This is a genomic window from Pandoraea aquatica (genome assembly GCF_902459565.1).
In the GTDB taxonomy this organism is placed as follows: Bacteria; Pseudomonadota; Gammaproteobacteria; order Burkholderiales; family Burkholderiaceae; genus Pandoraea; species Pandoraea aquatica.
This window is the reverse complement of sequence record NZ_CABPSN010000005.1, coordinates 399,550-442,715: the sequence shown is the minus strand read 5'-3', so window position 1 is coordinate 442,715 and position 43,166 is coordinate 399,550. Positions and strand designations below refer to the sequence as shown.

The 43,166-nt window shown below is 64.0% G+C and carries 35 protein-coding genes, 1 rRNA gene and 1 pseudogene (1 of these 37 running past the window's edge); 16 read left to right on the top strand and 21 right to left on the bottom strand.

The window, feature by feature from the left end:
- The first annotated feature begins 189 nt into the window (after positions 1 to 189).
- Positions 190 to 302: ribosomal RNA gene (gene rrf / locus PAQ31011_RS19040) — 5S ribosomal RNA — on the top strand.
- 273 nt (positions 303 to 575) lie between these two features.
- Here rrf and aac(6') read toward each other — a convergent pair.
- From aac(6') to PAQ31011_RS18975, 12 genes and pseudogenes are all read right to left on the bottom strand, one after another.
- Entirely contained in the window at positions 576 to 1,043 is a 468-nt protein-coding gene (gene aac(6') / locus PAQ31011_RS19035; protein WP_150577274.1) for an aminoglycoside 6'-N-acetyltransferase, read from the bottom strand.
- Between the two features lie 134 nt (positions 1,044 to 1,177).
- A pseudogene (locus PAQ31011_RS27020) lies at positions 1,178 to 2,310 on the bottom strand (CMD domain-containing protein).
- On the bottom strand, positions 2,307 to 3,686 hold the full coding sequence (locus PAQ31011_RS19020) for an acyl-CoA thioesterase/bile acid-CoA:amino acid N-acyltransferase family protein (RefSeq protein WP_246179657.1): 1,380 nt from the start codon (positions 3,684 to 3,686) through the stop codon (positions 2,307 to 2,309). Before PAQ31011_RS19020 ends, PAQ31011_RS27020 begins: the two are co-directional and overlap by 4 nt.
- A gap of 14 nt (positions 3,687 to 3,700) precedes the next feature.
- The gene (locus PAQ31011_RS19015) at positions 3,701 to 5,281 is read right to left on the bottom strand and encodes an ABC transporter substrate-binding protein (protein ID WP_150577271.1); all 1,581 of its coding nucleotides are present in this window, start codon (positions 5,279 to 5,281) and stop codon (positions 3,701 to 3,703) included.
- A 69-nt stretch (positions 5,282 to 5,350) separates the two neighbouring features.
- Positions 5,351 to 6,349, bottom strand: coding sequence for an ABC transporter ATP-binding protein (locus tag PAQ31011_RS19010; RefSeq protein WP_150577305.1), 999 nt, complete (start codon positions 6,347 to 6,349; stop codon positions 5,351 to 5,353).
- 68 nt (positions 6,350 to 6,417) lie between these two features.
- Positions 6,418 to 7,428: an ABC transporter ATP-binding protein gene (locus tag PAQ31011_RS19005; RefSeq protein WP_246179656.1), complete on the bottom strand. Its 1,011-nt coding sequence runs from the start codon at positions 7,426 to 7,428 to the stop codon at positions 6,418 to 6,420.
- 8 nt (positions 7,429 to 7,436) lie between these two features.
- Entirely contained in the window at positions 7,437 to 8,318 is an 882-nt protein-coding gene (locus PAQ31011_RS19000) for an ABC transporter permease (RefSeq protein ID WP_425495120.1), read from the bottom strand.
- A 62-nt stretch (positions 8,319 to 8,380) separates the two neighbouring features.
- The gene (locus PAQ31011_RS18995; RefSeq protein ID WP_150577268.1) at positions 8,381 to 9,355 is read right to left on the bottom strand and encodes an ABC transporter permease; all 975 of its coding nucleotides are present in this window, start codon (positions 9,353 to 9,355) and stop codon (positions 8,381 to 8,383) included.
- Complete coding sequence (locus PAQ31011_RS18990; protein ID WP_150577267.1) at positions 9,352 to 10,863, bottom strand: flavin-containing monooxygenase; 1,512 nt, start codon at positions 10,861 to 10,863, stop codon at positions 9,352 to 9,354. The genes PAQ31011_RS18995 and PAQ31011_RS18990 overlap by 4 nt, the downstream gene beginning before the upstream one ends.
- Entirely contained in the window at positions 10,860 to 11,840 is a 981-nt protein-coding gene (locus PAQ31011_RS18985; protein ID WP_150577266.1) for a LysR family transcriptional regulator, read from the bottom strand. The genes PAQ31011_RS18990 and PAQ31011_RS18985 overlap by 4 nt, the downstream gene beginning before the upstream one ends.
- Positions 11,841 to 12,221: 381 nt before the next feature.
- Entirely contained in the window at positions 12,222 to 13,748 is a 1,527-nt protein-coding gene (locus PAQ31011_RS18980; protein WP_150577304.1) for a 3'-5' exonuclease family protein, read from the bottom strand.
- A 130-nt stretch (positions 13,749 to 13,878) separates the two neighbouring features.
- Positions 13,879 to 14,391, bottom strand: a complete 513-nt coding sequence (locus tag PAQ31011_RS18975; RefSeq protein WP_150577265.1) for a DUF2471 family protein — start codon at positions 14,389 to 14,391, stop codon at positions 13,879 to 13,881.
- A gap of 180 nt (positions 14,392 to 14,571) precedes the next feature.
- On the opposite strand from PAQ31011_RS18975, the gene PAQ31011_RS18970 reads away from it, so the two are divergent.
- Complete coding sequence (locus PAQ31011_RS18970; RefSeq protein WP_150577264.1) at positions 14,572 to 15,276, top strand: glutathione S-transferase C-terminal domain-containing protein; 705 nt, start codon at positions 14,572 to 14,574, stop codon at positions 15,274 to 15,276.
- A gap of 98 nt (positions 15,277 to 15,374) precedes the next feature.
- On the opposite strand, the gene PAQ31011_RS18965 is transcribed toward PAQ31011_RS18970, so the two are convergent.
- Positions 15,375 to 16,553 carry a GGDEF domain-containing protein gene (locus tag PAQ31011_RS18965; protein WP_150577263.1) on the bottom strand — a complete coding sequence of 393 codons (1,179 nt, stop codon included), beginning with the start codon at positions 16,551 to 16,553 and terminating at the stop codon, positions 15,375 to 15,377.
- 134 nt (positions 16,554 to 16,687) lie between these two features.
- On the opposite strand from PAQ31011_RS18965, the gene PAQ31011_RS18960 reads away from it, so the two are divergent.
- Entirely contained in the window at positions 16,688 to 17,275 is a 588-nt protein-coding gene (locus PAQ31011_RS18960) for a DUF4019 domain-containing protein (protein WP_150577262.1), read from the top strand.
- Positions 17,276 to 17,325: 50 nt separating this feature from the next.
- Here the strand turns inward: PAQ31011_RS18960 and PAQ31011_RS18955 are convergent, their stop codons facing one another.
- Entirely contained in the window at positions 17,326 to 17,964 is a 639-nt protein-coding gene (locus PAQ31011_RS18955) for a GntR family transcriptional regulator (protein WP_150577261.1), read from the bottom strand.
- 810 nt (positions 17,965 to 18,774) lie between these two features.
- On the opposite strand from PAQ31011_RS18955, the gene PAQ31011_RS18950 reads away from it, so the two are divergent.
- Positions 18,775 to 19,914, top strand: coding sequence for an alpha/beta fold hydrolase (locus PAQ31011_RS18950; protein WP_150577260.1), 1,140 nt, complete (start codon positions 18,775 to 18,777; stop codon positions 19,912 to 19,914).
- A 23-nt stretch (positions 19,915 to 19,937) separates the two neighbouring features.
- Here the strand turns inward: PAQ31011_RS18950 and PAQ31011_RS18945 are convergent, their stop codons facing one another.
- Together PAQ31011_RS18945 and PAQ31011_RS18940 are read right to left on the bottom strand one after the other, a co-directional pair.
- Entirely contained in the window at positions 19,938 to 20,510 is a 573-nt protein-coding gene (locus tag PAQ31011_RS18945) for a GNAT family N-acetyltransferase (RefSeq protein ID WP_150577259.1), read from the bottom strand.
- The gene (locus tag PAQ31011_RS18940) at positions 20,510 to 21,100 is read right to left on the bottom strand and encodes a helix-turn-helix domain-containing protein (protein WP_150577258.1); all 591 of its coding nucleotides are present in this window, start codon (positions 21,098 to 21,100) and stop codon (positions 20,510 to 20,512) included. Before PAQ31011_RS18940 ends, PAQ31011_RS18945 begins: the two co-directional genes overlap by 1 nt.
- A gap of 83 nt (positions 21,101 to 21,183) precedes the next feature.
- Here PAQ31011_RS18940 and PAQ31011_RS18935 point away from each other — a divergent pair, with 83 nt between their 5' ends.
- The 6 genes from PAQ31011_RS18935 to PAQ31011_RS18910 all read left to right on the top strand — a co-directional run bounded on the left by PAQ31011_RS18935 (position 21,184) and on the right by PAQ31011_RS18910 (position 28,790).
- Positions 21,184 to 21,714, top strand: a complete 531-nt coding sequence (locus PAQ31011_RS18935; protein WP_150577257.1) for a GNAT family N-acetyltransferase — start codon at positions 21,184 to 21,186, stop codon at positions 21,712 to 21,714.
- A 626-nt stretch (positions 21,715 to 22,340) separates the two neighbouring features.
- Complete coding sequence (locus PAQ31011_RS18930; protein WP_150577303.1) at positions 22,341 to 25,298, top strand: xanthine dehydrogenase family protein molybdopterin-binding subunit; 2,958 nt, start codon at positions 22,341 to 22,343, stop codon at positions 25,296 to 25,298.
- Complete coding sequence (locus PAQ31011_RS18925; protein WP_150577256.1) at positions 25,295 to 25,993, top strand: (2Fe-2S)-binding protein; 699 nt, start codon at positions 25,295 to 25,297, stop codon at positions 25,991 to 25,993. Before PAQ31011_RS18930 ends, PAQ31011_RS18925 begins: the two co-directional genes overlap by 4 nt.
- A 160-nt stretch (positions 25,994 to 26,153) precedes the next feature.
- Positions 26,154 to 27,413 carry a c-type cytochrome gene (locus PAQ31011_RS18920; protein WP_150577302.1) on the top strand — a complete coding sequence of 420 codons (1,260 nt, stop codon included), beginning with the start codon at positions 26,154 to 26,156 and terminating at the stop codon, positions 27,411 to 27,413.
- A gap of 91 nt (positions 27,414 to 27,504) precedes the next feature.
- A complete protein-coding gene (locus tag PAQ31011_RS18915; protein WP_150577255.1) occupies positions 27,505 to 28,188 on the top strand; it encodes a helix-turn-helix transcriptional regulator in 684 nt (227 codons plus the stop codon).
- Positions 28,189 to 28,415: 227 nt separating this feature from the next.
- On the top strand, positions 28,416 to 28,790 hold the full coding sequence (locus tag PAQ31011_RS18910; protein ID WP_039402439.1) for a VOC family protein: 375 nt from the start codon (positions 28,416 to 28,418) through the stop codon (positions 28,788 to 28,790).
- 97 nt (positions 28,791 to 28,887) lie between these two features.
- Here PAQ31011_RS18910 and msrA read toward each other — a convergent pair whose 3' ends face one another.
- From msrA to msrB, 3 genes are all read right to left on the bottom strand, one after another.
- Positions 28,888 to 29,646 carry a peptide-methionine (S)-S-oxide reductase MsrA gene (gene msrA / locus PAQ31011_RS18905; protein WP_150577254.1) on the bottom strand — a complete coding sequence of 253 codons (759 nt, stop codon included), beginning with the start codon at positions 29,644 to 29,646 and terminating at the stop codon, positions 28,888 to 28,890.
- 45 nt (positions 29,647 to 29,691) lie between these two features.
- A complete protein-coding gene (locus PAQ31011_RS18900) occupies positions 29,692 to 31,542 on the bottom strand; it encodes a cytochrome c biogenesis protein DipZ (RefSeq protein WP_150577253.1) in 1,851 nt (616 codons plus the stop codon).
- Between the two features lie 76 nt (positions 31,543 to 31,618).
- Positions 31,619 to 32,227: a peptide-methionine (R)-S-oxide reductase MsrB gene (msrB, locus tag PAQ31011_RS18895; protein WP_217424874.1), complete on the bottom strand. Its 609-nt coding sequence runs from the start codon at positions 32,225 to 32,227 to the stop codon at positions 31,619 to 31,621.
- A gap of 247 nt (positions 32,228 to 32,474) precedes the next feature.
- On the opposite strand from msrB, the gene PAQ31011_RS18890 reads away from it, so the two are divergent.
- Both PAQ31011_RS18890 and PAQ31011_RS18885 read left to right on the top strand, forming a co-directional pair.
- On the top strand, positions 32,475 to 33,242 hold the full coding sequence (locus PAQ31011_RS18890) for a response regulator transcription factor (protein WP_150577252.1): 768 nt from the start codon (positions 32,475 to 32,477) through the stop codon (positions 33,240 to 33,242).
- Positions 33,239 to 34,729, top strand: a complete 1,491-nt coding sequence (locus PAQ31011_RS18885) for a sensor histidine kinase (protein WP_150577251.1) — start codon at positions 33,239 to 33,241, stop codon at positions 34,727 to 34,729. The genes PAQ31011_RS18890 and PAQ31011_RS18885 overlap by 4 nt, the downstream gene beginning before the upstream one ends.
- On the opposite strand, the gene PAQ31011_RS18880 is transcribed toward PAQ31011_RS18885, so the two are convergent.
- Together PAQ31011_RS18880 and PAQ31011_RS18875 are read right to left on the bottom strand one after the other, a co-directional pair.
- Positions 34,713 to 35,693, bottom strand: coding sequence for a hypothetical protein (locus PAQ31011_RS18880; RefSeq protein WP_150577250.1), 981 nt, complete (start codon positions 35,691 to 35,693; stop codon positions 34,713 to 34,715). The genes PAQ31011_RS18885 and PAQ31011_RS18880 overlap by 17 nt on opposite strands.
- A gap of 312 nt (positions 35,694 to 36,005) precedes the next feature.
- Positions 36,006 to 37,394 carry a DASS family sodium-coupled anion symporter gene (locus PAQ31011_RS18875; protein WP_150577249.1) on the bottom strand — a complete coding sequence of 463 codons (1,389 nt, stop codon included), beginning with the start codon at positions 37,392 to 37,394 and terminating at the stop codon, positions 36,006 to 36,008.
- A gap of 371 nt (positions 37,395 to 37,765) precedes the next feature.
- On the opposite strand from PAQ31011_RS18875, the gene PAQ31011_RS18870 reads away from it, so the two are divergent.
- From PAQ31011_RS18870 to PAQ31011_RS18855, 4 genes are all read left to right on the top strand, one after another.
- Positions 37,766 to 40,825, top strand: coding sequence for an Ig-like domain-containing protein (locus PAQ31011_RS18870; RefSeq protein WP_150577248.1), 3,060 nt, complete (start codon positions 37,766 to 37,768; stop codon positions 40,823 to 40,825).
- Between the two features lie 205 nt (positions 40,826 to 41,030).
- On the top strand, positions 41,031 to 41,351 hold the full coding sequence (locus PAQ31011_RS18865; RefSeq protein ID WP_150577247.1) for a DUF4148 domain-containing protein: 321 nt from the start codon (positions 41,031 to 41,033) through the stop codon (positions 41,349 to 41,351).
- Between the two features lie 14 nt (positions 41,352 to 41,365).
- Positions 41,366 to 42,670 carry a TolC family protein gene (locus PAQ31011_RS18860; RefSeq protein WP_174990184.1) on the top strand — a complete coding sequence of 435 codons (1,305 nt, stop codon included), beginning with the start codon at positions 41,366 to 41,368 and terminating at the stop codon, positions 42,668 to 42,670.
- Positions 42,671 to 42,679: 9 nt separating this feature from the next.
- Positions 42,680 to 43,166 carry the beginning of an efflux RND transporter periplasmic adaptor subunit gene (locus PAQ31011_RS18855; protein ID WP_150577245.1) on the top strand. 773 nt of this gene lie beyond the right edge of the window, so the window shows 487 of its 1,260 coding nt (coding positions 1-487); it begins with the start codon at positions 42,680 to 42,682; the stop codon falls past the right edge of the window.

The following is a 43,166-nucleotide window of genomic DNA, read 5'->3' as shown; positions in this document are numbered from 1 at the left end:
GTGTGGAAGCGCAGTAATGCGTTAAGCTAACTGATACTAATTGCCCGTAAGGCTTGATCCTATAACCAGTGTGTTTTCCTGGTGTGAGTATCGCAATGTGCCGATACACTCACAACCCACAATATTTGTTGTACTACGCTTCTTCCGAATTGGTTTTGTTGGCCTAGCCAGCAGAACATACAAGTTAAGCCTGATGACCATAGCGAGTTGGAACCACCCCTTCCCATCCCGAACAGGACCGTGAAACGACTCCACGCCGATGATAGTGCGGATACCCGTGTGAAAGTAGGTAATCGTCAGGCTCCCCTAAAAAACCCCTTGCTACAACGTAGCAAGGGGTTTTTGCTTTGGGCCGGACACTTTGATGCCGGCCTCGAAGCACTGCTTACACCGTGCTAAGCCGCGACATGCACCTAGCAATGTGACATCGCTGTCTGTCTGCTAGCTTCGCTTTTCATCGGCGTCACAGAATCCAACTCGTCGTCCGCTTAAACCGCGCTTAGACAGTCGCTTACGAGGACGCGGACAGCTGCTCATTCTTCATAGGTGATCGGTACTGCCCCGCCGTAAGTCGTTCAATCGGGCTTGCAGCGCTTCTTATAGACAACGACGCGCTCCATTTCCGAGAACCCGAGTGCTTGGTGGATCGCCTGGGCGTCGGTATTGTTGATATCCGTGTCGGACGCGAACTCCACGCATCCGTGTGACAGACCCCATCGCTCAACTGACTTACACAAGGCTTTTGCCACACCATCACGGCGCGCGGAAGGGACCACGTAGATGCCCTCGAGAAAGACGACTGGGGATGTGTCGCAACCGTTGACGTAGTCGTGCCGTATCGATGCCTCTGCGAATCCGATGCCCTCTCCCGCCGCTGACTGCGCGATGAGGACTAGATGTCGTTCCGGTTGCGACAAAATGTCCTTCGTTTCTTGGTCATGCTCCTCAGTGCTGGCCTGAGGCCATAGCTTTTCCCTCAGCGAGCGCCAAGACGTCACGTCATTCAAGGCGATCTTTTTGATGTGGAACTGTGTACGTGTCATCGCTTAAGTACTCGTTGATCCAGACGAGCCAGCGTACACCCACGAGCGACACCCTTTCGCCCAAAACAAAACGCGCTACCCATCATCCGGGCAGCGCGTTTTTTATTTCGACGCAGAGCTAGCGTATCAGCCTCTTAACCCGCTGCGCCGGTCTCCGGAAACACCGGTTCGCCGAGGTTCAGCATCAGGCGGTTAGCCCACGCGAAGATGGCGATGGAGTGGATCAGATCGAGGATCTCGGCGTCGGTCAGGCCGACGTCGCGCAGCGCCTGCAATTGCGCCGGATGCACATCGCCCGGCGTCTCCGTCAGTGCAATCGAGAACTGCGCAATCGCCTTTTCACGATCGGTCGTCCCGGCTGTGCGCGGCTCGTCGAAGACTTCACGGATGACGTCGTTACGCTTGGCCAGTTGCTCGAATCGCTGCGCATGTACCGACGCGCAATACACGCATCCATTGATACGCGAGACGACCGTCGTCGACAGCTCGCGCTCAGCGCGCGGCATGCCACCCGGCGCGTACATGATGGCGTTAAACGCCGCGGAACGTTGACGAAGGATCTCGGGCTGATGCACGAGGAAGAGGTAATAATCCGACGTCTTAGCCTTCGGATGACTCTCTTCCAGCACCGCTACCTGGTCCGGCGTCGCCTTGTCGAGTTCGACCACATCGAGCCATGCGTCCCAGTCGAGCGACTCATTGGTAAATCCATGCGAACGGATGATGTCGCTCATGCCGTCACCTCCTGCGGAGCCAGTTGTTTGAGCGCTTGCAGTCCTGCAACCAGACGCGTCTGGTACGACAGGAACGCAATCAGTTGTGCCAGCGCGACGATGGCCGGCGTCGTCAATCCCGCGGCTGGCAGCTTGTGCAGCGCTGCCTTGTCTCCCGCCACCGGGTTCTCGATCAGCGTACGCGTGAACGTCAGAATCGCGCGCAGACGCGTATCCGTCACGTCGTCCGGCGACCCCGATTCGGCAGCCTTCAGGTGCGCCGGATCGACATCCTGCTTGCCCAACTCTGCGCGATAGTGCGCAGCGAGCGTGGGCGAGGGCGTCAGCCGGCTTGCGTACAGCCCGACGAGCAAGCGCTCTACGAGCGAGAGACCTTCGAGCGCCGGATCGAACAGCCCGTCGTAGCTACCTTGCGTGGCGACGGCCACCTTGTCGCGCGCATGACGCAACGTATGCGTGGCCGTCCCCGGCGTCAGACCCGCGACGCGGTCGACGAGATCGTTGGCGATGTCGTATTGAGTGTTGACGGTCATGATTGTCCTTGTGAATGAGCGCGCTCGGCCACAGCCTGCGCGAGGAACGCTTGCACCGCCGCCCACGAACGCTCGTCGGCGATCGCATTGGCGTCCGGCTCGCCGCCGCCGGTGCTGATCTTGCCTGAGACAGGATGGGCGTAGACGAGCTGTGTGGTCGGCACAAACGGGAACACGATGGCGTGTCCCGCCCGGTCGAAGTCGAGATGCTCGACGGCGTGCGGATGTGCATGCGCCGCGAGCCGCTCCGTTACCATCCGCGAATAGCGACTCGATGGCCACGAGCCATCGTCCTCTGCTGACAGCAACATCACCGGCCCCTGAATCTTCTCGACAGGGATGCGGGCGCGCTCGACCGCATCCGCGTCGTCGAGCGCCGTCAGCATGGCCTTGGCGTGACGATGGGGCGGTGGACCTTCGTCGAAGGGGGCCCACGACGCCGTCCGGTTGTTTTCCCAGATGTGCGGCAGCGGCTTGCCGTCGAGCAGCCAGGTTGGACCTTCCCGGCCGATGGCCGGATCGCATGCATTCTGCGCACTGTGGATCAGCGCGCTTGGCACATAGCCGATAACGGCCGAAACCGCGTCAGGGAACGTCGCGCCCAGCAGCAGCACCAGCTCGCCACCTCGCGATTGCCCCGAGAGCGCCACGAAGTCATGGGCCGGGCGCACCGTACGGCGAAACCAGTCCATGCCTTTCTTGAAGTACTCAAGCGGCGTATTGGAGATGTAGTCGGGCAGCCCTGGTCCCTTGAAGTAACCGAGGGCGAATGCCGCGTAACCATGCGACGCATACAGCGCAGCGCGCGGCTCGTTGATCCCGCCACCGGACCCGTTGAGGATCATGACGGCGGGATGCGGCCCGTCACCCGGCGGCAGATACAGCGTGCCGACGAGCCCGTCCTCACGCACATCGCGTCGCGTCACGCCTTCGGCGGCAAGCCGCTGCGTGAACGAGACCGATGAGTGCCGCGAGGCGTCCCCTTCCTGCGCAACCACCGTCGTCACCAGCGGCGCGATGACCGGTTGCGGGAAGACGTCGCGACTCTTGCCGTCCTCCGGCACTTGCGACCAGACGAGGCCCATCGCGGAGACGCCCTGATAGCTGCCGCTGACGGGCGCGTCGCGCGACACATCGACGGTACCGTCGGCATCGGCGACAAACGTGGCATGTGCATGCCAGACCACACCGCCCGCCCGCGCGGTGCGGGCGGTCAGCGTGACGTGCGCGCCGGGCGTCGCACCGCGCACCACGAGGTGACGCGGCACATCGATCAGCGCGTCGGCGGGCGTCGCGGTCAACGTCAGCGAGGACACCGGCGACGACGTCGACGCATCAGACACCGAGCCGGCAGATGAAGTAAGCGATGACGTCATAACGCGTCGACGCCTTACTTCGCGGCCTTGGTCACTTGCATCGCGACGGTGCGATCGCTCGTGAACGGCGTGACCTTCAGGCCCTTACGGGCGGCCCAGATGTTCTGGTAGTGGTACAGCGGGATCGTGCCGACGTCGTCCGTCTCGACCTTCACCGACTGACGCAGGATCGCTTCACGCTTGCCTTCGTCGAACTCGGCGGTCGAGGCGTCGAGTGCCTTGTCGATGGCCGGGTTGCTGTAGTGACCCCAGTTCGAAGCGCCCAGACCCTTCTTGGCATCGACGGTCGCCAGCACGTTCACGAGCGCGTAGCTCGCTTCGCCCGTGCCGTTACCCCATGCCAGCATCGTCATGGCGTACTCGTTCTTGTTCGCGCGGCTCGAATACACCGCCCAGGGCACCACTTCCACTTGCGTCTTCACGCCGATACGCGTCCAGAACTGCGCCACGGCCTGCGCCGTCTCCGGCCCTTGCGGGTAGCGGTCGTTCGGTACGTGCATCGTCAGCTTGAAGCCTTCCGGGAAGCCCGCCTCGGCCAGCAGCTTCTTGGCCTGCGCGGCGTCGAACGGAATGTCCTTCACGTCCGGGTTGTAGCCGAAGGTGTCCTTGGGCATCCACTGGTTGGCCACGCTGGCCGTGCCCTGCATGATGCGCGAGACGATGGCCTCACGGTTGATGGCGAGCGACAGCGCGCGACGCACACGCACGTCGAGCAGCGGGTTCTTCGCGAGCGGCTTGCCGGCGTTATCGGTGATGTACTGATTCGTGCCTTCACGGAACGTCGGTTGCAGCAGCATCACGCGCAGGCCTGGGTACGGATACACCGTCACGTTCGGCGCCTTCTTCAGACGCGGAATGTCCGACGCCGAGACCTTGTCGATCACGTCGACGTCACCGGCCAGCAGCGCGGCCGTACGCGCCGCACCGTTGTTGATGTAGCGATAGTCGACCTTCTCCCACTCCGACTTGCCGCCCCAGTAGTTGTCGTTGCGCACCATCTCCACGCGGTCGCCCGGCGTGTAGGAGACGTACTTGAACGGGCCGGTACCGACCATGGCGCGTCCGGCGTTGTAGTCGTCGGTGTTCGACTTCTCACCCACGTGCTTGCTGACGATATGCACCGACGCGAGGTTCAGCGGGAGGTCCGGGTTAGGGATCTTCGTCTTGACGACGAGCGTGAGCGGGTCCGGTGCGCTCATCGTGTCGATGGTGCGCAGGTAGCCGGCGAAGGTCGCCACGCTGCCCGGCACGTTACGTGCGCGCTGGTACGAATAGATGACGTCGGCCGCCGTGAACGCCTGACCGTCGTGCCACTTCACGTTCGGACGCAGCTTGAATTCCCACGTCTTCGAGTCGAGCGCCTTCCACGACACGGCGAGGCCCGGCTGGAGCTTGTTCCACTTGTTCTCGACGAGCAGATCCCAGAAGTGCAGATCCACCGAGCGGTCGCCCGCGTGGTTGTTCAGCTGCGGGTCGAGCGACGACAGCGGGTCGGCAAAGGCGATGCGCAGCGTCGATGAGTTGGCTTGTGCGGAGGCCGCTGCGCTCGTCACGAGCAGGGCAGCCGCCAGAGAGGACAACAAGAAGCGTTTCATTATCAATCGATCCTGGTCGTTGGTGATTCGTTAAGGTGAGTTGTCGGTGATCTGTCAGTGCGTTGTGTGTCAGTTGTCGTTCAGATGACACGCACTGACGTGATTGATGGCCACTCCGCGCAGCGTCGGCACCTCCGTGCGGCAACGCGGCATGGCGTGCGGACATCGCGGATGGAAGTGACATCCGCTCGGCGGCGCAATCGGGCTCGGGATTTCGCCGCGAATCGCGGAGAACGTCTTGTGACGCACGTCGATGCGCGGAATTTCGGCGAGCAGCGCCTGCGTGTACGGATGGTTCGGGCGGCGGAAGACTTCTTCGACCGGCGCGCTCTCGACGATGCGTCCGAGATACATGATCACCACGCGATCCGAGAGATGCTCGACCACGCCGAGGTCATGGCTGATGAACACGTATGTCAGACGCAGTTGTTCGCGCAGGTCCATGAACAGATTCAGAATCTGCGCCTGAATCGAGACGTCGAGCGCGGCGACCGCTTCGTCGCACACGAGCAGATCGGGATTCACTGCCAGCGCGCGGGCGATGCCGATACGCTGACGCTGCCCGCCGCTGAACTGATGCGGATAACGATGACGCAGCGCCGGATCGAGGCCCGCGCGTTGCAACTGCGCGCTCACGTAATCGTCGAACCCGGCGCGATCCGTCAGCCCGTGCACGAGCGCGCCTTCGCCGACGATGCGGTCGATGCGCAGTCGCGGGTTCAGACTGGCGTACGGATCCTGAAAGATCATCTGAATCTTCAGACGCGCATCGCGTTGCTCGTCGGCCGACAATGCCTCGGCCGGACGTCCGTGAATCTGCACTTCGCCGGAAGACGGTTTGAGCAATCCTGCGAGCATGCGTCCGAGCGTGGACTTGCCGCAGCCCGACTCGCCCACGAGACCGACGACTTCACCCGGCTTGACGATGAGATCGACGTTGTCGACCGCACGCACGACAGCGGGCGGATGCGCCAGACCGGCGCGCTCCAGCAGGCGTCCCGCCGGACCGACGTGACGCTCGCCGAAGCGCTTGCTCACCCCGCGCAGCGCCACGATAGGCGCAGGCAGCGTGGCGCTGGGGCTGACCGATTTGCCGAATCCGGCGGTGGCCGGCTGACTTTGCGGCAGCGGCGTGTTCATACCATCTCCTTTTGCAGCGCTGCGCCCGGGTGGAAGCAACGCACGAGGCGGCCCGGCGACGTTTGCGTCATCTCGGGACGCTCGCCGCAGACCGCCGTCGCATACGCGCAGCGCGACGCGAATGCGCATCCCGCCGGCATGTTCGTCAGATTCGGCGTCATGCCGGGGATCTGCCGCAGACGCTGGCCGCGTTTGTTCAGACTCGGCAGGCTGCCGATGAGACCCGCGGTGTATGGGTGTTGCGGTGCGTCGAGGACGGCGTCGACCGCGCCCTGTTCGACGATGCGTCCGGCGTACATCACAGCGAGCGTATCGGCCAGGCCTGCGACGACCGACAGATCGTGCGTAATCCAGATGAGCGCGGTGCCGTTCTGACGCGCCAGCTTCTGCACTTCAGAGAGGATCTGCGCCTGAATCGTGACGTCGAGCGCCGTGGTCGGTTCGTCCGCAATGATCAGATCCGGGCGGTGCAGCATAGCGATGGCAATCGCCACGCGTTGACGCATGCCGCCCGAGAGTTGATGCGGATACGCGCGCAGACGTTCGTCCGGGCTGGGAATGCCCATCATGCCGAGCGTGTCGCGTGCAAGATCGCGCGCCTGCGACTTCGACATCTTCTGATGCGCGCGTACCGCCTCGATCATCTGCACGTCGACGCGCAGCACGGGGTTGAGCGTCATCATCGGGTCCTGAAAGATCATCGCGATGCGATTGCCTTGCAGGTGACGCAATTCGGCGGCGGACATCTTGGTGAGGTCGCGCCCCTGGAACAGCACTTCGCCGCCGACGATGCGGCCCGGTGCATCGACGAGTCCCATGATCGAGAAACCCGTCACCGACTTGCCCGAGCCGGACTCGCCGACGAGCCCCATGATGTGACCCGGCGGCAGCGAGAACGAGACGTCGTCCACGGCGGGAAGCGTACCGGCGCGCGTGATGAACTGCGTGCGCAGATGACGCACTTCCAGCGTGAGCGGTGCGCTGGTGGACGAGGGGGATGAAGTCACTGCGCCGCTCATTTCTGCAACCTTGGATTGAACACGTCGCGCAGGCGGTCGCCCACGAGATTGATGGCGACGACGGTGACGAGCAACGCCAACCCCGGATACAGACTGATCCAGTAGTCGCCGGAGAGCATCGTCTGATAGCCATTGGCGATGAGCAGGCCGAGCGACGGCTCCGTCACCGGCACACCGAGTCCGAGGAACGACAGCGTGGCTTCGAGCGTGATGGCGCGCGCCACTTGCAACGAGCCGACGACGATCAGCGGCGGCAGGCAGTTCGGCAGAATGTGACCGAGCACGATGCGCCAGTTCGGAATCGCCTGGCAACGCGCGGCTTCGACATACTCGCGACGTGACTCGACCAGCGCCTGTCCCCGCGCGGTGCGCGCGAAGTAGGCCCATTCGAGCACGACGAGCGTGAGCACCACGTTGCCGATGCCTTTGCCCACGTAGGCGAGGATCATCAGCGCGACGAGAATCGACGGGAACGACAGCAGCAGGTCGACCAGACGCATGATGAACGCATCGACACGTCCGCCGGCGTAGGCGGCGATCAGGCCGAGGATCGTGCCGAGAATACCGGCGACGAGTGCCGAGCCGATGCCCACGCCCAGACTGATACGCAGCCCGTAGATGATGCCGGAGAGCAGGTCGCGCCCCTGACCGTCGGTGCCGAGCCAGTACGTGTACGTGGCAGCACCGTTGGCGGTGCCGGGCGGCAGACGCGCATCCATCACGTCGAGCTGTCCGAGGTCGTACGGATTCTGCGGCGAGATCCACGGTGCGGCGAGGGCGGCGACCACCAGCACCACCAGCACGACGAGGCCGAGCACGGCGCTCTTCGAGCGCAGGAATTCGCGCAGGCCCTGCTGCCAGGGCGATTCGCGACGCATCGGCACCGGCTCAGGTGTGAGCACTGGCGACGGGGTCGCGTTGGGAGACGAATTGAGCGACATCAGGCAGCGGCCTCCACGCGCACACGCGGATCGAGCCACTTGTAGAGCACGTCCACGATCAGGTTGAGCGATACGAACAGGCACACCACGACGATGAGATACGCCACGATCACAGGGCGGTCGAGCGCGTTGATGCTGTCGAGAATGAGCTTGCCCGCGCCAGGCCATGCGAACACGCTTTCCGTCACGACCGCGAAGGCGATGGTCGAACCGAATTCGAGACCCAGCACCGTCACCAGCGGGATCAGCGTGTTACGCAGCACGTGCACGAGCACGACCCGCAGCGGCGACAAGCCCTTGGCGCGCGCGAACTTCACGTAGTCCTGCGGCAGCACTTCGGACACCCCGGCGCGCGTCAGACGCAGCACCAGCGAAATCTTGAACAGCGCCAGATTGAGCGCGGGCAGAATCAGGTGACGCAGCCCGTCGATGGTGAGGAACGACCACTGCACGCCGAACAGACTCGCCGTCTCGCCACGACCGCTCGCCGGCAGCACGCCCAGATGCACCGAGAAGAACATGATGAGCATCAGACCGACCCAGAACGTCGGCAACGAGAAGCCCACGATGCTGCCCGTCATCAACAGCTTCGAGATCGGGTTGCGCGGGTAGAGACCGGCGAACAGACCCAGCGGAATGCCGATGAACACCGCGAGGATGAGCGCGGCGAACGCGAGTTCGAGCGTCGCAGGCAGGCGTTGCAGAATCAACTGGATCGCCGGGACGTTGTACACGTAGCTATTACCCAACTCGCCGTGCAGCGCACCGGCGATGAACGACAGGTACTGACGCCACAACGGCTGGTCGAGGCCGAGCTGCGCGATGATGCGGGCGCGGTCGATCTGGTCGACGTCCTGACCGATCAGGATGTCGATCGGATTGCCGATTGCGTGCAGGCCGACGAACACGATCAGCGTCATCAGCCACACCACTAACACCGCTTGCAGTACGCGGCGCAGAATCCATGCGGTCATGATGCGAGACGCTCCTTGTCCGAGGGCGCAGTCGCGGCAACGGCAGTCACCTCGGCCGGCGGCGGCGCGGGCGTCCATTCGTCGCCATACACTTCCGGCTCCTCATACGCCTCCATGTTGGCGTAATGGTGCTCGACGTCTTCACGATAGAACGTGCCCGCCAGCCCTTGCGCGAGACGCTTCGCGCCTTCGCTCACGGCCGGGATGTCGCCCGACAGCGCGCCGTGCGAGAGCGTGGCCGGTGCGCAGAAGCAGTGGATGCGCTCCAGACCCGGGCATGTGCCCGGCGTCTTCTCCTGAAACTCGAACGTCGGGCCGAGATCTGGGGAGTCCGACAGCTCGACGTCTTCGTCACCGGCTGCCGGGGTGTAGCGGTCGCTCCACTTGCGCACGAACTTCGAGAAGGCGGCGAACTCGGGGCGGCCGTCGATATCGATGCGGAACCCCGTCGCGAAGACGAGGAAGTCGAGCACGAACGTGCCTTTGGCCGTGCGCACGTGCAGTTCGTCGCCCACCGGGGTGACGTCGAGAATAGGTGCACCGAGGTTAAAGCGTGCGTTGTCGTGACGCGAGACACGCAACGTGCTGCCTCGCGGCGGCGGCACCTGCTGCACGTTGACGTAGTGACGGATACGCCACTTCCAGTCGTCCGGCAGATTGACGTGACCGTGCGTGAGACCCGGATTGCCCGCGCCCTTGCCCTTGTTGACGCGCGGAATGTCCGCACGGCGAATCAGCATGTCGACGCTGGCCGCACCCGCTTCGAGCGCGGTGGCGGCGCTGTCCATGGCCGAGGCCCCCGCCCCGATCACGCCGACGCGCTTGCCGCGCAGCGTGGCGTAATCCATCACGTCGGACGAATGCGCGTAGAAGCGGCGCGGCAACTCGCGTGCAAAGCCGGGGACGGTCGGGCCACCGAGGCCATCGCGTCCCGTCGCAAGCACCACATGGCGTGCGTAGACCTTGCGATCGCCTTCGGGCGACGTCACCGACAGCTCGACCAGACCGTCTTCGCCGCGCGGTGTGATGGCGGCGATGCGATGGTCGTTACGCACGTCGATGGCGAGTACGTCGCGATACCAGCGCAGATAGTCCATCCATTGCAGACGCGGGATCTTGTCGAGGGCGTCCCAGGCGTCGATGCCGAACTGGGCTTCGAACCATGCGCGGAAGGTGAGGGCGGGCAAGCCGAGCGCCGGGCCGGTGAGCTGCTTGGGCGAGCGCAGGGTTTCCATGCGCGCGGTCGTGGCCCACGGACCTTCGAAGCCGCGCGGCGACTGATCGAAGATCACGGCGCCCACACCGAGGTGCGTGAGCGACGTCGCGGCCGCCAGCCCGGCCATGCCGCCGCCGATGATGGCGACGTCGAGCACAGGCTGACCATTGAACGAGCGCTCGGGTACCCAGCGCTTGGCAGGCAATTCGAGCCAGGCGAGGTCCTGACGCAGACGCGCTTCGAGCGCGGACAGGCCGGTGGCGGCGGTCGGGGTGGTCGTGGACAGGGTCATGACGACTGAGCTTCCTTGGGAGCGGGCAAGTCGCCGTAGAGCGACTGCAATACTTGAGCGTGTTCGGTGGCGGCGCGTTGCACGAAATCGGGCAGCAGCGCACGGGCGGCGTCGGCCAGCGCATCGACGAGGGCGAGGGCTGCCGGGGACGGCGCACGGGCGTCACGCGTGATGACGCCGAAGAAGAACGGAATGTCGGCGTCGATGGGCCGCACAGCAACGTCGGCCAGCGGCAGGCCGTAAGCCGTGACCGGCTCGAGAACGGCCACGCCGAGGCCAGCGCGCACGGCGGTCATCGCATTGATCGACGCATTCGTCTCGATGAGACCGGCCGGTGCGACACCCGCCTGCGAGAACGCCTGATCGAGACGACGGCGCAGACGGTACGGATTCTGCATGGTGATGATGCGGCGCCCGGCGCACTCGGCCAGCGGCAGACGTGCATGACGGGCCAGCGGGTCGTCGCTGCGCACGGCGGCCACGCAGGCCGATTCGCCGATCCAGTGCACGACGATGCCGCGATGCTCCAGCGGCAGGCTGGTCACGCCGATGTCGGCCGCGCCCGTGAGCACGGCGTGCACGACCTGCTCGGGCGACGTGCTGCGCATCTGAATCTGTTGAGCGTCGTGGGCGAGGCCCGGCAATGCGAGCGCGGCGGGCACCAATCCGGCGGCCAGCGCCGACGTGGCGGCAACGTGCAACGGGCGGGTCTGGCCGCGCGCGATCTCGTCGGCGCGGGCGCGAATCTGCTGCAAGCCGGCGAGCACGTGTTCGACGTCTTCAAACAGAAGAAAGCCTTGTTCCGTGGGCGTGACGCGGGGGCCGCTGCGCGTGAACAGGGCGTAGCCGATCTCGGCTTCGAGCTCCTGAATCATGCGGGTGATGGCAGGTTGCGAGCGCCCGAGCAAACGCCCGGCAGCAGTGATGCTGCCGGTCGACATGACCGCCGCGAAGGCTTCGAGTTGGCGTAATTCCATCTGGCTCGGTGTGGGGATGAGAACGGAGCGCGTACCCCTACGCGCCCCATCTCCGGTCATCGACGACGCCATGGCCGTCGGTACCGCAACCTGTTGTATTCGGATTGCGTATTCTTCGACCTACAGCATGCGTCTTGCAAATACTTAATATTTATATGCTCATGACCCGAAGTGGAAAGGAGGGTTTTGCCTAGGTGACGCAAGGGGGAAAAGAAATTGGGCGGATCGGAATGCCCTGGGGAGCGTCTCGCCGGGTGAGATGACAGTGTGTCGTTTCAGACGATTGAGCCTGCTGGGCGTGGGGTTTCTCGTCTCATCGCTTAAGACGAGCGGCACGTCACAGTTCCGGCGAGGATGCCGTTTTTGAGACGAGCGGGGGCGTTACCGGACGTCGAACGGCAGCCGAAGCTGATCGGGATCTTCCGGACGCGGTTGACGGCGACGCAACAGCGCCACACTTCGTGGCTTCTTCGGTGAGGCTTCGGGCGGCTCGACGGGGCTAAGCCGAAACGCTGGCCGGGTGAGCAGCAGTACCGTCAAGGGGACAGCCAGTTCCGCCTTCCGTGATGCGGCGAGACGTCGACCCAGCAAGCGGTAGATGTCGGGATCGAAGCCCGTCGCGGCGGGCATGTGGTCGACCAGCGCGTCTAAGGCATCGCGCGACGCAACGCTGCCCAGATACTGCCACCGGTCGATGACGTGGTACTCGACGTTGTCATCCCCATGCTCTTCGATGGCGATGGGGCCGTCGTAGGGCCACGTTTCGAGTTGCAGCGTCGCGAGGGCTTCACGTGTGCGTGCCGTGTGGTCTGCCAGCGGCGCGTCGCCCACGCACACGCCGTCGCAACGTTTGACCTGATAGCCGAAACAAGGACGTCCCTTCGCGATCTTCTCCAGGCCCAACTGCGCGCAACACAGACGATGTTCGTCGGCCAGCGCCCGCAACGCGCTCTCAGCACCGTTACGCGACGAGAACGTGCCGTATAGCGATTCGGCACCGGAAAAGTCCACTGTCGTTGCGCTCACGAGCTGCGGCGTGTCGCTTTCCTGCGTCAGCTGCCAGCTGTAAAGACTCGCTGAACGGCGCAGCATCCGGTTGTGCACTGGCTGCAACTGTTTGACCAACTGCGATTCAAGCAACAGTGCGCCGAGTTCGCCGACCGTGCGCCGCACTTCGACGCGCCGGATTTCCTGCGAGATGCGCAGATCCTTGGCGACCTGATGATCGCTGGAGAAGTGCGAGCGCACGCGTGCGCGAACGTCCACGCTCTTGCCGACATACAGCAGCGTGTCGCCTTCGCCATAGAAGAGATAGACGCCCGGACTGTCGGGCAGCGCGTCGATGGCTTCGTCCGGCAACTGTGGCGGCTGGCTCGATCGCTTCGTTACGCGTTGCACCGCTTGTCCGATCAGGTCGGGCGTGTAGAGCGTGTGGAGTTTTTGCCAGAACTGCCAGAGCAGATCGGCGTCGGCAAGCGCACGGTGACGGCCTTGTGGTGCAAGGCCGAAGCGGGCGATCAGTGCGTCCAGCCCATGCCGGGCGGCCGCGGGAAACAGTAAGCGCGACAGACGCACCGTACACAGCACATCCGCCTGAAAACCGATGCCGGCGCGACGGAATTCGTTCTTGAGAAAGCCGTAATCGAAGCGGGCGTTGTGGGCGACGAACAGCTTGCCGTGCAAACGCTCGGCCAGCCCTTGCGCGAGCGTGCCGAACGAGGGTTGCCCCCGCACCATCTCGTTGGTGATGCCCGTGAGCTTCTGAATGAAGGGCGGGATCGGCTCGGCAGGGTCGAGCAAGGTGCTCCACTGCTCGATGCCGTGGGGGCCGACTTCGACCACGCCGATTTCGGTGATGCGGTCCTCGAGCGCGTTGCCCCCGGTCGTCTCCAGATCGACGAAGACCATCGGCGCGGGCAGCGAGCGGGCGAGCGCGTCCGGATCGATCCCTTCAGGCGGGATGGATACGGCATCGGCATCTTCGACCACGTTCTCGAACACTGGTGGGACCTCGTTTCTGGTGCGTGCTATTCAGCGCTCAGGCCGGGCACGCCGACCCGCCGGCGGGTGCTGAGGACAGCAGTGCCGAAGCACCGGGCATGAATGACGAGGCAGCGGCGCTGTCCGCCGCAAGTTCATCGTAGGCGATGTCGGTGATATCGGTGAATGTTGCGACGATGGCGCGAAAGACGGCAGGTGCCGGGGCGTCAGGCCATTGCAGATCGACGGCCGCGTCGAGCGACGGCAGCTCGCCATCGCGGCGCAGCGCTTCGTCGCCAGGCAGGCGCAGCAGGCGCGCAAGCACCCACGCCTCGTGCCGTGCGTGAAGCCCGATATCCGCTTCCGCTTCGTCGGCAATCGCTACCAGCGTGCGCCAGTCGAGCGGTATTGGGTCGATGCGCGGGTCGACGCGTGTGTCGATGTGGGTGTCGCCCGGCGCGACGGCCGACAGACGTTGCTGCGCATAGCGCGCGGCGATCTCGCGGACGATGCCCGCAAGGTCGCGTTCGGCGGCGCTCAGCGCCAGTTGATCCCAGTCGATAGTTTCCATGAGATGTTCCTCGATTGGAGGACATCATACTGTATAAAACCACAGTGCGCACGGCACGTATCCGAGGGCTGAAAACGGTGACGACAGAAGGGGATGGGGGATGGAATGGGACAGGCTCGTCGCGGCGGTTCCGTCGTGTAATACTCTGCGCCATTCTTCTCGCACAGGAGCAAGCCTCCGATGTTGACTCTGTACACCTTCGGCCCGGCATTCGGGCTACCCGATGCAAGTCCATTCGTCGTCAAGGCGGAGATGCTGCTCAAGCTCGCCGGGGTGGCGTATCGCACCGACCGTGGCGGTTTTCGGCGCGCGCCGAAGGGCAAGCTGCCGTATATCGAGGACGACGGCGAGATCATCGCGGACTCGACGCTGATCCGGTTGCACATCGAGCAGAAGTACGGGGTCGACTTCGACGCGAGTCTGACGCCCGAGCAGCGAGGCGCAGCGTGGATGTTCGAGAAGGCGCTGGAGGATCACTTCTACTGGTACGTCGTGCAGGCGCGCTGGTGCGACGACGAGAACTTCGCCATCGGACCCGCATCGTTCTTTCGTTCGATTCCGTGGCCGGTGCGTCCGGTCGCGCAGGCGGTGATCCGTCGCAAGATACGCAACACGCTGCACGGGCAGGGCACCGGGCGTTACAAGCCGGAGGAAGCGAGCCGGATACTGGCGCGCGGTGCGCAGGCGGCGGCGCAGATGCTGGGCGACAAGCCGTACTTCTTCGGCGACACGCCGTGTGGTGCCGACGCCACCGCTTTCGCTTTTATGTCAGGCGCGATGTCGCCAGCGTTTCGCATGCCGTTGCGCAACGAGATCGAGCACCATCCGAATCTGACAGCCTACGTAGCGCGTATGCGGGGTGAGTTTTTCCCTGAACTTGCCTGAGCGGCACCTGGACAGGGCTGGGGCGGGTACTGCATCGACGGATCAGCGGTGACCCGCCGTCAGCCCGCTTCGTTAGCCCGCGCCGTCAACTAGCGCTTTCAGCCCGCTTCGGACGCCGTCTCGTCGCTGGGCAGCACGTCGGAGAGCACGAGATTGCGCCCCGAGATTTTCGCGGCGTACAGTGCCCGGTCGGCACGCATGCACAGGGCTTCGAGACTTTCGCGTTCGAGCCAGGTCGCCACGCCACCGCTCAGCGTGTAGTGGCACACCCCGAACGGTCCCGCCACCAGATGACGGCTCGCCTGCGTGCGCAGCCGCTCCGCAATACGAATGGCCCCTGGCGTGTCGGTGCCCGGCAAGAGCACCGCGAACTCCTCGCCGCCGAGCCGCCCGAAGACGTCGCCTTCGCGCAGACTGTCGCGTACCAGCTTCACGAACTCGCGCAACACCGTGTCGCCGCCCGCATGGCCGTGGGTGTCGTTAATCGACTTGAAGTGATCCAGATCGATGACGACGATGGACAGTGGCCAGCCGCGTGCGACCGCCCGTACCATTTCCTGACGCGCGAGCAGGTCGAAATGTTTGCGTGAGAGCGCGCCCGTCAGATAGTCGCGGTTGGCGGCTTCTTCGGCCGTGGCGAGCATCGCGTCGTGAATCATCAGCACCGCGCCCATCGTCATCGCCGGCATCACGATCGTGCCGATGGTCAGCATGATGGTGTTGAACAGCGTCGGCGCAAACACCTCGGGGCCGGGCGCGGGCGTCCATCCGAAGATCGCGCCCCGCACGATGTGTGCGACGGCGAACGCGGCTGCCATGGCGGCCGTCAGCCAGTAGTTGTAGCGATGACGGCGCGGCGGCACATGACGCAGGATCAGCACGGACACGGCAAGCAGCCAGATCGCGTGATACGCCGAGACGATCACCACGCGCAGTTGCGGGTTGTCGATACCGTAATAGAAGAACAGGATCGCCGCCGCGAGCACGCCGAGCGACGCTCCCAGCGCGGGCCAGTGCGGCCGTTGGCCGAGAAAGCGCGCGCATCCGGCGAAGTAGAGCAGCAAGCCGCCCGCCAGCGTCAGGTTCGCGACGGGGATCGACAGGAAATCGGGAACGACGCCGCGCAGTGCGAACAGCGGTAGCGCGACGAGAACGGCGACGTTGGCGAGCGACCATTCCCGAACACCGGCCACGCGTGAGCGTAGCAGGGAACCCACGATCAGCAACATCATGAAGCTGAGCAGTGAGGTGATCGCGAGCAGAGACGTCGTCAACATGGCAATGGCCAATGCGTGGGGGCTGACATGTGTTGAGCATTGTAATGTACGCCGCGACGCGCGTTACATTCCATTGAGGGCGACGCCAGTAGAATGACCGGGTTAGCCATTTCTGCTTCGAGGAATTTTCGTCAATGCCGACGACCCGATTCAACGCATCCCGTCATTCCCGCCGTTCCCGTCGTTTCCCCCTTTCCCGCCACCGCCTGGCGATCCGTGCGGCGGCGCTTGTCCTCGGCATGGCGGCCGGACTCAGCGCCGTGTCGGTGCACGCCCAGCAGGAGCCGATGCGACGCCGCGCGGCACAGCCGCCGTTGTTCGCCACGCCGGCGAGCGGTGCCGAGGCCGGCACGGCCCCTGCCGCCGACATCAATCGTGACGTGCGTCCGGCGCTCGAAGCCGCCAACCTCTGGCTGGGGCTTGCCGACATCAACCGTGGGCAACAAAGCTGGGATCAGGCCGCGCCGGTGTTTCAGCGGGCGATTTCGGCCGAGGACTGGGCGGCGAATCTGCAAGCCGCCCGCGGGCCGTTGGGGAAAGTGAAGTCACGCAAGACGCTGGACGCTGTCTTTACCCGCACGCTGCCCGGGCAGCCGGACGGGGAGTACGTGGTGATTCAATACGGCACGGTGTTCGAGCACAAGGCCGAAGCGCACGAGATGGTCACGATGGTCTTGGGTCTCGACGGCCGCTGGCGCGTCGCCGGTTATCTGGTGCGCTGAGTTCAGCGATTTAGCGTAGCATCGAGCTGGCCGCTCGGCGGCCGAACGTCTCAGCGCGGCAGTGCCGGCTCGACGATGTCCATCGTCGTCTCGACGTGGGTGCGGGCAATCTGTTCGGCAAGTGCTTCGTCACGCGCGCGCAGGGCCGCGACCAGTTCGCGATGCTGCTGATTGGTGGTGCGCAGTTGCTCGTCCGAGAACATGACGGGCACACGCAGCGCCCAGTAATAGAACTGTGTACGTTCGTGAAACTGCGCGATCACGACGTTATCTGCTGCCTTCACGATCAGGTCGTGGAATTCCGTATTGAGACGATTGAGCGCCAGACGCGGCAGATTGGCCGTCGGCTCCATCTGTTCGATGAGGGCATCGAGCGCGTCGCACATCTCGGGCGAGATCTTGCGCGCCGCCAGCCGGGCGGTCTCGGATTCGATGGCGATGCGACTCTCGAAGATGGCGCGCACGGGCAGATGATCGGCCCCCTGAACTTCCCAGCCACGGTTACGGGCGATAAAGCCTTCACCTTGCAGGATGAGCAACGCTTCGCGCACGGGCGTGCGGCCAACGCCCAGCAATTGAATCAGATCGTCCTCGATGAGGCGCTGCCCCGGCTTGAGCTCCGAAGCGAGAATCATTCCGCGGATCTTGCTCCGCACTTCACCGGTAATCAGGTTGCTGGGCGCTTTCATCTGATGCTTGTGTCTTCCCTAGAGCCGGCGCGTGCGCCGTGTACTTCGACTTCGGTGAGCGTTGCCGGCCTCGCCGGACCACTCATGCATGAGGCCGCACGATGTAGGTGTCATGCATGCATCCGGGCGCGTGGCGCGCCCCATCCCCCATGCCGCTGCGGATTTTACCGAGTTTCTTTCGGCACCCCGAAAACCATTCCCAAAAGGTCAAAGTCATGCCTGTCATGCGCGACAGGCATAACGCAGGTCCGGTTTTGCACAATTCTTTTGGTTTCCGAAGCGAGGACTCGCTTATACGCACGTTTGAAGCGTCGAAAAAGTACCACAACGCCAGACGTAGTGGGGTTCGCGCTCACTCACTTAAGGTGTGAGCGCCCACCGTCGTAGCGTTGCGGGTACCGAAACATGCGAGGCGCAGTGGCTTTGAAAAATTGCTAAAGATGTGAAGAAAGTGCCTCGAATAACCCCTCAAAAATGATGGGTATTCACTCGCCGGTTCGTCCGGGCTTCCGTCTGCGTTTGCCTGCTTTCGTCTGTATTTCCCAGCATGCGGGATTTGGCCGACGCCGCCTGCGCTCGGTCAGCGTTCAATGACGGCGATTTGTTTGTGAAAACGGGCAAATGAGAATAATTCAGAGGGATTGTTGGTGGAATTGGTGCAAACCCCGCCGAACATGCCGACGCGCGATTGCACCTGACCCCGAATGTCGCACCCCGTCGGGGCTGCCCTTCCGGAAATGGCGTTGCATGGCAGAATCGACGCAGCCGCCTTCGTCTTCTTCGTTTCCTGTCTCATTGACTCATCGACTCATGCCCTCATCGTTCCCCCAGTGCCTGAACCGTCTGTCACGACACGCCGTTGCGACCCTTCGCGCCGGTGCGTTTGTCGGCCTCACTTCGCTCGTTGCCATGAGTGGGGCGAGTGCGGCAAGTGCCGCGCCCGCGCTTCCGGCCAGCGCGACCCTGGCGAATGGTCCGATGAATGTCGCGGCAAGTCCCGACAGTAACGCCGGCCCCGCCTATGGTCCGGAGTTGCAGGGCTTCGACTATCCGTATCCGGTCAATCGCTTCGACTTCACGTCGCAGCGCACGCCGCTGCACATGGTCTATCTCGACGTGAAGCCGTCGCAGCCGAATGGCCGGACCGTCGTGCTGCTGCATGGCAAGAATTTCTGTGCGGCCACCTGGCGCGAGACGATCGACACGCTGTCCGGTGCAGGCTACCGCGTCATCGCGCCGGATCAGATCGGCTTCTGCAAATCGAGCAAGCCCGCGCAGTATCAGTACAGCTTCCAGCAACTGGCGAACAATACGCATGCGTTGCTCGCGTCGCTGGGCATCAAGTCGGCGACCATCGTCGGCCATTCCACAGGCGGCATGCTGGCGGCGCGCTACGCGCTGATGTATCCGGACGAGACGCAGCAACTGGTGCTCGTCAATCCGATCGGTCTGGAAGACTGGAAAGCGCTGGGCGTGCCGTCGAAGACCGTGGACGAGTGGTTCGATCGCGAGCTGCGCACGAGCGCGCCGGGCATCCGTCGCTATGAACAATCGACGTACTACGCCGGACAGTGGAGCGAGCGCTACGAGCCGTGGGTGCAGATGCTTGCGGGCATGTATCGCGGCCCGGGCAAGCGCATCGTCGCGTGGAATTCGGCGTTGCTCTACGACATGATCTATACGCAGCCGGTCGTGTACGAACTCGGACAGATTCGCGTGCCGACGTTGCTGATGATCGGCGACAAGGACACCACCGCCATCGGCAAGGATTTCTCGCCGCCGGAGGTGCAGGCACGCATCGGGCACTACGCCGAACTGGCCAAAACGACGCACGCCCGCATTCCCGGTTCCACACTCGTCGAATTCCCCGATCTGGGGCACGCCCCGCAGATGCAAGACCCGGAAGCGTTCCACAAGGCGCTGCTCGCCGGGCTGGCGGCGCTGCACTGATCGAAGCGCGCAGCGCGGCGACGTCAGAGGTGCTTGTAATAGAACGTTGTCGCGCAGAAGCCGCCGTCCGGCATGAGGGCAAACTTCGGTACGTCGCCCGCGCGTTGCCAGCCGCTGCGCTGGTAGAGACGCTCGGCGTCGCCACCTGTGACGGTGTCGAGCACCAGTACGTGGCGCTCAAAAGCACGTGCGACGTCGTCCAGCGCTGCCATCAGTTGCGCCGCGACCCCCTGACGCCGTGCCGAACGGTGCACGAGCATCTTGGCGACGTCGGCGCGATGCGGCTGATTCTCAGGCAGGTCGAGGACCAGTTGCACGGTGCCCACGATAGCGCCGTCCCCTGGTGCACCTGGCGCTTGATGACGCGCCACGAGTAAGACCCGCTCTCCGCGCCCGACGCTTGCTGCCACCTTGCGCCAGAACGCCGTGGCGCGCTCACGCGTGAGCGGCAGCATGAAGCTCACCGACGCGCCGCCTTCGACGCAATCGATCAGCACATCGGCCAGCGCATCGACGGCGGCCAGCGCCTGATCGCCATCGAGTTGTTCAAGGACGATATTGGTGGAAAGGGTGGAACGGGCAGCGTCGTTGGACATCAGGGCGTTCTCCGGGGAGCGACGAACGGCAGCGTCACGAGCCCGACGAGATAGCGGGCGGTGGCCGACGTAGGATTGTGAAAGCCGATGGGTTGATCGAGGCGCATCGCGAGGCAATCGCCGGTGTCGAGTCGCCATGTGGTGTCGCCGAGCGTGATTTCGATGCTGCCGTCGACGACCCAGATCTGTTGCCAGACTTCGTTGTCCCACGCGCCGGTATCGTAGGCAACGCGCTCGCCGGGCGGGAACTGTACCTCCACGAATTGGAGCGGCGACGGTTGCGCGGGTGACAGGTTGCGTCTCACATAGCCTGAATCCGGGTCGGTCCACACCGGCTGATCCGCATGACGGGCGAGCGGCGAGGGCGGTGCGTCGTCCCGCGACTGCTCGTCGAAGAGCGATGCCAGCGTGACGTCGAGCGCGGTCGCGAGCTTGTCCAGCACATTGGCGGTCGGGCTCGTTTGCGCGCGCTCGATGAGCGAGATGCTTGAGCGGCTCACGCCACTGCGCTCGGCCAGTGTGTCGAGGGAATAGCCGCGCTCGCTGCGCAGGTCGCGCACGCGACGGGCAATGCGTTCGTTGATATCCATGGCGTCCAGTTTACTGGAAATTAATTTCTAGTAAAATGGATATCACTTGATGCGTTGTCTCCCTTGCTTGCAGGACCACTGACATGACTTCCCCGACTACTGCGCCGACCTCGCTCACGCCACTCACGATTCGCGACGCCCTCGATGGCGATCTTCCCGTGATCCGCGACATTTACAACGATGCCGTAGAGCACACGACGGCCATCTGGAACGAGATCCTGGTGGATCTGGACAATCGTCGCGAGTGGCTGGCCGCGCGGCTGAAGCGCGGGTATCCGGTGATCGTCGCCGAGCGTGACGGCAAAACGGTCGGCTACGCATCGTTCGGCGACTGGCGCGCGTTCGACGGCTACCGTCACACCGTCGAGCATTCGATCTATATCGACAAGAACGCGCGCGGCGGCGGCATCGGCGAGGCGCTCATGCGCGCACTGATCGAGCGCGCCCGTGCCCTCGACGTCCACGTGATGATTGCGGCCATCGAAGCGCAGAACGCGCCGTCGATTCGTCTTCACGAGAAGCTCGGCTTTCGGATGGTCGGCACATTCAGCGAAGTGGGCACGAAGTTCGGACGCTGGCTCGATCTGACGTGCATGGAATTGCGCATCGTGTGATGCCTCGTGCGTGTGTCGGCGGCCATCGCAACGACCGCTCGCGTGCAGCATAAAAAAACTTGCACTGCACCATCGATGCAATGCCGCTGTGTCCTGTCGGATATAGCGGCATTTCTCATTGGGTATAGGCAACATCACGCGAAGCAAATATCGCCCGCACGCGCCCGTCGCACGGTGCGCCATGCGTCGCACGGCACGCGCGTTCTCACGCAGTGCGTCATGTCCAATCTTGTCAATCTCAGGGGTGGCGTGTAGCCTTGAAACGTCCGGTGTCACTCATGAAGCGTGTTCTTATAGAACTTCACGAGCACATCACGGCACGCGAATGTCACGCATTGTGAACATGTATCGTGGGTCAGCGAAGTTGTGCAGCGGCGTTGTGTTTTCCGTCGTGACCGCGTGAATCGTTGCAGTGCCGTTTTGTCGTTCGGGAGTTGCAGGGTCGCTTTCGTGATCGTGGCACGTCCCCCCAAAACAAGACGGACGGAACGCATATGCCGCGCCTGCCAAGAAAACACTGTCCACCAGTGGCTGTGTCGAGCGATGACGCTCGTCATGACGCTGCCTCCGCAACACCCCAAACACTCCCGAATTCCGCCAATCCCGAAGCCTCTGCTGGCTTCGCGATGACGCGTCGCGGCTTTCTCAAGGCGTCGGTCGTCGCGGGCATTTCCGTGTACATCGCGCCGATGGGAAGTCGCGCGTTCGCCGCGCTCTTCGAAGACAAGAACCTCACGCCGGTCGCGTGGGACGCTGCGAAGGGACAAGCCAAATTCCGTATCGACGGCACGGCCAAAGTCACCGGCAGCAAGATCTTTGCGCGCGACGTCCGCGCGCGCGACATGCCGGGCTGGCCCGCGCAGCAGGCGCATGCGTTCGTGCTACGCACGACGCTCGCCGACCGTCCGTATCTCGGCTTCGATCTCTCGCGTCTGGACGACGGTCTGCAACCCGATCGTGTGGTGACGGCCGACGATCTCGCGCGCGACGGCGTCGCGTTCCCCGAGTTCTACGGCGACGACATGTTGCTGCCCGCCGGCAAGACGCCGGCGTATCTCGGTCACGCGGTTGCCATCCTGATCTATCGCGACTTCGCGCGTTTTCGCTTCGCTAAAGACAAGCTCAAGTTCCACGACGAAATCATTCGCTACGGCGACGTCACGGGGCCGCTGGAGCGCGACCCGTGGGGCAGCTTCCGTTACGTGCGCGTGGGCGGCAAGACGGCGTATGACGACGACGTCTACTCCAGTCTCAAGGACGCCCCGATCTTCCCGAGCATGATGCGCAAGCACCTGCCGGTATGGCCCGACGGCAATGATCACGGCAAGCTCGACGAGCAGGGCATGGCGTACGCCGGGAAGATTGGCGAATCGCTGGCGCATCCGCCGTCGAACTGGCTGGTGATGTCGCGCGAGTACCGCACGCAGTCCGTCGACACGGCGGCGCTCGAACCCGATAACGCCAACTGCTGGTACGACGCCGCGACGCAAACGCTGCATATGGTGGTGCCCACGCAGTCGCCGTCCGAAGTTGCCGAGAACGCGGCAGCGATGGCCGCGAAGGGGCACTTCCCGGTCAAGCGACTGATCGTCTACCCGTGCTACACGGTGGGCTACGGCTCGAAGGACCACTACAACATGCCGTTCTACGGGCTGGCCGCTGCGCTGTACGGCGATGGCCTGCCGGTGCGGCTCGCCAACGATCGCTACGAGCAGTTCCAGACGTCGCTCAAGCGTCACGCCTTCACGATGCGCTACCGCATCGGCGTCGACAAAGAGAGCGGCATGTTGCAAGCGTTCACGGCGGATATGGAGTGCAACGGCGGCGGACGTATGAACTTCTCGCCGTCCGTGGCAATGGTGGGCGCAACCGCAGCCCAGTCCATCTACTACTTCCCGCAGAGCGATCTGGCAAGCGTGGCGATTGCGTCGCGCGCTATCGATGCGGGGTCGGCGCGTGGCTACGGCACGTTGCAGTCGATGGCCGCGACCGAAATGATGATCGACGAGATGGCGGCGCAACTGGGTGTCGACCCCATCGACTTCCGTCTCAAGAACGCGTTGCGCTCGGGCATGAAGAACACGCAGGGTGCGATTCCTGCGGGGGCCGTGCGCGTGGACGAAGTGCTCGCCCGCGCGAAGGCGCATCCGTTGTGGACGCAGCGCGACAAGAAAAAGGCCGAGTACGAAGCGGCGCATCCGGGGCATCGCTACGGCGTGGGCTTCGCTTGTGTGCAGAAGGACTTCGGCACGGGCGCGGAGACGTCGTTCGCACGCGTGGAATTCGACGAAACCGGCAAGATTTCGCTGCACCACACGGCGGCGGAAATCGGCACGGGCACGTCGACGTCGCAAGCCGTGGCCGTGGCGAAATGGCTCGGCATGCCGGCCACCGACGTGCACATCGCCATCACCGACTGGCCCGAATTGCCGGTGGTGACTAGCGGCGATCCGTATCTGATGTCGCAGGTCGATCAGGACAAACTCGCCGCCAATCCGCGCTGGTCGCCGGGGTACGCGTCGCCGTCGAGCGCGACGAACTCCGCGTTCTATTTCACGCACAGCACGCGTGAAGCGGCGCGCCTGCTGTTCCTGCAAGGGCTGTGGCCGGCGGCGCTGTCGATCTGGCGTCGCGGGCTGGGCGGCGGGCAGGCCGCGCCGCTCGTCGTGCGTGCGGAAGATGCCCGCTGGGTCGACGGCAAGCTCTCGGCCGCCGGACTCGAAGCGTTGCCGTTCGGCATGCTGGCGAAGACGGCCTACGAGCAGGGCTTCGTGACGGGCGCGACGGTGCACGTCTTCAACCGCTGGCAATGGGCCGAAGCGGACTGGGATCTGGGCGACGGTGTGACGCAGCGTCTGCCGGTCGACGGCATCGCGTTGCGCTTCGGCAAGGGCGGAGCCAACCCGTCGGCCGCTGCCGCGCAAGCACCTGCTGCACAGACACCGGCTGCCAAGGGCGCACATCGCAGTGCGCATCAAAACGGAAACGCGCCAGCGAAGTCCGCATCAGCGAAGGGGGCACCGCAGCCGAACGCCGCAGCGGGTCAGCAAGTGGCCGCCCCCACGCCCGCGACCGGCTATCGCACGATGGACCGCAAGCGTGTGTATTACCCGCCGGTGCAGCGAAACAACGCGGCCGTCACGTATTACAGCGCCGTGGGCACACTCGTCGAATTGTCCGTGCATGAAGCGTCGGGCAAGGTCGAATTGCTCACACACCACTCCGTCATGGAGTGCGGCAATCAGATCTCGCCGCAACTCGTGTCAGGCCAATTGCAGGGCGGTCTGGCGATGGGCATCGGCCATGCTTTGCACGAGTACCTGCCGCTGTATGAGGACGGCCCCGGTAACGGCACGTGGAACTTCAATCGCTACCACCTGCCGCGCGCGGTGGACGTCGCCGTATGGACGCAGACAGGTGAAGTCCTGCCCCCGATCTCCGAGACGGACGTGCCCAAGGGCATTGCCGAAGTCGTGATGATCCCTGTGGTGGGTGCGATTGTGAACGGCCTCGCGCACGCGATCGGCCATCGATTTACAGAGTTGCCGGTGACACCGGAGAAAATCCAGGAGGTACTGGCATGACGGATACGAGTAGCGCACCGCAGGCCGCGTCGAATGCGAACGCGGATGCAGGTGCCCAAGCCCCGATGAACGATGCCAGCGCGGCGAGTGCCGCTGCCGCAGCACCGGCTGTCCCTGTGGCATCGCCTGCGCCCGCGAGTGGCAAGAAGCCGTGGGAGACGCTGCCCGTCACGGTCAAGGTCAACGGCGAGTCGCACGGCCCGATGGACGTGCCCGCCGGCCTCATGATGATTGACTTCCTGCACGAGACGCTGGGCCTGACCGGCTCGCGTCTGGGCTGTGGTCAGGGCATCTGCCACGCCTGTGTGGTGATCGTCGATCACGCCGACGGCACCAGCGAGACGGTGCGCACGTGCATCACCGGCGCGAACTATTTCGACGGCAAGACCGTGCGTACGGTGGAAGGGCATGCGACCCACGACGCCGACGGTAAGGTCACGCTCGCCCCCATCCAGCAAGCATTCCTCGATCATTTCAGCTTTCAGTGCGGCTACTGCACGCCGGGCTTCGTGAACGCGGCAACGGTGCTGATCGAGCGACTCAAGCGCACCCCGATTGCGCGCGCCGATCTGGAAGCCGCGATTACCGAAGGACTGAACGATCAGATCTGCCGGTGCACGGGCTACGTGCGCTATTACGAGGCCGTGCGCGATGTCGTGCTGAAGACGCCCGGTTGTATCAAGGACTCGAAGTGAGGGGCGCGAAATGAAGCAAACTGCCATGCACCTGACTCGTGTCACCCGATGGAGCGTTCGCGTGGCGTGTCTCGCCGCCGTGATGCTCGTGAGCGCATGCAACGACGCCACGACGCCGAAGCCACCCGAGCCCGGCCAGCCGCCGCAGCCGAAGACGTCGATGGTGCCGTCGCTTGTGACGAGCGCGATGGCGGCTGACGCGCCTGCCGCAGCGTCGTCGCCATCGCAGGCATCCAAGGCCCCGGCCGCCGCAGCCACGCCAACCACATCCGGCGCTGCACCGAACGCGTCGTCCGAACTGATCGCTCGCGGCAAGTACCTGACGCGCGCGGCCGACTGCGCGGCGTGTCACACGAGCGCGAACGGTGCGCCGTTCGCCGGCGGCGTGCCGCTCAAGTCGCCGTTCGGCACGTTCTACGGCACGAACATCACGCCGGACAAGACGAACGGCATTGGCGGCTGGACGGCCGAAGAGTTCTACCGTGCGCTGCATGACGGCATCGCGCCGGACAAGGCGTTGTACCCGGCCATGCCCTACACGTCCTACCGGCAGATGACGCGCGCGGACAGCGACGCTATCTACGCTTACCTGATGTCGGTGAAACCGGCCGCCGTGCCCAACCGCAAGCACGACCTTTCGTTCCCGTACAACGTTCGCATGGCGATGCGCGCATGGGACTGGATGTTCCTCAAGGACACGCTGCCCGATGCGTCGAAAGGCCAATCGGCGGACTGGCTGCGCGGGCGTTATCTCGCCAACGCACTGGGCCACTGCGCGGAATGCCACACGCCGCGCGGCACGTTCGGTCAACTGGACAAGGCGAAGCCGCTCGGCGGCGCTGCGCTCGCGCGTATCGCCGCCCCCGATCTGACGCCTGAGGCGCTGGCCGCACGAGGCTGGACGGTGAAGGACCTGCAAACGTTCTTCGGCACGGGCATTGCGCCGCAGGGCTCGGCGTTCGGCGAGATGTATCCGGTCGTGCATCTGAGCACGCAGTACCTCACGCCGGACGACCTGCGTTCGCTCTCGACGTACCTGCTCGGCGACGCGCCACCCGCACCGAAGCCGCTGCCGGAGAACGCCGACACGAGCAAGCTGATGGCGGGACGCAATATGTACCTGGCGGTGTGCGCCGGATGCCACGCGGCAGATGGCACCGGCAAGCCGCACGTGGCGGTCTCGATGCTGGGCAATTCGACGGTGCGTCAGAAGGATCCGCGCAATCTCGTCATCACGATTCTCGATGGCGTCGAAGCGCAGAAATTCCCGGGGCTGGAAGCGATGCAGGATATGCCGGGCTTCGACAAACGTCTGACCGATGCGCAGATCTCCGAGCTGACCAACTACCTGCGCGTGGCCTACGGCGGGCAGGCGGGCGACGTGAATTCCGAGATCGTCAAACAGCTGCGTCAGAAGTAGTACACACGGCATAAGACACAAGCCGATCCGACGCACCGGACGGCATCGTCCGGCGTTGCATCAAACGGGACATGGCGCATAATGACGCGCCATGTCCCGTACACAACGTCTCTTCTCCCTCATGCAGTTGCTGCGCCGTCACCGTTATCCGGTGCCGGGGGCCGCGCTCGCCACCTCGCTCGGCGTGAGCCTGCGCACGCTCTATCGCGATATCGCCGAATTGCAGTCGCAGGGGGCGCATATCGAGGGGGCACCGGGGCTGGGGTACGTCCTCAAACCGGGCTTCATGTTGCCGCCGTTGATGTTCTCGGAGGAAGAGATCGAGGCGATCGTGCTCGGCTCGCGCTGGGTCGCCAAGCGCACCGACGGGGCGTTGGCCGATGCGGCAGCGAATGCGCTGGCGAAGATCGCGGCGGTGCTGCCGTCGGATCTGCGCACGTCGCTTGAGGCGTCGACATTGCTCATCGGGCCGGGCGATCCGCTACCGCCGATGATCGTCGATCTGACCGAGATTCGCGAGGCCATTCGTGCCGAGCGCAAACTTCATCTGTCCTATCGCGACGAAGCCGGACGTCTGTCCGAGCGTGTTGTCTGGCCGTTCGCGCTGGGCTTCTTCGACCGCGTTCGCATGATCCTCGCGTGGTGCGAGCTGCGCGACGATTTTCGCAGCTTCCGCGCTGACCGCATCGAAGCCATGACCGTCATCGAAACCCGGTATCCGCGCGGACGCCGAACGTTGCTCAAGGCGTGGCGTGAGACGTCCGGCAAGGGCTGAGCGGCGCGACGTTTTCGGTCGGCGCGATGCGCCTGAAGCATGAGAAAAATCCACCCTCGGATGCATCGAATTCACGTTTGAAATCGGCGTTCGACTGCTGACAAAATCTGACAGCATCGCTTCGTACGATGGCGTCCATGGCAGCGCGCAAGGGCATTCATTCTCAGGGTGCTCGATGCCGTGCTGTCGATGAGAACGTCATTGATAACGAACGACAGGAGCTTGTCATGCTGCATCCGGATATGGTCAATTTGTATGTCGCGAGTCCCCCCGAAAGCGCGGGTTTCTATGCCGAGCTGTTCGGCATGGAGCCGGTCGAGGCGTCGCCGGGGTTTGCGTTGTTCACGCTGCCTACGGGCATGAAGCTGGGGCTGTGGGCGCGCTATTCGGTGGCGCCGACGGTGATCGCGCCGCCGGGCGGCAGCGAGGTGGTGTTTCCTGTGCAGTCCAAAGCACACGTCGATGCGACGTGGGAAGACTGGAGCGCACGCGGCATCACGATCTTGCAAGCGCCGACGGATATGGACTTCGGCCGGACGTTCGTGGCATCGGACCCCGACGGCCATCGTCTGCGTGTGTACAAGCTGTCGGACGAGCGCTAACGGTAGGGGCGGCGACCACCACGGCAAACGGGCCGCGGTGATCTGCCGTGCCAGCGCACGGGTAGTGGGATGACCGACCGTGCGCTGGATACTTCGATCACTTCGCCGATGCCGTCTTCACGAGGACCGGTGTGTCGCGGTACTGCGCGGGGAAGACACGCTTGAGGTCCTTCACCTTCGGCAGATCGTTGATCACGATGTACGGGTAGTTCGGGTGCTCCGTCAGGAAGTCCTGGTGGTAGGTCTCGGCGGCATAGAAACCCGTGTACTTCTCCACTTTCGTCGCGATGGGTTTGCTGTACGCGTGTGAGGCGTCGAGCTGCGCGATGTAGGCGGTCGCGACCTGGCGCTGTGCGTCGGTCATCGGGAACACGGCCGAGCGGTATTGCGTGCCGCTGTCCGGACCCTGACGATTCACTTCCGTCGGGTTATGCGCCACCGAGAAGTAGATTTGCAGCAGCTTGCCGTAAGACACCTGCTGCGGGTCGAACGTCACCTGCACCGACTCCGCGTGCCCCGTCGAGCCGCTGCTCACGGTTTCATAGTCGGCGGTCTTGGCGGTGCCCCCGGCGTAGCCGGACTCGGCCTTCGTCACCCCCTTCACGTGCTGGAAGACACCTTGCACACCCCAGAAGCAGCCGCCTGCGAAGACGGCCGTTTCTGTGCGGGCACCCGTCGACGGCTCATCGAGCTTCGGTGCGGCGATGACGACGGACGGTTCTGCGCCGCCGAAGGCGTACGCGCCGATCTGCCACGCGAAAACCCCGGAGGCGACGGCGGCAGCGCCGAGCAATACGCGCCGCAGGCGGGATGCTGGCGACTTCTGAATTTGATGCTTCGAATCGGACTGGGTCATTTCAAAACTCCCGGCGGTAATGGAATAGCGGAAATGTTCGGTTGCTCAACCAAACGTGAATGCGTAAGCCGATGCGCCCGGATCGAGAAACTCGATGGTGAACGTGCGGTCCTGCACGTCGCCCGTCTGGCGCACCAGTTGATAAAGACGCTGCGAGGTCACGGTGCCCGTGCCGTCGGCCGCCACGTCGGTCCCGTGTGCGTTGCCCGGGGCCTGACCGTCGACCGTCACACGAAAGCGCACGGGTTTGCCGTTGGCGTCCGGCCCGAGCACGAGGTGCAGATCGCGCGCATGGAAGCGATAGACGATCCGTGCGCCCGCTTGCGTTGCGGTGGCCTGCTCAGGGCCGACTTTCCAGTTACCGGCGAGCCCCCAGTTGTTGAGCGACGGCGACGCCGGGGCGCGATAGTCGCTCACGGTGTCCTTGACTGCACCGCCCGGCGACATGAAATTCTCGGCGCGTTCGTAACCCACGTAGGTCTCCGGCGAGCGAACGTCGCCCATGTCCGGCGCTTGCTGGACACCGGCGGCCTTCACGTCTGTGATGCTGTCGGCGACTTGTTTCGCACCGGCTTCGCGCAGCAATTGCTGGATCACGCGTTCCGACTCGGCGTAATTGCCTTCGCCGAAGTGGTGATAGCGAACGCGCCCTTGTGCGTCGACGAAGTAGTGCGCGGGCCAGTACTGGTTGTTGAAGCCGCGCCAGATTGCGTAGTTGTTGTCGATGGCGACCGGGTAGTCGACACCCAGATCGCTCACGGCCTTCTTCACGTTGTTGATGTCGCGCTCGAAGGCGAATTCGGGGGCATGCACGCCGATGACGACCAACCCCTGATCACGGTACTTCTGTGCCCAGGCCTTCACGTACGGCAGGGTGCGCAGACAGTTGATGCACGAGTACGTCCAGAAGTCGACGAGCACGACCTTGCCGCGCAGCGCCTGGGCTGTGAGCGGCGGCGAGTTGAGCCATTGCACCGCACCGTCGAGCGAAGGCAGTTGCCCTTCGACGGGCAGAGGTGCAGGCTCGTTCGCGGCCGTGCGGACCATGGCGTTGTTCGCGGCCATCATGGCCGGGCCGTTGGCGGTGTTGTTGGCATCGGCCTGGGGCGCTTGGGGTGCTTGCGATGTGTTAGCGTTGCCATTGGCATTCCGACGCGCGCCCAACTGATCGACCAGACGCTGTTCGATGCCACCGGTCGAAGCCGTCGAAACCTGTGCCAGCACACCCGTGTCCAGGCCGAGGGCGATGGCGGCGACGCCTGCGAGCATCAGACCGCCGAGCACGCGGCGAATCCACTCGCCTGCGCCCAGCGAGCGCTTCATGGTGGCGAAGACCCGTCCGCCGACGAGCAGGGCCAGTGCGAGCGACGTGGCAGCCCCCGCAGCGTACGCGACGAGCAGCAGCGTCGTGCCGACGCTCGCGCCTTGCAGTGCCGCGCCCGTCAGTACAAGACCGAGGATCGGGCCAGCGCACGGTGCCCAGAGCAGACCCGTGGCAATGCCGAGCAGGAACGATGCGCCCGGACCGGTGCCCTTGGATTCGCCCGCAGCGGCGTCGTCGCCCTGCGCGGATTGCGTCAGACGGTTACCCAGCGACACGAGCGGGTGCGTGAGGCGCTCGGCCAGCTTCGGGAAGAGCAGCGTCGCACCGAACACGGCGACGAGGGCCAGCGCGAGCCAGCGGCCGTACTGGTTGGCCTGCACGACCCAACTGCCACCGACGGCGGCCAGCGTGGCGACCAGCGCGAACATCAGCACCATACCGGCGAGCATGGGCAGCACGCTGCGCGAGAACGACTGGCCGGCGCGCGAGAACACGAACGGCAGCACCGGCAAGATGCACGGGCTGACGATCGTCAGAATCCCACCGAGGTAGGCAAGGATGAGCAAAGTCATGAAGCGCTCCTTGAGCGGCGTCCGACGCGCGGACGCTGCGAGCTTTTATTAGGGGGGGCGTCGTTGTAGGCCGATGTCAGGCGGCTTGCGGATGAAACGTCATCGCAAGACCGTTCATGCAGTAGCGCAGGCCGGTCGGCTTGGGGCCGTCATCGAACACATGCCCCAGATGACCGCCGCAGCGACTGCAATGCACTTCCGTGCGCACCATGCCGAAGCTACGGTCGGTATGCGTGCCCACGGCCTTGTCGAGCGGCGTCCAGAAGCTCGGCCAGCCGGTATGGCTGTCGAACTTGGTGCGCGACGAGAACAGCGGCTGTGCACAACCCGCACAGGCAAACGTGCCCGCACGATGTTCGTCGTTGAGCGGGCTGGAGTACGGCCGTTCAGTGCCTTCCTGACGCAGGATCTCGTACTGGCCGGCGCTGAGGCGCTTGCGCCATTCGGCGTCGCTGAAGGCCACTTCGAAGTGTTCGGTGGCGTTGGTGCCTTCGGCCGCCACGGCCGGGCGCACCAGACGCGGCACCAGCCCGGCGGCGACGGCCGCGGCGGCCGCCGTCGCGCTCAGCAGGAACAGTCGGCGCGCGGGCGTCGGGGCGGCGCTGGCCGCCACTGCACGTGCAGGCTGCGCCGCCGGTGTGGCGGGCTTGCGGGGCTTGGGCGGGTACAAATCGGACAATCTCATGACATCCTCCGGTCAGTAGGACGATCCGGCGCGGGCTGGCCCCGCCACAGCAAGGCTCGGGAGCCTGGGGAGCGCGATGGCGGTGGTACGGCACAGAGGGGATCCGCGCCGGATCGATGACTGAAGAGTAGTCCGCCGGGGATGGCAAAGTCCTCACGTAAAATTAAACAATTCGTGATACCTCCCGGGGCGTGATCTGCGCACAATGGGAGCCTTCAAGACTCACTTTCCGGGAGCTTCCCGTCCGATGGAATCGCCGCGCCGTGTCCTGCTCGTCGAAGACGACGTGCATATTGCCGATCTGCTCACGCTGCATTTGCGCGACGAGCGCTTCGAGGTCGTGCATTGCGCCGATGGCAATGAGGGCCTGCGGCGGCTGGCCGAAGGCGGCTGGGACGCCCTGATCCTCGATCTCATGCTGCCCGGCGTCGACGGACTGGAAATCTGCCGACAAGCGCGGCAGATGACCCGCTACACCCCCATCATCATCACCAGCGCCCGCTCCAGCGAGGTCCACCGGATTCTCGGGCTGGAACTGGGGGCAGACGACTACCTCGCCAAACCGTTTTCCGTGCTGGAGCTGGTCGCACGGGTCAAGGCGCTCATGCGCCGCGTCGATGCGCTCGCCCGCAATGCCCGCATGGAAGCGGGCAGTCTGGCGATTGCCGGGTTGTTCATCGACCCGATTGCGCGCGAAGCCACGCTCGGCGGCAAGCTGCTCGACCTCACGCCGCGCGAATTCGATCTGCTGTACTTCTTCGCGCGTCAGCCCGGCAAGGTGTTCTCGCGCATGGACCTGCTCAACGCCGTGTGGGGCTATCAGCATGAAGGGTACGAACACACTGTGAATACACACATCAACCGCTTGCGCGCCAAGATCGAAGCCGATCCGGCGCAGCCCACGCGCATCCTCACTGTCTGGGGGCGTGGTTACAAGTTCGCGAACGACGGTGCGCCGGAGGGTTCGGGCACCGGCGGCAGCACCGGCACCGACACCGATGCGGGAGCTGCATGATGCGTCGTTGGAATCTCTCGCTGACACAACGCCTCTCGCTCGTGTTCGCCGTGCTGCTGATCGTGTGCAGTGGCACGTCGGCATGGATGCAGGTGCAGGCGAACCGCATGCACGAAGCCGAAGTGATTCAGGGGCTTTCGCGTGGACTGGCCGAGCACATCGCCGCCAACGCACAACTGATGGATGCGAACGGCATGAAGCCCGATGCGGTGCGACGTCTGTTCGGGCAACTGATGGTCGTGAATCCGAGCGTCGAGGTCTATCTGCTCGACGAGCAGGGGCGCATTACCGGGCACGCTGCGCCGGAAGGACGCGTGCGTCGCATGCAGGTCGACCTCGGGCCGGTGCATCGTCTGATCGACGGCGAGGCGTTGCCGATCTACGGCGACGACCCGCGTAACACCGACGTGCGCAAAGTCTTCAGCGCCGCGCCGTTGCGCGTGGATGGCCGCGAAGTCGGTTACGTCTACGTCGTGCTGCTCGGTGAGGCGCACGATCGGTTTGCCGAGCGCGGTGCGACGAGCGCCGCACTCAACACGGCGCTGTGGTCGATCGGTCTCGTCGCAGCGCTGTGTCTGATTGCGGGTCTGGCGGCGTTTGCACTCATTACGCGTCCGCTGCGGCGACTGACGGACACGGTGCGCGAGTTCGACATCGACGCTGCACCTCCGCCCGTGCCCGCCTTGTCGACGGAAGAACTGGCGGCGGAGCAGGCGCGTCCGAGCGACGAGATCACGGTGCTGGAGCGGGCGTTCCGTCAGATGGCCGAGCGTCTGGGCACACAATGGCGCACGCTGACGCGTCAGGATCAGGAGCGGCGCGAACTCATCGCCAACATTTCGCACGACCTGCGCACGCCGCTCTCGTCACTGCATGGCTATCTGGAGACGCTTTCACTCAAAGACGCGACGCTCACGCCCGACGAGCGGCGGCGCTATCTCGGTATCGCGCTGGACCAGAGCCGCAAGGTCGGCGCACTGGCGCAGTCGTTGTTCGAGCTGGCACGCCTCGAGCATGGGTTCGTGCAGCCGGAGCTGGAGCCGTTCTCCGTGACGGACCTGATTCAGGACGTCTTCCAGAAATTCGAGTTGAGCGCCGAGTCGCGCGGCGTGGCGCTGCGTGCGCAACTCGCGCCGCAGATTCCGGCGGCGCGGGCCGACCTCGGTCTGATCGAGCGGGTCTTCACGAACCTGCTGGAAAACGCGCTGCGTTATACGCCGCCCGGTGGTGAGATCACCGTGGCGGTGGCACCGGTCGGTTCGGAAATCGAAGTTCGGGTGAGCGATACAGGGCCGGGCATTCCTGAGAACGCGCGCGAGGGATTGTTCGAGCGGCCGTTCACGGTCGGCGGTGCGCGCCGTGAGGGCGGATTGGGATTGCGGATCGTGCATCGCATCCTGCAACTGCACGACCGGCGTATCACGTTGGTGGACACGTCCGGTCAGGCAGGGCAGGGCGCGACGTTCCGCTTTACTTTGCCGACGTAAGCTTGTCGCCGGCGGCCGGTGCCGATGATGCAGCCGGTGCGGCGGGTATTGCGGGCGCTGCCACGGTGGTATCGAAGTACGTCAGCTTGCGCACGAAGACATTGGCGAACGGGTCGACTCTGTCGCCGGGCGCGGTAATCACGATGCGCGTGATGTTGCCGTGGCTGTCGTACTTGTAGTGGTATTCGGAGACGTGACGCTCGCCGGTGGCCGCGTCGGTGCGGGTGATACGTACGAGTTCGTGGCGTGGCGAGTACTCCGAGACCTCGTTGTCCCACGCGAGCGGCAGCCATTGGCCGTCGATGAAGGCCGCCGCGCCGTTGTCGCGCACGATGCGTCCGCCATCGGGCTTGCGCTCCACGCTCGCGAACGTGCGGTATGACACCATCTTCGGTGCCGGGCGCGCCCGCCCGTCGGCGGTAATCACCTGACGCGCCTCGTTCGGCGCTTCCCACTGACGCGACAGCGCGAAGCATTCGTCGTCGAATTGACGCGCCTGAAGCGTGCCGGGTCGGCGATGGCGCAGGCTGTTCGAGCTGGACACCAGCGTGCGCGTCCATTCGAGATGCCCGTCTTCCTGACGCACCTGTTCCTTCCACGCGGGATGCCGCGTTGCGTGCACGATCCACTCGTCCGGCCCTTGCCAGTCGACACTGCTGCCGTTAATGCTGTGCAGGCGGCCGTCGGCGTCGTAGGTGTAGCGGCCGCGGTCGGTGCTGGCGAGCAGGTGGCCCTGCGCATCGAATTCCATCACGAAGCGATTGCCGTTATCGAGCGGGCCCACCTTGCCGGTGACGCGGTCGTAGCTGGCGATGAAGCGCGTTTCCTCGATCTTGCGAACGCCGGCGGGAATGCCGCCGAAGTTGCGCATGAGGTCGTCTTCTTCGCGCAAGGACGCTTGCACGCACCATGGCAGCGGTGCCGTGGCCTGGGGCGTGTCGGTAGATGGGGCGGTGGCGTTCACTGGCGCAGTCGTGGCCGCGAGGGGCGTCTGCGGGGTTGCCGGTGAAGCCGGGGATGCGCCGGGCCGCGTGCCGGCGCATCCGGCCAGGACTGCGCAGAGCGCCGCGAGTGCCAGAGCACCGCGCACAGGACGTGAAGAAAGCATGGATTGGACAGTTCGGGCAGGTGAAGCAGACATCATCGCAACGGATTGCCGGAGGTATTTTGCCTAGATTGTACCGGCTCCGTGTGACGACTCTGTCTGAGCGGCCGAGCGCAGGCGTGGGAGAGGTCGACGCAGCCTAAGCGCAGAGTCGACCCCCGGCTTACGCCATCAGCGCCAGAGTGTCCACGCGAAGCCCGTAATCACAAGGACGCAGACGATATTGATGACGAATCCCGCACTCACCATGGCGCGTTGCGGCACGCTGCCGGTGCCGAACACGATGGCGTTGGGCGGCGTGGCCACCGGCAGCATGAAGGCGCACGACGCCCCGATGCCGATCACCATCGTCAGCAGCGCTTCGGGAAAACCCAGCGAGACCGAAATGGCGGCGAAGATCGGCACGAGAATCGCCGCGCTGGCCGTGTTGCTCGTCAGTTCGGTCAGGAAGACGATGAACGTGGCGGTGATCAGCAGGACGACGAGCGTCGGGCTGGTCGCGAACACGCTCGACACCCCCTTCGCCATGACAACGCTCGCACCCGAGTCGCGCAGCACGACACTTAACGTCAGACCGCCGCCGAACAGTAGCAGCACGCCCCAGTCGGTGTGCGCCTGAATCTGCTTCCACGAGGCGACGCCGGTTGTCGCGATCAGGATGGCGGCGAGCAGTGCGATCAGCGTGTCGAGCTGCTTGACGCCACCTAGCCACGCCGAAATCTGCTGGCTGAAGATCCAAGTCAGGACAGTAAATCCGAAGATGCCGACCGCAGCGATGCGCTGACCGGTCCACTTCATCGGCTCAGTGGCGAGATCGACCTTCTGGTCCAGACGCGGGCGTAACACGAGATACGTCGTGGCAATCATGAGCGGCAGCAGCACGGCGACCAAAGGCACGCCGAATTTGGCCCACGTCAGGAAGTCGATGCCCAGATGCGACGCGACCATGGCGTTGGGAACACTGCCGACCACGGTGCCCAGCCCGCCGATATTGGCGCTGTACGCAATGCCGAGCAGTAGGAAGGTGAACGTGCTGCGGTCGCGACTGGCGTCGAGTTGCGAGAGGATGCCCATCGCCAGCGGCAACATCATGGCGGTCGTCGACGTGTTGTTAACCCACATCGACAGCATGGCAGTGGTGAGGAATAGCATGATCGCCGCCCGATTCATGCGTCCGCCAGCGAGCGTGAGGAGCCGGTTCGCGAGGAAGCGATCGATGCCCTGAATGCGCATGGCGGTAGCCAGCGCAAAGCCGCCGAAGAATAGGAAGACGATCGGGTGAGCGAACGACGTCAACGCCGCGGGGACTTCGAGAATGCCGAGCAGCACGGCAAGGACCGGCACCATCAGTGCGGTGGCCGTCAGGTGGACGGCTTCGGACAGCCACAACACGGCGATGAAGACAGTGAGCGCGAGCCCGCGATTCGTCTTGTCGTCGAACGGCAAGAGGGCGATGAGCACCACCATCAGGAGGGCATTGGCCAGCAGCACCCAGGCGTCGCGGGCGGACATCGCCCATTGCCGGGTGGTGTTTCCAACGGTTGCAGCAAGTTCGTTCATCTCCTGGTACCTCGGTATGCAATTGTTCTTCGTAAAGCTTCCCGTCGTAGCAAGCTGCGCGGGGGCGACGCTGCGCACGAAGGCCGACAGATAGGCCGTCAAGTGAATCCGACACGCGTGCGTCCGCCTTTGATGCCACGGATAAGCGTGAGGTGCCTTAGGAAATCGCTCATACGTAATGCTGTGCCGTGGGAATGCCCGCCGGGTGGGCGCGGGGGCGTCTGCCTGTCAACGTTGACAGTAGGCGCGCGCAGATTCGTGTGGCGAGATAAGGGGGCTGACGCGAGTCGTGCCGGAGCGTCGCGCCGGTCTTCGCAGGTTGTGAAATATCGCAACCGCCTCAGCGACCCCGAATTCCCAAGGAGGCCATCATGGATAGCCGAGATTCCCTGACGCTTGAAACACCCGTCCCCACGCAAGACGGGGCGGCATTGGCGAGCTTTACGGGCGCGAGCGCATCAGCGTCAAACCCGGTGAAGGTGCTTGTTGAATTATCGCCACCGTTGATCGACGGGGAATCGAACGGCGAACTCGACCCGGCGTTGGTACCGGACGGCGCGCTGATGCGTATCCAGCCGTGGCCAGACATTTTGCTAGACGACAGGGTGACGTGGTACTGGCTGGGGCAGTCGGAGGGAGGGCAGGCCAGCGGCACCGTCACCGTGTCTGAGATCGGAGTGATTGCCGTCACCGTGCCGCGGGGTGTCATCGAAATCAACGCCAATGGCGGCGACACAGTCACCGTGCTTTATACGGTTTCCGGTGGCATTGGCGACAACGTAGAGTCGGAGCATTACGCGGTGCGTGTACTGCTGTTGCCCAACGGGCTTTACGCGCCGGTGGTGCAGGAGGCCATCGATGGCGTACTCGATCCGAACGACGCCGATCCGACCGCTACGGTCACCGTCAATCCGTATGAAGGCATGGCGCGCGACGATGTGCTCACGATCCGTTTCGCCGCAGGCACGGCAAACGAATACGTCTGGCAGGTGCCCATCACGAACAATATGGTGGGCCAACCCGTCGACAGATTCGTGCCGTATGAGGTCGTGGAAGGCTTTGAAGGACAATCCATCACGGTGAACTACACCGTCACGACGCTTGCGGGGGAAAAGGCGTCGGACGATCTCGTGATTGAAATCCGACGGGCGGCACTATGGCTCAAGCCTGTGGTGGAGGAAGCCGAGGGGCTTGAGGGCGACTATTTGCCTGCCGACGCGTATCCGAACGGCGTGACGATGACCGTGCTGAAGAACGACGATATGCAGCCGGGCGACGAAATCGAAGTGTATTGGGGGGCGGATGACGATCCTCAGCAATATCACGACAGCGTGGGTGTTGTGATTCCGATGGACTTTTCGATCCCGATCCCGAAAGCCGTCGTGGATCGCTGGATCAACCTGACGGTGCCTGTCTACTACACGATCAAGCGCGGCAACCGGGTGTTTCACTCGGAAGTGCTGAATTTGCGTGTCGCCTTCGAATTGCCCGCCGTGGAGGCTCCGACCGTGGAAGATGCACCGGACGGAGTGCTTAAACCGATGGATGCGCGTCAGGGCGCGACGGTCAATATCGCCTACGACGGGATGTTGCCAACCGATTCGATTCAACTGAACTGGGATGGCGATGTGAGTTTCGCGCCGGTGGCGGGCGACGAGGGCGGAACGGTGAGCGTTGTTGTGCCGCCGGGCAAAGTCGCACTAGTGGTGGGGCAAACGATCCCGGTGTCCTATACCGTCACGCGCAACGACACCGTGACCGAGTCGGGCGTGCTCGACCTGACGGTAAGTGCGTTCCTCCCGGCCAATCTGCCGATCTCGAACATCGTCGAGTCGAAGAGCGGAGTGCTGAATCTTGCGGAGTTCGAAGGGGACGCGACCGCGCGCCTGAATGCGTGGCCGTTGATGGCTGCCGGTCAGCGCCTCTGGTGGCGAGTTCACGGAACACAGACGACCGACAGGCCGATCCTGTTTACGCTCGAGAGCGGCTACGCGATCACCGAGGCCGAAGTCGGTAGCCGCGTTGACCGGGTACTGCGGCGTGTCGATATCGAAAAACTTAAAGACGGTTCGGACCTGCGGATCGAGGCGAAGGTGACGTTCGACGGCAGTAGTGTCGAGGCCGAAGCAGTGACGTTCCGCGAGCGCACGTTGCGTGTCTCGCACGGCTTGTCGCTGCCTGAACCGGTGGTACTCGATGCACCGGAAGGCGAACTCGACGCCATCGATGCCGTGGACGGCATCACCGTGCGGGTGAGCTACGAGGACATGGAGACGTCGGACCTCATCGAGCTGGTGCTCGACGGGCGACCGGATTTCGGTCAAGTGGCGGGGGATGCGTCGGGCACGGTCGACATTGAAGTGCCGGCGGCGGAGATCGTCCCCTATATCGGAAAGTCGGTGCAGGTGTTTTATCGGGTGTTGCGCAGGGGCGTGTATAGCGCGTCAGGGGTTCTGAGCCTTACCGTCAGCCCGTTCGAGGCGGACGAGCTAGAAGCGCCGGTGATTCCGCAGGCAGCGAACGGTGTGCTGAGACTGACGAGCTTCACTGGAGACGCACAGGTCGACGCTGCGCCGTGGCCGGGGATTGCGGCGGGACAACGGGTTTGGTTGCGTTGCTACGGCACGCTGGCGAATGGGCAAAGCGATGTGATCGAGTTGGCGCTGGCGTCGTCCGTCATGGACGATGAGGTCACGGCGGGGCTCACGCGTGCGCTGGCTCGGGCACGGCTCATGGCGCTGCAAAACAACTCTTCCTTGCGCGTTGAGATGAAGGTGGCGTTCGATGGTGGTAACGACGAGGCGCAGGCACTGCTTTTCCCGACGCTCACGGTGCAGGTGCAGCAAGTGCCCGAATTTGTCATCTCGCCGTCGCCAATGACGCTGAACGGACTCGCGGTGAACGAGCCAAGCTGGCCTTGGAAAGCCGATGCCCCGGGCAATGTTCAGACGCGTCCGGCGAGTGGTGGCGTGCCGCCTTACACCTATCAATCCAGCCGGCCGTCAGTGGCTAGCGTGAACGCGTCCGGCAGGGTCGTTGGCGAAGGTAACGGCAGCGCAACGATCACAGTCACGGACCGTGCCGGAAATTCGGGGTCGTACTCTGTCACTGTTAGTAACGTGTACAAGGTGGAGTGGAATATCCACAATGCCCCCAGTATGACTGCGTATGAAGCCAACGCATGGCGGGACAGTGTCGGAGGGCGCGGACTTGGTATGGTGGAGATGGAGCTGATAAACCAAACCCGAAGGATCGCGTCTTGGGGCGGGGGCAGTTACGTAACCTGGAGCTGCTCACCAGGAAACTGCGGCAGTGGTAAATCGATGACAGTTCATGACTACCGGCATACGCAAATTATTATGTACTACTGCGTTGCTAACGACTACAGCCACATGAAAAAGGCCATGTGCCTTGTCCCGAAGAACGGCTAGCCGCTGGCCGCCAAGTCGAGCATTCTCTGGCATTGATCTTCGCCCCATCGGGTGCTGCGATCACCGCGCAGCACCCGATGCCACTCACATTACAAAAATGTAATCCAGCGTTAATGCTGGCGTTGGTGTGCGCTTCTTACGATGGTACCCATCAAGCGTCGACTGCTTGATGTTTCCTTAGTGATGTCAACAAAAGGGGTACCAAATGCACAAGCGCCTTCTTCTTTCCACCGCGATTGGCATGGGCTTGCTGATCACTGCGTCGGTACAAGCGTCGGCTCGTTACGACAACAACCTGCCCATGTTCGAATCGGGACCGTCGACGAGCCGGGTCGACGTCGAGACGCAGCGCAATGCGTTGCACGCCAACGGTGTACCGGTGGCCTCCACGCTCAAAGCGCTGCAATCGACGCAGTCGAAATCGACCGTGACGCGTGCGCAGGTTCGTCAGGAACTTGAGGCCGCATTGGAGCAAGGTCTGCTGGATCAGCCGGACTCGGTGTACCCGCGCCTGCCAACGAACTGATGGCAGCTGTCGCCATGAAGAAACTGATCGTCTCGATGTGCCTGACGCTCAGCGGCGTTGGCATGTCTGCGGCCTTCGCGCAGACGACCGCTGCCGCAGTGGCGTCGCCCGAATCGGCGCTCACACTCGAACAGGCCATGCGTCTCGCGCTGGAGAACAACATTGCCCTTCGGCTGGCACGCCGGGAAATCGATGCGCAGTCTGGCGCGCTTCTCCAGGCCGGTGCCCGTCCGAATCCGGACTTCTCCGTGACACAGGAGGACTTCCGACGGGACTCGCGCACGACCACCGCGCAGTTGACCCAACCCATCGAACTCGCCGGAAAGCGGGGCTACCGAATCGAAGCGGCCGCCGCAGCGCAGCGTGTCGCAACGCTCGATGCGCAGAGTAGCGAGGTCGCGATCAGAAGCGAGGTGATCGCGCGCTACTTCGAGACGTTAGCGGCCACGGAGCTGGTCACGCTGGCGTCGGAGACGGCGAAAATCGCAGAGGAAACGCACATTGCCGCGAAGCGCCGCGTGCAGGCGGGGAAGGTTTCTCCGGTAGACGAAGGACGTGCTGAAATCGCCGCGAATAACGCGAGCATCGAACTCGCCACTGCCCAGGCGGCGCTCACGCGTACGCGCGCCCGGCTCGCGCAGTCGCTCGGCATTGCCGACACGACATTGCCCGGCACCCTTCAGGGCAACCTGGAGACACTGCCGAGATTGCCCGCCTTGTCCTCGCTCTCCAATGCGCTGGATTCGACGCCGACTGTGCAATCAGCCAGCGAAGAGATCGTTCGTCGTACCGCGCTCTCCCGGCTGGAGAGCGCACAACGCGTGCCCGACGTGAGCGTCACGCTCGGACTCAAGCGAGTGACCGATAGCGGACGCACGGACAATCAGGCCGTTGTCGGTCTCTCGATCCCGCTGCCGATCTTCGATACCCGGCGAGGCGCATCGATGGAGGCCGCGCAACGCGCCGAAATGGCACGCGATGCCTACGCTGGCGTTCGCCAGCAGCAGCAGGCGGCATTGCTCAGTGCGAACGCCGAGTTCGTGTCGACGCGTGAGGCAAGTCTGCGTCTGCGCGATCAGATATTGCCGCAGGCGCAAAGCGCCTACGACGCCACGCGCAGGGGCTTCCTCCTGGGCAAGTTCGGGTTCCTCGATGTGCTCGATGCACAACGCACGCTCGCGCAGGCCCGCTCCCAATACATCAACGCCGTCGCCAACGTCTACAACGCCTATGCCGCCGTGAGTGTGGCGGTCGGTGGCACCGTCGACGGCGTCGCGCTCCTGTCACCCGAAGTCGTGACGCAACCCTTCGTTCAGTGAGGATTCGACGTGCAAGGAAAGAAGAAGCTATTGACCGTGGGGGCCGCCGTTGCGCTGTGCGTCGGCGTTGGCGTTGGCATCGCTGTCGCGACACAGGGCAAGTCGGCGACCGACACCGCCCCGTCTGCGAAGGTGCAGGGCGATGAGGATCACGCCGATCATGGCAAAGAGGGAGGCAATGAGGCGGGCAAGGAGGGGGCCGAAGCGACCGCACATGGCAACGCGAAAGATGACGACGAAGGCACGGTGAGCCTCACCGACGCGCAACGTACAGCCGCAGGCATCGACATCAAAACCGCAGGCACCGCCCGCATCGCAGAACAGATGGAATTGCCGGGGGAGATCCGTTTCAACGAAGACAGGACGGGACACATCGTGCCGCGCGTGAGTGGCATCGTGGAGCGTGTCAATGTCGTGCTTGGCCAGCAGGTCAAGCGTGGCGACGTACTCGCCGTGCTCTCCAGCACGCAGGTGTCGGAGCAGCGCGCCGAACTGC

Coding starts and splice junctions, on each gene's coding strand:
- PAQ31011_RS18975 (WP_150577265.1), bottom strand. CDS start 14,391: ATGGAAACTATCGACTGGGATCAACTGGCGCTGAGCGCCGCCGAACGC.
- PAQ31011_RS18970 (WP_150577264.1), top strand. CDS start 14,572: ATGTTGACTCTGTACACCTTCGGCCCGGCATTCGGGCTACCCGATGCA.
- PAQ31011_RS18945 (WP_150577259.1), bottom strand. CDS start 20,510: ATGTCCAACGACGCTGCCCGTTCCACCCTTTCCACCAATATCGTCCTT.
- PAQ31011_RS18965 (WP_150577263.1), bottom strand. CDS start 16,553: ATGTTGACGACGTCTCTGCTCGCGATCACCTCACTGCTCAGCTTCATG.
- PAQ31011_RS18910 (WP_039402439.1), top strand. CDS start 28,416: ATGCTGCATCCGGATATGGTCAATTTGTATGTCGCGAGTCCCCCCGAA.
- PAQ31011_RS18985 (WP_150577266.1), bottom strand. CDS start 11,840: ATGGAATTACGCCAACTCGAAGCCTTCGCGGCGGTCATGTCGACCGGC.
- PAQ31011_RS18960 (WP_150577262.1), top strand. CDS start 16,688: ATGCCGACGACCCGATTCAACGCATCCCGTCATTCCCGCCGTTCCCGT.
- PAQ31011_RS19020 (WP_246179657.1), bottom strand. CDS start 3,686: ATGACGTCATCGCTTACTTCATCTGCCGGCTCGGTGTCTGATGCGTCG.
- PAQ31011_RS18990 (WP_150577267.1), bottom strand. CDS start 10,863: ATGACCCTGTCCACGACCACCCCGACCGCCGCCACCGGCCTGTCCGCG.
- PAQ31011_RS18920 (WP_150577302.1), top strand. CDS start 26,154: ATGGTGCCGTCGCTTGTGACGAGCGCGATGGCGGCTGACGCGCCTGCC.
- PAQ31011_RS18925 (WP_150577256.1), top strand. CDS start 25,295: ATGACGGATACGAGTAGCGCACCGCAGGCCGCGTCGAATGCGAACGCG.
- PAQ31011_RS18995 (WP_150577268.1), bottom strand. CDS start 9,355: ATGACCGCATGGATTCTGCGCCGCGTACTGCAAGCGGTGTTAGTGGTG.
- PAQ31011_RS18890 (WP_150577252.1), top strand. CDS start 32,475: ATGGAATCGCCGCGCCGTGTCCTGCTCGTCGAAGACGACGTGCATATT.
- msrA (WP_150577254.1), bottom strand. CDS start 29,646: ATGACCCAGTCCGATTCGAAGCATCAAATTCAGAAGTCGCCAGCATCC.
- PAQ31011_RS18900 (WP_150577253.1), bottom strand. CDS start 31,542: ATGACTTTGCTCATCCTTGCCTACCTCGGTGGGATTCTGACGATCGTC.
- PAQ31011_RS18885 (WP_150577251.1), top strand. CDS start 33,239: ATGATGCGTCGTTGGAATCTCTCGCTGACACAACGCCTCTCGCTCGTG.
- PAQ31011_RS18930 (WP_150577303.1), top strand. CDS start 22,341: ATGACGCGTCGCGGCTTTCTCAAGGCGTCGGTCGTCGCGGGCATTTCC.
- PAQ31011_RS18955 (WP_150577261.1), bottom strand. CDS start 17,964: ATGAAAGCGCCCAGCAACCTGATTACCGGTGAAGTGCGGAGCAAGATC.
- PAQ31011_RS18865 (WP_150577247.1), top strand. CDS start 41,031: ATGCACAAGCGCCTTCTTCTTTCCACCGCGATTGGCATGGGCTTGCTG.
- PAQ31011_RS18875 (WP_150577249.1), bottom strand. CDS start 37,394: ATGAACGAACTTGCTGCAACCGTTGGAAACACCACCCGGCAATGGGCG.
- PAQ31011_RS19000 (WP_425495120.1), bottom strand. CDS start 8,318: ATGCGTCGCGAATCGCCCTGGCAGCAGGGCCTGCGCGAATTCCTGCGC.
- PAQ31011_RS18950 (WP_150577260.1), top strand. CDS start 18,775: ATGCCCTCATCGTTCCCCCAGTGCCTGAACCGTCTGTCACGACACGCC.
- PAQ31011_RS18980 (WP_150577304.1), bottom strand. CDS start 13,748: ATGGTCTTCGTCGATCTGGAGACGACCGGGGGCAACGCGCTCGAGGAC.
- PAQ31011_RS19015 (WP_150577271.1), bottom strand. CDS start 5,281: ATGAAACGCTTCTTGTTGTCCTCTCTGGCGGCTGCCCTGCTCGTGACG.
- PAQ31011_RS18940 (WP_150577258.1), bottom strand. CDS start 21,100: ATGGATATCAACGAACGCATTGCCCGTCGCGTGCGCGACCTGCGCAGC.
- PAQ31011_RS18915 (WP_150577255.1), top strand. CDS start 27,505: ATGTCCCGTACACAACGTCTCTTCTCCCTCATGCAGTTGCTGCGCCGT.
- PAQ31011_RS18935 (WP_150577257.1), top strand. CDS start 21,184: ATGACTTCCCCGACTACTGCGCCGACCTCGCTCACGCCACTCACGATT.
- PAQ31011_RS18860 (WP_174990184.1), top strand. CDS start 41,366: ATGAAGAAACTGATCGTCTCGATGTGCCTGACGCTCAGCGGCGTTGGC.
- msrB (WP_217424874.1), bottom strand. CDS start 32,227: ATGAGATTGTCCGATTTGTACCCGCCCAAGCCCCGCAAGCCCGCCACA.
- PAQ31011_RS18870 (WP_150577248.1), top strand. CDS start 37,766: ATGGATAGCCGAGATTCCCTGACGCTTGAAACACCCGTCCCCACGCAA.